General features: G+C 36.6%; 44 protein-coding genes and 3 rRNA genes (1 of these 47 only partly in view). 6 read left to right on the top strand and 41 right to left on the bottom strand.

From position 1 onward, the window contains the following. Window positions 1-118 precede the first annotated feature (118 nt). The 35 genes from HND50_13030 to rplM form a co-directional block, all read right to left on the bottom strand. Window positions 119-1,417, bottom strand: coding sequence for a hypothetical protein (locus HND50_13030; protein NOG46159.1), 1,299 nt, complete (start codon window positions 1,415-1,417; stop codon window positions 119-121). A 33-nt stretch (window positions 1,418-1,450) separates the two neighbouring features. Continuing rightward, window positions 1,451-3,007, bottom strand: a complete 1,557-nt coding sequence (locus HND50_13035; GenBank protein NOG46160.1) for an aminoglycoside phosphotransferase family protein — start codon at window positions 3,005-3,007, stop codon at window positions 1,451-1,453. A 171-nt stretch (window positions 3,008-3,178) separates the two neighbouring features. Next, window positions 3,179-4,873 (bottom strand): glycosyltransferase, encoded by a 1,695-nt coding sequence (locus HND50_13040; GenBank protein ID NOG46161.1) that lies wholly within the window; start codon window positions 4,871-4,873, stop codon window positions 3,179-3,181. A gap of 7 nt (window positions 4,874-4,880) precedes the next feature. Further along, window positions 4,881-5,837, bottom strand: coding sequence for a glycosyltransferase (locus HND50_13045; GenBank protein ID NOG46162.1), 957 nt, complete (start codon window positions 5,835-5,837; stop codon window positions 4,881-4,883). A gap of 90 nt (window positions 5,838-5,927) precedes the next feature. Then, window positions 5,928-6,797: a hypothetical protein gene (locus tag HND50_13050; GenBank protein ID NOG46163.1), complete on the bottom strand. Its 870-nt coding sequence runs from the start codon at window positions 6,795-6,797 to the stop codon at window positions 5,928-5,930. Continuing rightward, window positions 6,787-7,743 carry an NAD-dependent epimerase/dehydratase family protein gene (locus tag HND50_13055; protein NOG46164.1) on the bottom strand — a complete coding sequence of 319 codons (957 nt, stop codon included), beginning with the start codon at window positions 7,741-7,743 and terminating at the stop codon, window positions 6,787-6,789. Before HND50_13055 ends, HND50_13050 begins: the two co-directional genes overlap by 11 nt. Then, a complete protein-coding gene (locus HND50_13060; GenBank protein ID NOG46165.1) occupies window positions 7,743-8,705 on the bottom strand; it encodes a hypothetical protein in 963 nt (320 codons plus the stop codon). The genes HND50_13055 and HND50_13060 overlap by 1 nt, the downstream gene beginning before the upstream one ends. 134 nt (window positions 8,706-8,839) lie before the next feature. Further along, window positions 8,840-11,353: a hypothetical protein gene (locus HND50_13065; GenBank protein NOG46166.1), complete on the bottom strand. Its 2,514-nt coding sequence runs from the start codon at window positions 11,351-11,353 to the stop codon at window positions 8,840-8,842. 184 nt (window positions 11,354-11,537) lie between these two features. Continuing rightward, complete coding sequence (locus HND50_13070; protein ID NOG46167.1) at window positions 11,538-12,710, bottom strand: glycosyltransferase family 4 protein; 1,173 nt, start codon at window positions 12,708-12,710, stop codon at window positions 11,538-11,540. A gap of 89 nt (window positions 12,711-12,799) precedes the next feature. Beyond that, complete coding sequence (locus HND50_13075; protein ID NOG46168.1) at window positions 12,800-13,870, bottom strand: glycosyltransferase; 1,071 nt, start codon at window positions 13,868-13,870, stop codon at window positions 12,800-12,802. After that, the gene (locus HND50_13080; GenBank protein ID NOG46169.1) at window positions 13,870-16,236 is read right to left on the bottom strand and encodes an alginate lyase family protein; all 2,367 of its coding nucleotides are present in this window, start codon (window positions 16,234-16,236) and stop codon (window positions 13,870-13,872) included. The genes HND50_13075 and HND50_13080 overlap by 1 nt, the downstream gene beginning before the upstream one ends. Before the next feature lie 37 nt (window positions 16,237-16,273). After that, a complete protein-coding gene (locus HND50_13085) occupies window positions 16,274-17,305 on the bottom strand; it encodes a hypothetical protein (protein ID NOG46170.1) in 1,032 nt (343 codons plus the stop codon). Between the two features lie 34 nt (window positions 17,306-17,339). Continuing rightward, a complete protein-coding gene (locus HND50_13090) occupies window positions 17,340-18,359 on the bottom strand; it encodes a polysaccharide deacetylase family protein (protein NOG46171.1) in 1,020 nt (339 codons plus the stop codon). Beyond that, a complete protein-coding gene (locus HND50_13095) occupies window positions 18,359-19,894 on the bottom strand; it encodes a lipopolysaccharide biosynthesis protein (protein NOG46172.1) in 1,536 nt (511 codons plus the stop codon). Before HND50_13095 ends, HND50_13090 begins: the two co-directional genes overlap by 1 nt. Further along, complete coding sequence (locus HND50_13100; protein NOG46173.1) at window positions 19,884-21,020, bottom strand: glycosyltransferase; 1,137 nt, start codon at window positions 21,018-21,020, stop codon at window positions 19,884-19,886. The genes HND50_13095 and HND50_13100 overlap by 11 nt, the downstream gene beginning before the upstream one ends. Then, window positions 21,010-22,374 carry a glycosyltransferase gene (locus HND50_13105; GenBank protein NOG46174.1) on the bottom strand — a complete coding sequence of 455 codons (1,365 nt, stop codon included), beginning with the start codon at window positions 22,372-22,374 and terminating at the stop codon, window positions 21,010-21,012. The genes HND50_13100 and HND50_13105 overlap by 11 nt, the downstream gene beginning before the upstream one ends. 103 nt (window positions 22,375-22,477) lie before the next feature. Then, window positions 22,478-23,767 carry a hypothetical protein gene (locus tag HND50_13110; GenBank protein NOG46175.1) on the bottom strand — a complete coding sequence of 430 codons (1,290 nt, stop codon included), beginning with the start codon at window positions 23,765-23,767 and terminating at the stop codon, window positions 22,478-22,480. A 1-nt stretch (window position 23,768) separates the two neighbouring features. Further along, the gene (locus HND50_13115) at window positions 23,769-24,977 is read right to left on the bottom strand and encodes a DUF2088 domain-containing protein (protein NOG46176.1); all 1,209 of its coding nucleotides are present in this window, start codon (window positions 24,975-24,977) and stop codon (window positions 23,769-23,771) included. 1 nt (window position 24,978) lies between these two features. Further along, entirely contained in the window at window positions 24,979-25,212 is a 234-nt protein-coding gene (locus tag HND50_13120; protein ID NOG46177.1) for an acyl carrier protein, read from the bottom strand. Window positions 25,213-25,245: 33 nt separating this feature from the next. Then, on the bottom strand, window positions 25,246-26,313 hold the full coding sequence (locus tag HND50_13125; protein NOG46178.1) for a hypothetical protein: 1,068 nt from the start codon (window positions 26,311-26,313) through the stop codon (window positions 25,246-25,248). 48 nt (window positions 26,314-26,361) lie between these two features. Beyond that, entirely contained in the window at window positions 26,362-27,507 is a 1,146-nt protein-coding gene (locus HND50_13130; GenBank protein ID NOG46179.1) for a glycosyltransferase family 2 protein, read from the bottom strand. Between the two features lie 66 nt (window positions 27,508-27,573). After that, window positions 27,574-28,386 carry a metallophosphoesterase family protein gene (locus HND50_13135; GenBank protein ID NOG46180.1) on the bottom strand — a complete coding sequence of 271 codons (813 nt, stop codon included), beginning with the start codon at window positions 28,384-28,386 and terminating at the stop codon, window positions 27,574-27,576. Continuing rightward, window positions 28,383-29,567, bottom strand: a complete 1,185-nt coding sequence (locus HND50_13140) for a hypothetical protein (protein ID NOG46181.1) — start codon at window positions 29,565-29,567, stop codon at window positions 28,383-28,385. Before HND50_13140 ends, HND50_13135 begins: the two co-directional genes overlap by 4 nt. A 28-nt stretch (window positions 29,568-29,595) precedes the next feature. Continuing rightward, window positions 29,596-30,624 (bottom strand): FemAB family PEP-CTERM system-associated protein, encoded by a 1,029-nt coding sequence (locus tag HND50_13145; protein ID NOG46182.1) that lies wholly within the window; start codon window positions 30,622-30,624, stop codon window positions 29,596-29,598. 8 nt (window positions 30,625-30,632) lie between these two features. Beyond that, the gene (locus HND50_13150) at window positions 30,633-32,168 is read right to left on the bottom strand and encodes an AMP-binding protein (protein NOG46183.1); all 1,536 of its coding nucleotides are present in this window, start codon (window positions 32,166-32,168) and stop codon (window positions 30,633-30,635) included. Between the two features lie 76 nt (window positions 32,169-32,244). Continuing rightward, entirely contained in the window at window positions 32,245-34,596 is a 2,352-nt protein-coding gene (locus HND50_13155) for a polysaccharide biosynthesis tyrosine autokinase (protein NOG46184.1), read from the bottom strand. Between the two features lie 12 nt (window positions 34,597-34,608). Further along, window positions 34,609-35,310, bottom strand: a complete 702-nt coding sequence (locus tag HND50_13160; protein ID NOG46185.1) for a polysaccharide biosynthesis/export family protein — start codon at window positions 35,308-35,310, stop codon at window positions 34,609-34,611. Between the two features lie 28 nt (window positions 35,311-35,338). Next, on the bottom strand, window positions 35,339-36,142 hold the full coding sequence (locus HND50_13165) for an STAS domain-containing protein (GenBank protein ID NOG46186.1): 804 nt from the start codon (window positions 36,140-36,142) through the stop codon (window positions 35,339-35,341). Between the two features lie 230 nt (window positions 36,143-36,372). Further along, on the bottom strand, window positions 36,373-37,356 hold the full coding sequence (locus HND50_13170; protein NOG46187.1) for a sugar transferase: 984 nt from the start codon (window positions 37,354-37,356) through the stop codon (window positions 36,373-36,375). 282 nt (window positions 37,357-37,638) lie between these two features. Further along, window positions 37,639-38,199 (bottom strand): ribosome recycling factor, encoded by a 561-nt coding sequence (gene frr, locus HND50_13175; protein ID NOG46188.1) that lies wholly within the window; start codon window positions 38,197-38,199, stop codon window positions 37,639-37,641. Window positions 38,200-38,202: 3 nt separating this feature from the next. Further along, complete coding sequence (locus tag HND50_13180) at window positions 38,203-38,931, bottom strand: UMP kinase (GenBank protein ID NOG46189.1); 729 nt, start codon at window positions 38,929-38,931, stop codon at window positions 38,203-38,205. Next, on the bottom strand, window positions 38,931-39,527 hold the full coding sequence (gene tsf / locus HND50_13185) for a translation elongation factor Ts (protein NOG46190.1): 597 nt from the start codon (window positions 39,525-39,527) through the stop codon (window positions 38,931-38,933). The genes HND50_13180 and tsf overlap by 1 nt, the downstream gene beginning before the upstream one ends. 2 nt (window positions 39,528-39,529) lie before the next feature. Next, window positions 39,530-40,324, bottom strand: coding sequence for a 30S ribosomal protein S2 (rpsB, locus tag HND50_13190; GenBank protein ID NOG46191.1), 795 nt, complete (start codon window positions 40,322-40,324; stop codon window positions 39,530-39,532). Window positions 40,325-40,458: 134 nt separating this feature from the next. Next, window positions 40,459-40,845, bottom strand: a complete 387-nt coding sequence (rpsI, locus tag HND50_13195; protein ID NOG46192.1) for a 30S ribosomal protein S9 — start codon at window positions 40,843-40,845, stop codon at window positions 40,459-40,461. A 13-nt stretch (window positions 40,846-40,858) separates the two neighbouring features. Continuing rightward, entirely contained in the window at window positions 40,859-41,296 is a 438-nt protein-coding gene (gene rplM / locus HND50_13200) for a 50S ribosomal protein L13 (GenBank protein ID NOG46193.1), read from the bottom strand. A gap of 194 nt (window positions 41,297-41,490) precedes the next feature. Here rplM and HND50_13205 point away from each other — a divergent pair, with 194 nt between their 5' ends. From HND50_13205 to HND50_13220, 4 genes are all read left to right on the top strand, one after another. After that, window positions 41,491-42,624, top strand: coding sequence for a GNAT family N-acetyltransferase (locus HND50_13205; GenBank protein ID NOG46194.1), 1,134 nt, complete (start codon window positions 41,491-41,493; stop codon window positions 42,622-42,624). Next, window positions 42,624-43,289: a hypothetical protein gene (locus HND50_13210; GenBank protein NOG46195.1), complete on the top strand. Its 666-nt coding sequence runs from the start codon at window positions 42,624-42,626 to the stop codon at window positions 43,287-43,289. The genes HND50_13205 and HND50_13210 overlap by 1 nt, the downstream gene beginning before the upstream one ends. A 65-nt stretch (window positions 43,290-43,354) precedes the next feature. Further along, window positions 43,355-44,113 (top strand): geranylgeranylglyceryl/heptaprenylglyceryl phosphate synthase, encoded by a 759-nt coding sequence (locus HND50_13215; GenBank protein NOG46196.1) that lies wholly within the window; start codon window positions 43,355-43,357, stop codon window positions 44,111-44,113. Between the two features lie 117 nt (window positions 44,114-44,230). Continuing rightward, entirely contained in the window at window positions 44,231-45,187 is a 957-nt protein-coding gene (locus tag HND50_13220) for an SDR family oxidoreductase (protein NOG46197.1), read from the top strand. Between the two features lie 94 nt (window positions 45,188-45,281). Here HND50_13220 and rrf read toward each other — a convergent pair. The 4 genes from rrf to lon all read right to left on the bottom strand — a co-directional run bounded on the left by rrf (window position 45,282) and on the right by lon (window position 52,714). Then, window positions 45,282-45,399, bottom strand: a 5S ribosomal RNA gene (gene rrf, locus HND50_13225). A gap of 52 nt (window positions 45,400-45,451) precedes the next feature. Then, window positions 45,452-48,459 (bottom strand): 23S ribosomal RNA (locus HND50_13230). A 156-nt stretch (window positions 48,460-48,615) separates the two neighbouring features. After that, window positions 48,616-50,154 (bottom strand): 16S ribosomal RNA (locus tag HND50_13235). Together the 16S, 23S and 5S rRNA genes form the textbook arrangement of a ribosomal RNA operon. Window positions 50,155-50,425: 271 nt before the next feature. Then, window positions 50,426-52,714: an endopeptidase La gene (lon, locus tag HND50_13240; protein NOG46198.1), complete on the bottom strand. Its 2,289-nt coding sequence runs from the start codon at window positions 52,712-52,714 to the stop codon at window positions 50,426-50,428. A gap of 413 nt (window positions 52,715-53,127) precedes the next feature. Here lon and glgP point away from each other — a divergent pair, with 413 nt between their 5' ends. After that, the gene (gene glgP / locus HND50_13245; GenBank protein ID NOG46199.1) at window positions 53,128-55,677 is read left to right on the top strand and encodes an alpha-glucan family phosphorylase; all 2,550 of its coding nucleotides are present in this window, start codon (window positions 53,128-53,130) and stop codon (window positions 55,675-55,677) included. Between the two features lie 131 nt (window positions 55,678-55,808). Here the strand turns inward: glgP and HND50_13250 are convergent, their stop codons facing one another. Then, on the bottom strand, window positions 55,809-56,375 hold the full coding sequence (locus HND50_13250) for a hypothetical protein (protein ID NOG46200.1): 567 nt from the start codon (window positions 56,373-56,375) through the stop codon (window positions 55,809-55,811). After that, on the bottom strand, window positions 56,347-56,634 hold the full coding sequence (locus HND50_13255; GenBank protein NOG46201.1) for a hypothetical protein: 288 nt from the start codon (window positions 56,632-56,634) through the stop codon (window positions 56,347-56,349). The genes HND50_13250 and HND50_13255 overlap by 29 nt, the downstream gene beginning before the upstream one ends. A gap of 325 nt (window positions 56,635-56,959) precedes the next feature. On the opposite strand from HND50_13255, the gene HND50_13260 reads away from it, so the two are divergent. Next, window positions 56,960-57,671, top strand: the 5' portion of a protein-coding gene (locus tag HND50_13260) for a urocanate hydratase (protein ID NOG46202.1). It continues 1,286 nt past the right edge of the window; the window shows 712 of its 1,998 coding nt (coding positions 1-712); the start codon lies at window positions 56,960-56,962; its stop codon lies off the right edge, out of view.

The raw sequence follows: 57,671 nt of genomic DNA on the forward strand, positions 1-57,671 counted from the left end.
ACTTGAGCATAGTTTTCCTGAGGAATAAAAAGAAGTAAAAAGGCTGTAAAAAATAATATATTTAAAAATGAATGCTTGATAATCTACTTCCTTATAGGTATTAACTTCCCAAAAACTATTAATTACGGTTTAATAAAAGAGCCATTAGTTTACTTAATGTCTCTTCGGCCAGTATTCCCGGTGAACGGTCTGTAAGAATTTGCTGATGCTCATAATTTTTTAATGTATCCCGGTAATAATCTTGAAACATTTTAATACTTTGGGCATCCAGTTGAGGTTTTCGTTCAACAATTACTTTGGGTTCATTATATAAAAAAACTACATTATCCGGCTTGGGGAAAAATTTGCAAATAAAAAAACGGGCAAATCGAAAACCCTTTACCGGTCGTTTTTTATATATATGACGTAAATCATAAACATATCGGTCACTTAAAACAATTTGTCCTTTTTTAATTGAAGGACGTACAAGCTTAAAATAACGATACCACAATTCCAGAAAAATACTGGAATAATACGTTAAACCTTTTAACTGCTGTTTAAATTTCTTAAAAATTGATTTTTTTTCATTTTCTGCAGGTAGCGATATTTGCTTGTTTAAAACCCACTTATGCCAGGGGGAAAGTGAATGTCCCCACGGGCCCATATAAACTATTCTATGCTTAACACCTTTTACATCTTTTAAGTTATTATCCAACGTTTCGATAAGTGAACTTTTACCTGCTCCATCAACCCCCATAAAGGCAAAATGCACGCCTTTATTTCTATTAAATTTTCTGATTATATTTTTCAGGTACCAGACTCTAAAACGGTTTGAAAAAGAAGTTAAAAATATGCTTCGAACCTCATTACAGAATTTTATTGTTTGATCACTGGGTTCAGAAAACTTATCCGGGGCTTTTATAAATTGATCAACTATATTTTTTATCTTAGGGCTTTTGATCTTTGTTTCAATATATTCCCAATTTAATCCGCTGTTTATAAGTTTTTTAATAATAGGCAGATGTTTAACCTGGATGTGTGATTTACCTAAAAGATTATGATAAAAATAATGTAAAAAACTGTCTTCTCTGGATAATGTATAGAACATATCATTTTTTATTCGCCTATCAAAGATTCCTTCAAGAGAAAGATACTCGATACCATTTTGAATCATAGCGAAATGAACGTCAATAAGAAGCAGTTTGTTTTCTGTATAAATAGCATAAACCTTTTTTTTAAGAACATCCCTCGATTTCCAAAGGATAAATCCTGCCTCTTTAACAATACTGTCAAACAATGCAGAATCATTTGGATGAACTAAAACATCCAATTCGGATTCACTAAATGGATTGCTTTCATCTGTTCTTAATAAACAATACCGCAAATTGCTTTGGTTTAAATGATCCACAACCAATGCAAAAACATTAGAACTTGTCAAATGATTTCTCAAGTCTGTTTTTAATTTGTAATGTCAGTTATTTGGTTGGTCAATAAAATAGTCAATACGATTTAATACAGGAAAAATGTTTGCTTCCAACCAGGCTTTATCCGTAAAAGAACGGTATAATAAAAGCTTCCAAATACGGTCAATCCAGTAATAAACAACTAATGTCATTGGATCGGGCATATCCATATCTGATTCAGTACAATAATCCTGATATGATTTTAACAACTCACCAGGGACTTGTGTGAAATTTAACATAAATTTCGCCAACCCTAATTTTTGATAATACTTCAGTCTTATGCTGTTTGTAAACACTGAAGCGACGTCTACCAGGACCAATCCTTTTTGTTCACTCATATCCCAATCAATAATTCCCTGTAGTTCGCCATCTTTATTATAAATACAATTTTCAATTTTAAAATCCCCATGGCAAACACTTGTTTTCAACCGTTTGCCCTGTAGCGTATTAAACAAATACTTTTCTATTTTTTGAATAGCAGGTTTTGTTTCAGAATAATCTGTTAACCTTTCGTTTATCAGATTGAACATCGGTTTGACATAAGTAGTAAATGACTCTTTTTCAATTAGGATATTTTCTCCAAAAGCAGAATGGATTTCTGAAATCTTTTTAAATGCTTCATCATAAAGTTTATCGACACCCTGGTTATTTTTCCCGTACAATATCCTTACGTTTTTTTCACCAACAATTTTTTCCTGAATAAAATATTGGAAAGGAACTGTTTTTTCCAAGATTATCGGCTTAGGAACAATTTTAATATTATTATCTGAAAGGTATTTTAGAATGGAATGCTGTTGCTTTAAACGACCGAGTGAACTAACACCTAATGGAAATCTTACAAAATAGCCATTTCCATCAATTGTAATATCCAATATTAAAACCTGACTACCTGAGATAATTAGACGTTTTATAACTGTGTCGTAATCAGGACTACAAATATTTTTCTCTTTACAAATAGCTAAAATCAATTCCTCAATCGGATTTATGAGTTTTTCATCATATTCTTTTTGTGCAATGGCAACCGTTTGATTTTTCTGAAGGTAAAAACCACCATTCTTTTTTAACCAGTTTTTTAAAGGACTTTTTGTTAAAGTGTTAATATTAGATTGAAAATTAGGCCGAATAAAATGAACAGGTTTATGTAGGCCCGGAACTATATAAAACAACCATTTTAGTTTTAAGGTGTCAGGGACATCTGAACTTGTTTTTAAATTCGAAATATTTTTACCATTATTCTTTGATAAGAAAAAATTCCGGTAAAACTTATACCATATTGAATTTCTGGAGTCAGACCATTCTAAATGAACCAAAGTTGAACTATCTAATATGTTGTCAGAAATGTAGTTTAGAATATTCTTTGAGAATGATTTGCGTAAATCGATTACAACAAGATCAAACTTAGAAACGTCAATGTCCGGATTTTTTAAATCAAAATATTGTGCTGCAATATTCTGGTTAACTTTATTACCCGCCTTAAATTTTTCCGGAAGTGCAAATGAAACTTTCAAATCGAAGAGATCAAAATCTATATCTGTTCTGGAAGGGCGGTCAGTTATTATTAGCATTCTTTGTTTTAAATAAAAGGGACATAAATAAAAAATAAAATTAAATGCCCATTCTCTGTTTAAATAGTTCAATCAGCACCCTGTTAAATAAAAAATTCTGTAAAAAAAGAAATGTTTGAATTATTAATTCTTTGACGTAAAAGAATTTCTCTTCTTGGCGTGTCTAAAAACTTACATGTGTTTAGTAGATTTAGAAATATCCCACACAAAGGGGTTTTTGTCACGGAGGTAAAAATCAATCATGCCCATAAAACGTGAATAACCTTCAACACTAATCAGCAAGCCCATAAAAATAATATGTTTTGGATTCCATTTTTGGCTTTTTAAAACATAACCAAAAATATTTCCTGAGCTTTGTGTAAAAACATGATGCCCCATCGAAGCTGCCAAATGTCTGTGGCCTGATGCAATCCTGCGGCGCTGCTTAATAAAATCTCTTACAGTCTCAGGACCTTTGTTATGCAAAATTGCATTCTCGGCATAAGCCAGTTTAAAGCCTTCTTTGTTCAGGATTCCTTCAATGGCCGCTTCATCTACAGAAGTATACTTTGGTATTCTGGGAACCAGGTTGCGGAAGGCAATCATTTCTCCGCATTTTGGATGATCCAATGCCATGGCGTGGTGCAGTTCCCATAAACGATGCACAGAATATCCTACAAAAGTTTTACGATCATTTACCGGCACTGGGTGAACACCACACATACCAACTTCTTTATCCGAAAATGTTTTTATCATTTCTTCAACTGTGTATGGTTCTGTCACAGTATCAGAACTTTCAACGATGGTAATATCGCCTTTTGCCCGCGCTAAAAAATCATTTATTGCGGCTGCTTTACCCATTCGGGTTGCCTGAACAATTAGCTTTATTCGTTTATCTTTCTTTTCATATTCGCGAACAATCTCATTTGTACGATCGGTTGATCCGGACGAGACAACAAATATTTCTTCAATATGTCCACTTTTTAATTCCTGGTTTAATAAACCATCGAGGCATTTCCCAACCAGTTTTTCTTCATTATAGGCCATTACGCCGACACTGACGGAATAATTTTCCTTAATCTCAAATTGCCCGCCATTTTTCAATTTTGCAGGATTAATAAGCTCATCATATTCTTCAACAAAGCGCTCATACTCTTTCTTTAAATATACCAGGTGACGAAAAATTTCTAAAACGGGGGCACTATATCGCAAAACATAAAGAAATGTTTTTAGTTTATTTTGCATCCCTACTTTAGAAACCCGGTCAAGAGTATCACGGTAAACAAAAGGGATTTCTTTAACTCTTTTTCTGGCCTTATAGGCTAAATGCAATAATTGGATCTGAATTATATATCCTTCGCGGTGCAAATCATTCAGATCAATTTCTTCAAGAACTGATCTGCGATAGCAGCGAAAGCCTGAAGTAAAATCCCAGATAGGTTTAATTAAAACATAAGAGACATACATGCTGGCCAGTTTACTTACGAGCAATTTCCTAAACCGCCAACCTTCAACTCTTACTCCGTCAATATAACGGCTGCCAATTACCAGATCATAATCATGTGATTTTTCCAGGAAATCACTTATATACTGAGTGCCATGTGATCCATTTCCATCCATTGTTATGATTGGATCATAGTCACCTTTCATGGCTTCCTGAAAGCCTATTTTTAAACCATTACCAAAACCATTTCTTTCCGGTTGGTCAATAAGTTTTAAATTAGGATGTTTTGATTGAAGCCTTTGAATATTCTCGCGTGTACCATCTGTAGACATGGCATCCACGATAATGACATCAAAATCTTGTTTAAGTTTAAACAGATTATTTAATACTTTTTCAATTCGTGGAGATTCGTTTAATGCAGGTATTATTATGACTGGTTTCATTTTCTCTTTATTTAGATTGGGGACTGTATTTAAAAACTCCATTTATGAAGCCGATGGACCAGGGTAAAAGACCATATGCAAAAATGAAAATAGCCGACGGATGTTTTAAAATAATTGATCTGTTCAGCTTCCAAAAAATAGACAATGTTCTAAACCACTTAACAACGGGTATAAACGGTATAAAAATAAGTGTCTTTAATTTGCTGCGGGCAATTTTTGAACCTTCAAGCGGTAAAATGTTTAGCATGGTTGAGGTGATTCTACCAACGTTTTTCTGATGTCGCACAAAATCTTTAACCGTTGTCCGGTGATTATGGGCAACCTGTGCTTCCGGATTAAATAAAATTGTGGCTCCGGATTCTACAAGGCGATGATTAAAATCCAGGTCTTCCTGTGGATAATAGTTTGGATTGAAACCACCCAAATCTTCCAGGTATCTGCGTTTATAAGAAATATTGCAGGTAGGGATATGCCCTACTTCGCGCCGGCCTTGTTCAGGAATAAACTCACGGAACTCAGCCATATAACCTGCCCAGGCCACATTGTTCTTAGGATCGTTGCCGTTAATAACCCCTCCGCCAACAGCTGCATGATCAGTCGAGTCGTGCATAGAAACCATTTTCTCAATCCAGTCGGGTTGTGCAACACAATCCGAGTCAATAAACAAAATGTATTTCCCGGTACTTTCTTTTAAACCCAAATTTCTTGCTGTACCCGGATCGGTTTTTGTTTTTAGATGAATATATTTTATTTCCGGAAATTTTGAGCGGACTATCTCCGGTGTTTTATCCTCGGAGCTATCAACAAGAATTATTTCATACGGATCATTATAAGACTGATTCTTAAGCGCAGTTAAAACAGGTTCAATTGTTGTTTCAGAATTATAGGAAGGCAGGATTACTGAGATCATAGTTTTATTATTTTGTTGTTGGCTGTATTTGTTGTCATTCCCTAATTCATTCATCGGGAATCTGAATACAGGTACAAGATTCCTGCTTAAAACGTGCAGGAATGACAGATTTTTAATTAGAATACTTGAACATATTTTTGGGAATTAAGCTTGTTCAAAAATAAACCAGCGGTGATGTCCCCAAACTTGTTTTATTGGAAAGGGTGCTTTTTCCAAAAAGTCATATTTAAGAATATCTTCCTCAAGCCCCGGGTTTGTTCCACTGAAAAAATCAACAATACATTTCTTTTCAAAAGTCGTTTCACCATTCTGTTGATCTTCCTTTACAAGAAATCCAAGCCCTGCTTTGCGCAACATGTCTTCTTTTTTCATGGCTATATCCGGCCACGGCGGAATATCGAGATAACCGGCTTTCTTCTTTTTCCAGCCGTTCTGTTCAAAAAGAGGAACAAAGTTTTTTGGCAAAATATTTTTAATATAAAAATCCGGAATTACCTCATTATTAAACTTTGTACGAAGATGAAAACCAAGTCCATTAGCATTTGGTACACAGATGAAAATTACTTTTTTTGTTGATTTGCACAACGACGAAACATACTCCGGCATATTTTTTACAAACCAGAGACTGGCAAAATTCCAACTCATATCAAATTCATTCTCAGCAAACGGCACATCTCCGGCATCATCAATTTTTTGCAGTTTTGCCGAGAGCGGAACACTGTCCCATACTTTTTGTGATTTTTCAATGCGTTCATCATTTGTATCAAGAACAGTTGGAGTTATCCCCTGTGCTGACCACCAGATACTGTTAATCAAAGAGACACCAGTCATGCCAAAACTTGGTGTTTCCAGAATAGACTGCACATCGTATTCTTCTTTAAGTTTTATAAAATATCTGTGCAGGATAAAGCGTTCATAGGTTGTCCCAATTCCTTCATCCATATGATCGTAATATTCCGGCCAGGTATCTAAAATACTTAGTACGGTTGAAGTTTTGCGTTCGTTAGTTTCCATCAATTACACTTTCAATAGAAGTTAATGTGTCCGCAGGCTGATAGTCCAGTTCATCAACGGTTTTGCTAATATCATAAAACCAATTCCTGCTAATCAATTTAATGCTTGTATTTATTTTTTGCATACCCAAAACCGTCAACAAGAATGTACTCATCCTGTAAACAAACCCGGGGACTCTGTAAATTCCCGGATAGTCTTGTTTTGAGACAATATTAGAAATCTTGTTCACCAATTTCCTTAGGATTACAGGTTCTTTATCAGCAACATGAAAAATTTTACCTGCCCATTTATCATGTTCAATCATACTCGAAATTAAAGTGGCAAAAGCGCTTACATTAAGTAAGTGCAGTTTTACTGTTCCTGAAGGTAGAATTAGTTTTTTGTTTTCAACCATTGAAATCATTTTAGGAATAAATCCATCGTCACGCGCTCCGTAAGTAATTGTAGGTCTAACCACACAAGTGATTAGACTGGCTCCATTTTCAGCTAAAACCCTTTTTTCAGATTCGAATTTTGTCTGATGATAAAGTCCATCTGCGCGTGGTTTATCATCCGGCTTTGCAGGTACTTTTTTAGGGATACTGCCTAAAACACCAACTGTACTGCAGTAGATAAACTTAGGGATCTTGTTATCTTTTGCATAATCCAAAAGTGTCTGGGTTCCGCCAACATTAATTTTGGTGTAATCAGTCAGTGTGCCCATTCCTGCACCACGAATAGAAGCAAAATGAAGAATAACATCAATTTTTTCTTTTATTGAATTCAACAGTTCAGCATCATGAAACTCGCCACTTAAAATATTTAAGTTTGTCTGCTTTTTTAATTCAGAAATTTTTTGTTCGGATTCTCTTCGAATGGGTGCAAAAAGTGTATGCCCGTTTTTGAGCAATTCTTCTGCGATATGTGACCCGATAAACCCGCTTATGCCTGTAATTAAAATATTCATTATGTATTATAAATTGATGGGGTTTCTTTTAATGTTACAAAATTAATTGAATAGTTTTTATTCAACCAGGTAAAATAGTCATCGAGCTGTTTTAAATAACGGTTAACATCTTCTTCAGTTTTGCAATATTTTGATCCATTTGGCATTAATTCATTGGAATGGAACATCATATTTAAAAAGGAAATACCTTTCTTAATAAAAGTGCTGCTCACTTGTTTCATTTGGTGCAGATTCGCATAAGATGGCCTTAACCAAAACATATCAATATCCAATACTTTGCTGAGTACCCTGCGTATGCCGATATTGGGCAACCCATTATAGTTCGCTTCTAAAATAGCTGGAACTTTACGATTGAATCCTACAGATAATGGTACTTCCAATAATTTTGATTGGCCTGATTTCATGATGTCGTTATAATCCAATCTATAGGGCTCGATTGAATTGAGATATCCAAAAGAAGCTTCATAAGATTGTTTAGCCTCTCTAAATGGCACTACACTTGTGTCCACTGTGTAGTCCAAATCTTCCAAAACTTTGATGGTTGTTGAATCAAATCCATATCGCCCGGCTCTGTATGTGCACGGCTTTTCATGCATTGCATCAGCAATTGCATTTGTCAGAACTTCCATTTTTTTAAATTGTAGCTCAATAGGCAGATTATGTGTAAGAGAATTTACAACAGATGCTTCCTCCTCATAAGGTGGATTTACCCAGGGGTGAAGATGAGTGCCTATCTCAGCATTATGATTATCTTTATAGTTTTTTAAAATATTTACAGCATCTTTATTTATCACCACGGGATAATCAATTAAATATGTTGCTTTAACGCCATGCTTATCAAACACCTTTTGAAGCGGGTCGAGCCATTTTATGTTTTCTACGGTATAATGAGTATGATCTTTATATTCACTTCCCCATTCCCGTTCTTCTTCAGTATCGATTGTAACTAAGAAATTGGTCATTTTTTTGATTTATTAGATGATTGTTGGTAAGTAGAAAATTTCAGTCAGAAAATTGATTCCATCCTTATTAGAGATGGAATCAATTAGATAATTTGTGTTTTTGAAATAGTAGATAAAAAAGTAGAATGTAGTTTTTAAGGTTTGATATTAAAACCAGTTGTTTTCCCGGGAGGCGTCTCGTCTTGCTCACCCGATTTAGTAATCATAAAAGTTGCATTTCCGGATAAGGTGTTTTCGAAATAGAGCACACCTGTTTTTGTATTTGTGTCAACCCCTTTATAATCCCAAAATTGCATATCAGGCTCAGTTATTTTAGAAATAGTATTACCGCCATATGTAATATCATAAGTTGTGTAGGGTTCTAAACCGGTAATAATATGACGTGTACTGCCATTACCATCAATAGAGTATGTAACAACATTTGTATTAACGCCCTCAGATTGATTAAACATAACAACATAGTTTGGTCTGGAGCTATTTTCTCTTGTTACAAAAACGCCATGCATAGCACTACCAACAGTAATCAACTCATTTGCTGCCATCGATGTTACTTTGTTTGCATCTGCAGTTTGCATTATGTTTAAGAATTTTTGATTTGTTTGCGAATCAGTGGGCTTAACAGAAATTTGCCAGCGATGTGATTTTATGGCAAGATGATGCTGTCTCTTTATTACATCACTATCAAAACTTGAAACCCTTGTTGCTTCAACGCGAGCCTGATCAGGTAAGAGTGTTTTTGCAAAAAGTACACCATGGGCTACTCCACCTCCTGTGTAATCCTGATTTCCGCCATCATTATCTCTTGGGCCACCCAGGCTGTTTAATTCTTTTATAATCACATTACTGCCAATATAAGCATCGCCTACTCTGCTTCCGCCATCCATACTTTCTGTTGATGTGTAGCTAACTCCTGATGGCTCCCAGGGAACATGGTAAACCCATTCCGGATCAGATGATGATGTGGTTCTGTCGTAAACAACCAAAAAGTCTGAATCATTTTCTGGATCAGATCCTGGCAACCAGACGTATTCCCTGGTATGTGATACACCGGATTCAAACCCTCTGTTGTTATTAACCCGTCCATGGTAAAAATAATCTTCTTTTCGGGAAATCTGCTCAAATCCGCCCCAATCGTAATCGCCTGCGCCATTTGCCGCATCCTGAACCTCATGAGGTTCATCCATTGATTTATGGCTTTGGGTTTGACCTCCAAATTCCTCATTGCCCCCTTCGAAATAAACTTCATTGTATTGTCTGGCACCTGTATAATCATTTAAATTCCCGTACCCTCTGTGTGCAACATTTCGCGTGTTAACTAATGTGCCAAATTTAGCTAGGGTAAAACCCGGGAAATCATCTGAACCCTTATGACCATCAAATCTAAAATGGCTGTGCGCAGCAGAAAAAACTCCATCTGCCGGGTTGCCAAATCCTGTGCGGGCAAAAAAGGTCCCAAGGTTTTTTGTCCATCTTGATTTTGGTAGGTTTAAATCAGCAGGAGATTTACTTGGATTAGATTGGTAGGCCCCTAAAAATGCCCATAAATAAAAATGAGGATATGTTGGAAAACCAACATCATATGTTTCAATAATATGCCTAAGCAATCCAGCTTCATCAGCATAGCCCGATTCAGCTAACATCCGCGGTAAAAAGTGCATTTGCTCTAACATGGAGCGGTGTTCAAATGAAGGATCAGTTGTCTCTGCACCGCCATGCCTAACATAGGAATAGTGCTGGTTAAAATATTTATGAGGATCCATCGCTGTAACCATAAAAGCCGGATAATTTAACAAGGCATTTCCATTTGCTTCGCCTTGCAAATCCGTAACATAGTTTTCCCCAGTCGCAGTTCTCCAGGCATCAACGTTTAGCATGTGAGTCCTTGGATGCCAGCTGGAATATCCAACCCACTCTGAAAAGCCACCAGAATTTCCGGCAACGAAATTTTTTGCATCAAGATAACCCCAGTTCAGCATGTCATCATAAAAAGTATCAACGGCTTTATCTGCATCAGCATCGACATATCCATCACCCCAAAGTGCCAATCCAATATACCAGGGCTGGGCCGTTTCATAATATTTACTGCTGAACATCTGTTCAGGATCAAGCTGTGGATTGGCGACACTTATATCAAATACTTTATGAGCTACTTTAGCGGTCCTCATTTTTCCGGCAATTGTTGAGCGTTCAGACTCTGTCATAAAATTGAAACTCCAGTCATAAGCTAAAGCTGCTGCATAGGCAACTTCATCTCCTGAACTAAGTCTTGAATTGAGCCTGTTTATTGCACGCTGGGCATATTGCTCAAAAGAAATTGGGTATGAAATGCCAGGAACAGTACCAACTGCTGCGATAAATGCCTGGTGAATTAAAAGTGCACGTAGTGGATCGTGACCTGCTTCATGGAGAATGTTATAGTCATCATTGTCTGGTGCATTTGCTGCCCAATTAACATATTCCTGATATTCTGATTTAAAATAAGTCGAAAGAATTTGTCTCATTTGTGGAATAGAAGCTTCTGTAAGATGCATCCGTGGATGAGATCTATTTTTTAAGGGACTGCCATCTTTAGGGTCAATTGCTAACAACGGGTTAAAGATGAAAATAGCAAGGATTGTTTGAATCAGGAGTTTTTTAAGATATGTCATTTTTAAAATCCATTTTAGTTGGCATAGTGTTTCTTATCATACAATAAAGGTGCCAAACCATTTTTTACGTTTTCTTTTTTTAAGAATGGCAATATGTTGCAAGTTTAATGGGGTCAGCTAAAATCAATAAGCTTCTGTTCTTTTTAAAAGTATTACTTTTTGGGTAATTCATGCACAAAAAATATTAGCTCATGTAATCAGAAACCAAGTCTTCGGCAATTTCTGCCGTTAAACGGGCATTGTTCGACCATGTAAATTTTTCTAAAACATCTTGCCGGGCCTGTTTACCAACTTTAATACGAGACTCATTATTTTCAATCAATTGAAGTAAGTTCTTTTTTAGGGAATCTGCATCATCCGGTGTAAACAATACACCATTTTTCCCATTTTCTATCATATCTTTAATATTGGGCATATCCGGAGCAAGGATGGCTTTTTCCATGGCCATGTATTCCAATATTTTCATTGGTGATGAGTAAGGAGTTGCGTGCGGGCTGATTGCAATATCAAACATAGCAATGTACTTTTGAATTTCGTTATGTTGCACCCTGCCCAAAAACCGGATTGTTTCTTCATTTCCTTTTTCTTTGTTGTAAGCAACAAGCTCATCATAACTTGGGCCATCACCAAGAAAAACCATTGCAGCATTCATTTTCTTCAAATCAATATCTTCCAAAATATTGATCAGTTTATCAATATTATGCCAAGAGCGTAAAATGCCAACAAAGCCCAGTATTGTTTTTCCTTCCAGACTTAATTCTTTCTTGAGCGCAGATGCATCCAAATGCGGATCAAACCTCGTTGCATCTGTTCCATTTGGCAAAACTGTCACTTTACCTGTATCAACGCCATAATCTGCAACTATTTGCTTTAACGGCGAAGATACAACAATTATTCTCGGGGCCGCTGCAAATATTTTCTGCTCACCCATTTTTGAAAGACCGGGAAAGTACACTTTTTCCCATTGCCTTTTTTGGATGGAGTATGGTGAATTTATTTCCAGAATTAAAGGTAAACCTGCTTTTTTTGCTGCCCATAATGCAGAAAAACTAAAATGCGCATAGCGGTCATAGATTATATCAGGTTTAAAATCTTTAATTGCAGACATCAACATACTTTTGCCCTTTAGATTGTATGCAATCTCAGCAAGCTCGTAAACCGGTTTGGGGATAATATTTTTAATTTTATCCCATTTTGATTCTTTTGCTTCCTGTGAAGTACGAAATTGTGTTTGTTCGCCGACGAGCGATGCAACCCGGACTTCATGGCCTTGGTCTTTAAGGCAATTTACAATCGATTGGATGTGAATTCCTTCGGCGCCATCGCCTAAGGTTCTGTGATGATAAAGTATGCGCATTGTTTTTTTCAATTAAAAGTTATTAAAGGGATATTAAATTATTGAGAAGCTGTTTTAAATCTCTATTTTTTTGTCTTTAATCTTTAGACTTATGCCTTCTTAATTAGCTCTATTTCCGTAGAAATAGTGTCCGGAATTGGAGGGGCTTTTAGGTTTTTCTTTATGTCATCAATGTTGTCCACGGTATGAAGCATAACCTTTACCATATCATCAATATTTTGGTTCTCATATTTTATAACACCTTCCGGGCGAGAACCATTTTCGCAGGCGACGACCGGTGTATTTAATGAAAGCGATTCAAGTACAGAACTTGAAACACCATCTTTGAACGGTGTGCGGAGATAAAACGTTGATTTTGATAGCAATGTTAGAAACTGGTCATGATCCATATCCCCGGCAAAATGAACCGCATCAAGAAATCCCAGCTCTTCCATTTGCTCTTTAATTTTTTCCGATCCAAGTGTTTGGCCCATCATTATCAAACGACTGTCCGGTTTTTCTTTATGAAATTTAGCAAAAGCTGTAACCATGTCTTCCAGAAAAAACTCAGGCCGGTACGCAGCATAACAAACAATTGCAGGAAAATGATTTGAAAAAATCTCATCAAGTTCCGGAGTTAAAGGTTGCTCTTCAAACTGCATATATTGAGTACTAAACGCCTGGATTGGAACAATTTTTTTTCCATTTACTCCATACGTCATAATATTATTTTTTACAGCTTCGTTATTACACACAATATATTTTGAAACGCTAAAAATATATTTGTAAACCAATGTTAATTTAGGAGCCTTGTATTTAGGAAAATAAAGCTGAACAGGACCGGCATGAAAAGTTATAACCGGGCGTCGAAATGTTAACAAGCTGATTGTTAAAGACAAAAAGGTTAAAACAAATCCCTTTGGCGAGTCTCCGTTAAGATGATGGTGAATTAGAAACCCTTTTAGACGGAAGCGAAATACTTTTTTTATGTAGTCTAAACTTCCTAAAACCGGTACGAAATCAGCATCTGTTATAAAACGGCCTTTACCAATATTTAAGACTTCACATACATCACCGTTTTTTTCCATTTCCTGTTTTAGAAAATAAACACGCATGCCCCAACCGGCTCTTGGTGGTGGATAAGAAGTTATATGTAAAATTTTTGTAGGTTCCTTGGCCACTATTGCTCTCCTTGTTCCATTTCAAAAATATATTGTGATGATTTATTTTCCATTCCATTTTTAGTAATGGTTTTCAAATTTAAAACAGTCAACTTCTTTTTATCTCCCTTGGTGGTTATAACCACATCACCCCAAAGTTCATATCCCTGGGTTACTAACTTTTTCTTCTCATCCTTATAAAGATGAATTTTATAGCTTGAAGTAGAATTGGAGACAATTATGTCATTTTCGTCTGTTGATATTTCCAATTTGTCTTTCGCGGTATCAAGATTGGGTACGTAAACGGATATAAGTTTTAATGGAAGCTGAGTTTTAACCTCTGCGGAAACAACAGATGCCGGCTCCACAGCACGATATGTTGGTGATATCCAGCCATCTTCTGCATTTTTACCACCTTTTGTGGACAAGAGTTTTATTTCCGCATCATTAAATGAGAACATATTTATTGATAAAGACGACTTCTGTCCTTTCGCCTCAATTATATTCTTTTCATCATTTATGTTAACATCGATATCATTATTAAAATGAAAATGTGGTTTTACAGAATGCACTTTTCCAGAACTCTCGTTTGAATATATTTCATCAAAAACGACCCAAAACGTTTTATCAACAAATGCAAAATGGCGGCGGTGAATTGGCTTATCTTCCTGACGGACATAGCCATAATGTTCGGCACAAACACCCTTTAATAAATTGCCGTCAATTTGTTGTAAAACTTTATATTTTGGTGCATGGCTCCAAACAAGAATTCCTCCTTGTTTTGCTTGCGATTCGCCATTTAATTCAATCGTATTGTGAGCTGCTGTACTGCGGAAATAACAATGCCAGTCAAAATCTCCACGATAATTTGAAAAACCCGGATCAACCAGATATGAATCTCCAAAAGCCGCTAGTTCAATTGCCAGCAGGTCAGCGTGGCCATGTGCCGCTGAAGGTGTTTCATCATGAAAAACGCCGTGGGCTATTGGACCGCAATCCATGTGTGAATAGTGGCTTTCATTTCCATATCCGGAACGAAAAACATTATATCCGCTCTCTTCAAGAAAAACGGTGCTTCGTTCTGGAGACTGGCTTTTCAATGAATGAAAAATATTCTGCTCATCATCTGACAACATCCAAAAAGCTTCTTCCTGGAATTTTTTAGCTGTGTATTTCATATCAGAACGGTTAAACCAAATTGAACCCATTGTTTGATAAGACAGGAAGTTCCAATTTGTCGGATGGCGGAAATATATGGACCGCGCATCATCAATGTCGCCCATGTAAGGAAGCGTTCCATCCGGTTTTGTCATAATCATGGCAAACTCAAGGGCCTTCTCAACCTGGGCTTTCAGTGCATCCGGAATTAAATCATTATTAAGATTTTTTAAGGCAATTGCCTGCAGGTAAAACCCCAATGTAAAATGATGATAAAATGTGGCTTGTTCAACAGAAGCACCATCACTATGAAATTGTTTTCCAGCCTGATCCGCTAAAATATCCCAGGCCTGTTTTTCCCATTTGGCCGCTTCCTTAAAACCGGGGAATAAATAGCCAACCATAAACAAACCGGCTGTTTCTCCAATCAAATGATTATAAGGACTAAAATAAATTGATAAATTTTCAGAAAGATAGGTACCACATAAATACAATAGTTTTATGATATTTTTTACAACATTTACATCCTGCTTGCTACCTGCCATGTAAAAGTGTAACGCCCATACAAGTGCAGTAGCACGGACGCCAACTTCCAAAGCGCTTGCCCATGCAACACCCATTTTATATGGATTTTTTTCAACCCAATCTAAAATAAGAGCATCAAATTTATTCTTATATTTTTCTTCATCGGACAAATAATATGCTTTAGACAGCTCGATCAAATATTGCAGTCGATTTACTTCCCAGACGTGTTTAATATCTCCGGCATTTTCATTTGTAAAAATATTTATATTTCGATAAAAACCCTGTGGATAAGGATTTAATGAAACCGGATCAGACTGCCATGGAATGGGATCGGGCAAAGTGAATTTTACTCCTAAAAAAGCAAACTCATTCTTCAAAAGCGTATCTGCCCTTTTAATGGATTCTGTATATTCTTCCGGAAACTGCTTTTTAAACTCTTCCTTTTTATTCTCATTCAGAGGTTCAGAAATGGTTCGAATAAAATTCTTATCAAAAAAAAGAGAATTTAGATCACCCTCACTATATTTTTTAAATAATTCGCCTTTCCCATTTTCAAAGAAATTAAATTCTGGGTTTGATACCGTTTTTAATTCGTTTTCGGCATTTGCCTTTTCACGACGAATACGGATTTGCTCCCATATTCTGAAGCGAAGTTCGGCAACAGACATGCGAAATATTTTTTTAAATTTTGAAGATAGGGCCATAATTAAAATAGTCGATTTAAGTGGACGGTGAGATTAGCTACACAAGGGTTTTTAATTTTTTCATTGTTTTATACACCACCCAGCGGTTATATAAACCAGAAAGAAAAGACTGCTCCCAATATCGTGCACTCTTTCCAAGATGGTTAATAATATGGGTCATTAAATAGATTTTAAACAGTGGCTCATCCATAATCCTGGGGTTTCCATAACCACGTAAAAATTCAGATTCAAGGTAGCGGATAAATTTGGTTTGGAAAGTAGGTTTAAGTCCCAATATTGTTAATTGATGGTAAAAACGTGTCAGGTCTTTATATGGCGATCCGCTTAATCTTTTGGTAAAGTCTAGAACTGTTATTTTATTATCATTATATAAAACATTAGAAAGTGATAAATCAGAATGAAGATAACATCTCAGATTGCGCTCATCACCTACTTTTTGCCATAAATCAGAAATATAAGTATTTACCCTGTTACGCATGCTCTCATCGAAACCAATTTTTGTTTTCTCAATAATTCTGTCCATGCGCTGATTTATATATTGGTTTATAAACTCTAAACTTATTTCTTCACTGCCTTTTTCATCATCAACAGTAACGGACTGAAAATATTTCAGCCAGCCTCCCACAAGTGAAATCATTTCCATAATAACTGTTTGCGCCCTGGGCGATGGAAACATTTGTGCCGTTTTTGTTAAGTAAACACTTATATCATAACCTTTACTTTCTTTGCTTATGAGAATGTGTTCGATGGAGTCGATATAGAGCGGTTCAACAACATTGTATTTATCACTCTTTTCAAATTTCTCCCACCAAAACAAAGTTGTTTCATGGTCTCTTTCTGATAGTTGTGGCTTATTTTGATGTGAGTGGGTTGTATTGTGTTTTAAATATATGATAAAACTATCTGATTTATGAAAGGTTAACTTTATTTTGTATACAATTGACATGGGCCGTTTTAAAACATCAAGTATTTTATAGCCAGATATATCATAGCCTTTTTGAGCGGCCATGTCATCAATCGCTATTTTTATTTTTTCAGAAAAATCTAATTTTTTAGTTTTATCAATCATGTTATGAAATAGTTTTTAGCTCTTTGCCAATAGTTTATAAAAGTGAGTAACTGCCGGAAACCATTGCTTTAAAAACCGGAAGCGTCATTTTGCTCGTAATATTCATTCTGTTCAAAGCAAAGATATTTCCTCCTGGTTTATTGTACCCTTTTAGCTGCGTCGTCGCACAGGAATAACCCAGTTTTTTTAGTTGCTCAAAATGAATATCAAGAAAATTGCCTTTATCTCCATTTGGATAACTAAACAAATTGCAATCAGTATTCAGATTGGTTTCTATTTCTTTTTTCGAAGTAGAAAGCTCATCAAACGAGTTCTGCTCATCCATCATGTTTAGCAAAGTATGTGTGTGGGTATGAGATCCAATTTCCATTCCTGCCTGATGCATTTTTTTTACCTCATCCCAGGTCATAAAATCATATCGATCAGGATCTTTTTTAATTGCCCAGTTATCATATCCGGTTAACTCAGTCATCTCACCCAATACGCGGTTTTCTTCATTGATTGAATTAAACTTCAAATATGTGCGTACCAATACTGAAGCTTTCTCCCTCTTTTCAATCGAAGAGAGATCCAAATCAACAAGTTTATCAAGATGGATTTTTAACTTTGTCTTTTGGGTATTTAAAATGATGTCATTTACTTTTTCAGTCCACAGCATATATTGCTTTCCAATAAAATCTGTAGAAAGGTAAAAAACGGCGCTGGTATTATTATCTAATAATACGGGCAGTGCAAAATCATAGTTATTTTTAAACCCATCATCAAAAGTTAGTACAACATGAATATTGTCGAGCTTATTTTCATTCAGTCTTTCAACTGCTTCATTTAGTGTAATTAAATCATAATGCTTTTTTAGATATTTAATTTGCGCATCAAATGCCTCTGTGCTAACACAATTACGATAATCAAATTCATCAAAACGGGAAGAATATGGCAAAACTGAGTGGTAGGTAAGAATTAAAACACTTTTACCATTTTTTTGCCTGAAAAGACGGTTTATACCTGAATAGTCTAAAGTTGAATATATTAAATTTTTAGTGAGGTTTTTAAACATTAGGCAACGCTTACACTCTTTTTAGATTTTTTACCTCGAACAAGATTTATAACCTCGGCAACCTCTGCGAATTTAAAGATGTAATTTGATCCAAAAAATCCCAAAGCAGATGCTAAACTGATTACAATAAGCATAGCCGGAGAATCAAAAGAGAAATAGTTCAAAGCGAGATATTGTGAAGTGTAAATAACGCCTATCATAATTAAACTAATGGAAATTGCCGGTTTTAAACTTATAAAGTTATCTTTCCAGGTCCATCCGGAGTTGCGGATATATTCATGAGCATTAACAAAAAATCCAAACAGTGATGTAGCTACAACCGCCCAGGCTACCATAACAATACTTTCTTGGGCAGAGAAAAAAAGGCTCACCAAAAGAAAGATCAAAACAATAGTGTGTGCTTTGGTTCTGTTTTTAACCAAACCTTTTGCTAAAAAAACCGGGTAGAAAACCATTGTTACTGATTCAATTAAACCACTAATTGACATTATTTGAAGAGGCTGGACAGTTAAAATCCATTTATCTCCATAAACCAATGGAATAAGTGAAGGTGCAGCAAAATATAGCCATGTCATTAGGGGAAAAGTAAGTAACGCAACACTGCCCATTACTTTGCGCATTGCAGAAATTAACCGTTCTTCTTCATCCTGGATTCTAGAAAAAGTTGCAAACAAAACGCTGCTAATCATATCAGAAACTCTTTTCCTAGGAGAATTCATCAGATTGTAAGCACGTTCATAATAACCCAACATCCCCAAACCCAAAAATTTGCTGACAAAGAAATAGGCCGAGTTCTTATAAAAATATTGAACATAACTCTGTAGGTTCATCCAAATGCCAAACGAGAAAACATTATTTAAAGCGACTTTATTAAGGCCGATACGCGGTTTCCATTTTGAATAACTGTAAAATGCAATTACCTGGATTAAATCGCCGAGCAACATTCCATAAACTATACTCCAAACACCATGACCAAATAATGCAAATCCTATTGGGGAAAGAAAACGAACCACACCGCCAACAATCCCAATAAGTGATTCTTGTTTAAACTTTAACTCTCGTTTTAGAAGGGAATTTGGAACGGCATATAAACTAATCAGAATAAAAGAAAAAGAAATTACGCGCAGAACATCAACAATTGTATCTATGTGGCCAACATCTTTTGCATTTGTAACAATTGTTGCCAGCTGTGGAGCAAAAATAATAATAATACTTGTTGTTAAAAAAGCTAAAATCAGATTGATTGTAAATGTGGTTCTTATATGGTTTTCATCTATAAGTTTTTTCTGGATCAGAACTTGCGTAAAACCAAAATTACCCAGCCGTTGTGCGAATCGTGTAACAATCAGAACAATACCTATTATGCCAAAATCTTCCGGAAACAATATTCTGGCCAAAACAATGGATGCTACAAATCGCGCACCCTGGCTGCTAACCGCCCGCAGCAATGTCCAAAGTATTCCTTTTTTTGCCTGACCTGCCAGACTTTTGGATTTTACTTTATCGGCCTTGGGTGAACCTTGTTCATTTTTCATTTAGTGCGTCAGAATAAAAGGATTCATAATTTTCAACCATCTTTTCAAGGGAAAAACGGTTGAGCATCTCCTTTTTAGCCCGTTCGCCAATTTCCTTTCGTAACAATTCTTCTGTTATCAATTTTTCGAGTTTTTCTACCAATTCATCTAAGTTATCCAGATCGAACAAATAACCTGTTTTGCCTGAAGAGACAAGTTCAGGATTTCCACCAACATTTGAAGCAACAACAGGTAATTCCGTAGCCATGGCTTCTTGAATTACATTTGAACAGCCTTCGCTTAGAGATGGTAAAACAAATATATCAAAAGCACTCAAATAACCCGGAACATCATTTTTATTACCAAGGAATTTGACTAATTCTGAAACCCCCGCTTTTTCAACTTCTTCCTGAAGATAGGGCCTTAGTGATTTTTCCGGGGAATCTCCAATAATAGTTATCAAAAAGTTTAAATTTTTCTCTTTAAGCTTTTTTGCAGCTTTAATTAAAACCTGGTGGTTTTTAACTTTAACAGTCCTGCCTACCGAACCAATTAAAACTGTGTCATCAGAACATGATAATTCTCCACGATATTTTTTTCGACTCTCTTCATTTTTGAAATATTTATTAGAATCGACACCATTTAAAATTGGGTAAAATGAGTTTTGCGGTAATTGAAGCGAATTGGCTAAATCCTCTGCTAAAACTCCGGAAACGGATAAAAGCTTATCACACAATTTAAACATAAGTTTTTGCACAAATTTCCGTTTAGGATCTTTATGGAAAGTGCCATGTTCGCCATGGATTGTAACAGGAACTCTGGCTATTTTTGCAGCAACAATTCCTTCGACCAAAGTACCCCAGGCATGTGTATGAACTATATCGATTTTATATTTTCTCAAGATGTGAGCAAGGCGAAAGGGAAGTGTTGGATCATTTCCTTTTTTCTTATTAATGGAGACCAGCTTTGTCCGGTCAGTATCCAGGATTAAGCTGTCAAAAACGCGATCCAAAACAATTAAATATCCTTCAAACTTATCCGGATCAGTATGATTAAGCAGTTTAACAATACCCATTTCTTTTCCTGCAGGCGCAAGATAATTGATAATATGGGCTACACGGATTTTCCCGTTTGGATTATATTTCATTTAGACATTCTTCCAGTTTTTTGATGTAAGTCTTCATGTCAAATGAGTCTATATAATTTTCGTTAGCGGAAAATTTACCAGAGTTAATCCTTATGATCATATCCAAAACAGCTTGTTCAATTTCTGCTATATCCTGAGAAGCAGCTACATAGCCTAATTCTGCTTCTTTAATTACTTTGTCTGTGGCACTGTCATGTTCTGCTAATGCCAAAATAGGTCTTCGCGTATACATATATTCAAATAGCTTTGCCGGTATTTGCAGATCTGTTCCCGGCTGTACAATTATTAATGCATCTGCATCAAACATGGTTTGTATGCTTTCCTTAAAATCAATCAAGGGTTTAAAAACAACAAGATCAGATATATCTAATTCTTCCAACATTGCATAAAGAAAATTTAATTCAGCGCCTACATATCCAATAAATTCAAACAGCACTTCACCTGTTTTAATTTTACCTGCATCTTTTAGATTTTTAAGTGCCCGAAACAAATTTTCAGGATTTCGTTTTTTATACAAAGAGCCCAAATGAACAAATCGTTTTGGATTATTTTCAGGATGAGTTTTGTCACAATCCTTAAAATCATCCGAATCATATCCATTAAAAAAGAGGAAAAACTTTTCAGGATTATAATTTTTGTAAAACTTTGCATATTCCTGATGGAGTTTCTGAGTAACAAAAATTGCTGCGTCAGCGCCCTTTATTGTTTTTCGCTCTAAATATTTTTCCAATTTGGTTTTGATTGCAGACCCGGCATCCCAACGAGAAAGAGCCCAGGGATCACGAAAATCCAATACCAGTTTTACACCGGTACGTTTTTTTATTTTAAGTGCCATTACAAAAAGAGAATGTGGTGGAGCAGTCGTGTAAATGATATCAATATTTTGCTCTTTAACAATCTTAACACCTTCTTTAACAGCCTTTGGCATCCAACCAATATGCTTATCAGGGAATTCCAGAATTCCAAAAATTATATCCCTAAAGGAATTAATCATTTTTCCAATAAGCGAAACTTTCTGATTTGTTTTTGTAACTGTCGAAGTTGATGATTTGCTTTTATTGTTTTTAGATTGACCTGTGCTATTTTTTGAAGATGACCTTGTTAAGAAGGATTTTAAACGGGTAAAAAACATGGTCGGGTCAAGCATATCTGTACGGTAAACTTTTATTGAATCCGGAACTCGCTTTGCCATCAGGTTTTCTGTACCAAACTCAGTATAATAACTTTCATTTAGTGTAAGGACAGAAAATTGAAATTTTTCAGGATCAATAAATTTTAAAATTTTAGTAACCCGCTGTGTACCAACGGAAGCACTGGGAGGAAAATTGGATGTTAAAAAGAGAACTTTTTTCATGAAAGTAGATATTCGCTTATAAGTATGTAAATTAACAATTAATGGAATTAGATTCTTAAAAGGAGATAAAAAAGGCTTTATATTAAAAGATGGATAACGAAAACTATTCTTCCAACTCTTCTTTTTCTTCGTCAGGAGTTAGTATCTCATCTATTTGCAAATTCCGCAGAACAACAGCAAATGCGCCAAACCAATAATATACTTCGGAGTAAACACGGTTGTGTGTAAGCCCGGCTACAAAAAGTGCAATTATCCCCATCTGCACGGCCATTGCATCTACATAGTAATGATAACCCGGGCTTTGGGGCGATCGTTTTCTTACACGACCAAGCATTAAAAGCATATGAATTGTGAATCCAAAGTAAACAAAAATACCGACCGGCCCCCATTCTACAAGTATCAGGAAAAATGTACTATGAACAGTTTTTGCTCCTTTTTCCTGCATAGTTTCAACAAGCTCAGGTACATAATCCATTACAAGTTTTGTATACGCTTTTCCACCGGCTCCTAAAGGATGGTCTTTCCACATTTCAATAGCGCCATTCCAAAGATAAATACGGCTCATTGCAGATCCATCTTCTTCATAGTTTTGAATTGTGCTTTGCCGCTCAATAAACTGATCATTCGCTAAGTAGAAGACTAAGAAAATCCCACCAATTATAGCTAATAAAACATACCATCGAAGCTTGCCCTTTATCCAAATAAAACTAAGTAAGGCAACAGTAACAACCGCCATAAATGATGCACGGGAATTTGCCAGGATGATAAGGTTTATTAAAAATGGTACGGAAAGAAATGTTACAATTTTTTGCCATCTCTTACCAGTTAAGAAGTACAAACCAAAAAAAGGAAGGATAGATGCTACGTGGGCAGAAACAGCGTTTTCTTCTGTAGCATTTGGTGCAATTACACCGAGATAACGGTTTCCTCCTCTCTGCCATGCAACTCTTCCAAAGTTTGCCACAGCAAAAATCAAAGTCCAAATTACTTTTTTATGATGCCCCACTTCACGAATCAAGTACATCATTAAAAATATCTGGATGGTCATTTTTAGAAAATTTTCTGCACGTTTAAAACTGTCTTTTGGAGCAATTGCAAAAAAGACACTCACAAAATACATCCAGGCTGTCATGCCAACCAACCACCAGATTAGATTGTAATTAGGATTTTTTAGCTGCTTGAGCTTTCCCTGGTTAACAATCAAACTGCCAAGAGTAATTACCGCAACCAGCAATGACCATCTTAAATCCGGCAAAGGATCGCCCCACCACATATAAGGCGGATGATTATGCCATTCAAAAATGTATAATGCTACGCCCCAAAAGGGATGTTTAAATGTTAAATATACACCGATTGCAAATACAATTAAAAAGAGGACTGCGGTTGGAGACATATTATCCTGTTAGCTGCATGCTGCCATAAGGAAAAACAGCAACTTTGGGGTTTGCTGGGACTAATGCTTTTACGTGCTGCATTAATTTATCCCAATTACTAAAAAAATGATAATCTTCATTAAAGACTGTTACAAAATCTTCGTTTGAAATATTTTCGGCAAAAAGAACAAAATTGTGTTCCTTTAAAAAACGTAATGGGCGCGGTTTTCTATACAACATTCCACCGGGTCCAAATAAGCCATGATGGCCAAGCCCTTCGGAACAGGCACTTAGCAAAATATATACTCCACCTGGTTTAAGAATATTTTCTTTGGCCGATTTTAATGGGATAAAACCATTTTCGGCTTGTAGTAATTCTGTGTCTTTAGGATATGCTGAAGAAATTATAACATCGTAAGAGTTATCTGAAGTATTTGTTAAACAATATTCGCGTGCTTCTTCCGCTGCTTCACGGTGCGCATCCACATAATGCCCACAATAAATATTTCTGATTGTCCTATTAGCGTTAATAACTACGCCGATGAATAAATCGATCCCTGCTTTTTCTACAAATTGTTCTATAGTGGCACGAAACTTGTTATTTTCCATGCTGCCAAGTTTTCCCATAAAACCCATCAAAACAGATTTATGAGTTTTAGCCAAAGTATCCAAATCTGCCAAACCGGGAAATAACATTTTTGCACCGCCACTAAATCCGGCAAAACTGTGTGGAGTTAAACCACTAATAACAATCTTGAAATCCGATTCCATATAATGGCGATTTAATTTAATTTCAGTTTTACCCCAAATAACATCAATTGGTATAACTTCGTTTGAATCATGATTTATACATGAAATATTTTCTACGATAAAAGTACCCAGTTTTTTTTCCAGGTTCTCCTTACTTAAACCATGGTGAGAACCCAAACCTATCAATACTTTAATTTGGCTGTTTTTTAACCCATAATTATTAAAACAGTTTACTATTTGAGGCAGCAAATTTTTAAGTTCAACAGGTCGTGTTAAATCATCGACAACAATTACAGCCGTTTTTGGTTTGCGTGATTCTAATTGCGTCGGAAGATTAGAAAGCCGTTGTAAAATTGCACTTTCATCAAGCTGTTGCTCGCTATCCAGGGTGTACTCTTTTACTCTCCATTCATCGGGGATTGAAAATTCCTTAGATTTATCGCCATACCAGGCGCCCCATGGAAGTGAAATTGAAGGCATGTTATTTTTTTGATCCAATATATTCTGTTATTGCATTGATTGAGTCAAAATTTTCAGGCATCATATCATCTTCGTCAACCGTAATCCCAAATGTTTTCTCAATGAAATCAATCAGCTGCATCATTTTCACCGAATCTATAATTCCTAATTCCAACAACGAATCATCATGATCCAAATCCTGAAACTCATCTTTTAAACTATCATCATATAAAAACTTTAAAATTTGATCTTCCATCAAAAACTCCTATTTATTCATAAACTGAATATTTTATGCATCGCGGTCACCTACCGTCATAAACCATTTTTTTCCATCCATTACTGTTTCAGCTAATTCAGAATTCTGTTCTTCATTTGCGTAGGCAATGGCACCGGATGTCGCATCCGAACGATACTTAAAGCCTAGCTTTTTTAAATCGCGCACAAAAGGATTGAACTCTGCCAGTATAAATGACAGCGATACAATTGAACGGCTAAAACTTTTACGGACATAATTAATAAACATTCTAAACAACTGGGAAGAATAGCGGTCAAAATCATCAATCAGAACATCAATAATGTGAACAACATCTCCTTTATGGACAAAGAATATTGTTCCTACCAAATGGTTTTTGTAGAACAAATCAAACTGCTGATATTTTTGATTTGGATTTGAGCCGAACTTCCAGTTTAAGTATTTATTACTCCGGTCTGCAACAACGGGGAAAGCCTCAGTCATTTTACGGTAAAGTTCATCGTGATCATTATTTACTTGTATATCAGGATACATTTTTCCGGATAAACCTAAAAAGGTGCTAAACCTGTATTTAAAAGATAATAATAGATTAAATGGCTTTGCCAAAAAGAATGCCAATTTACTATTTTTTACTACAGATTGAACTTGCCGTGTTAATCTAATCGGCAAGGCATATCGATGCATATGCGCCATCTTTTTATGCCCTACTTTTAAATGAATCACTTCCATCCGTTCATTTGGATGAGCGTATAAAAATGGTGGTTCGGAATTATCGATACAATCCTTTGCAGCCCGTCTTAATTTTAGTGCTACACCAAGGGCGCGGTATTTTTTTTCAATGGAAAAATCACCGCAATTCCAACACATGTATTGTTGCCCATTTACATAGGCCGGGCGAGGAAATACACCTGTAAAACCAACAGGGATATTTTTTTTATCATCCCAGATAATCCATGCTTTTGCTTTGCCAAATGGATTGTTCAGGTAAATCCACTCAAAACGCTTATTATAATCAAAATCACCAGCAGATCTATTGTTGGTTAAAATATTAACCATGATATCACGTTCTTTTACTAAATCTGCTTCCTTAACTATATAGCCCATTACTGTTTACTTCCTTAAATGAGTCCTGAATTTCTTAATGCATTTTTACTAGTCTCGAATTGTTTGCCACGTTGTATATTTTTTTCCTAAAACATTATCTATAATCCCTAATAATGAAGCGATGTTTACCTGCATAAAATAATAGGGTATTGTAATAAAAAAAGGCACGTTTTTAAAACGATCCACAATCAACCATCCAATAAGACCAAACAAATACAATACAATTTGTGCATAAAATGTGATTTCATAAAAAAAGCCATTATTTACAAGCATAAAATTGATAATAAAAAACGCCATCAAAAAAATCCCGCCAAGCCAGCGTAACAATTTATGAGAAAAAACCTGCCAGGCATGTACACCTGTTTTAAATGGATTTAAGACTGAAACATTTTTAAATAATCCACGCCAACTGCGGTTAACAATGCGTCTCTTTCTACCAATCTCTTTATCAAAAGTATCGGCACTATGCTCATAACAAATCGCCTTTGGATTAAATACGCCACGAAAACCTTGTAAAATAATTTGGATTGGGTTTACAAAATCGTTGATATCATCAGCTTCCAAAGGTTTATAAAGTTCTTTGCGGATTGCGTAAATAGCGCCATCGCCACCTACTACAGATCCTATCTCCGACTCATAAGTCTTTAGGCGGATTTCCATCGACCAATAGGAATCTTCCTGCTTGCCTGCCTTACTCTGGCCATCTTTTATATATTGTGCATTACCAACAACATAGCCAATTTTTGGATCGTTAAAATATTTGACTAATTCTTTAATTGCATCGGGTTTGTAGATTGCGTTTGCATCAGAAAAAACTACAATCTCGCTTTTAACATTTGGCATAATTTTATTGATACCAAAAGTTTTACCCAAACGCTCATCCATTCTCATTAAATGGATATTAGGATGATTAAAATCTGTGACCAAAGTATCTGTCTGGTCATCTGAAGCATCCGAAACAACAACAATGGAAAAATGATCTTCAGGGTAATCAATCTCGAGGGAATTGGTTAATTTATCCTTTATAACAGATTCTTCATTATAGGCAGAAATAACCAGCGTTACCGATGGCAGATGTGAAGCATCCTCGTTGGACTTTTTTCTAAATAATTTTGCCAAAATAAAACTAATGGCGTAGTAACCTGCATATATATAAAAGAGAAGGACAAGTAGTGTCCAAAATATTAGTTCCAAATACTCATTCCAGAATAGATATAAGTTCAGTTGAGTTGGCAATTAAAAATAACTGACAAAAAATCATTATATTGATCTTCCTGAAAAATTATCTTTTATTTTGCCAATTTTGTAATACAGTTTTCGTGATTTTTCTTTTACTTGGTTTGGTAATCTTTTAAAACTTGTTGTTCCGAAGATCTTTCTGTTATTCTTTTTAACACTTTCCATTTGATTAGCACTTAATTGAAATATCTCGAAATCAATGCTTTTTTGTTCGTCATCATACACGATAAAACTATATGGTAAGCCGTGTCTTGGTTCCCCACATGTACCAGGATTTATCAGATACAAATTTTGATCATCTAAAAACAGTGTTTTTTCAAAGCCAATCTGATCAATATTTTCTGTTCCAATTTTTTTTGAATAAACTCCGGGACGATGTGTGTGCCCAAAAAATGCGATTTTATGCCCACGTTTCTGAAGTACATTAAAGTTAGGTTGTGCTTTATTAAATGTATTTATTGTTTCATATATTGAGTGAAAACCGGCATGGACACAAATTGAGTCTTCAATATTCATCTCAACAGGAAGGTCTTTAAGAAACGCACTGTTTTCTTTTGTTATTAAATTTTGAGTAACGTTTATTGCGTTTTGGCTTCGCTCAGTTTTACATGTATCCATCGATATTTCGCCTAAAAGCAGGCATTCATGATTTCCCTTTATCGACTTAATATTATTTTTTTTTATAAGATCAACACATTCGTTGGCAAAACTGTTATATCCAATTAAATCACCCAAACAATAAATCTTATTAATATTGTTTGAAGAGGCATACTCTAAAACTTTTTCTAAACCGTACAAATTAGCATGAAGGTCTGAAAATATGAGGTGTTTCAACTAATAAGTCTCCGTACACGCCGTATTACGCCTTTTGATGTTTCAAATAATCCATAAAGTACAGGCTTTAAATCATCTGGTGCATAGGTTTGATATATCTTTTTACCCTGAAGTGACTTTATCCACCCCAAAGAAGAAATTAAGTTTTTTTCCTTCATTTCTCTGAATACCTGAAAGTCCTGAAATGCACTTAACCATTTTATATCTGTTCTGTATTCTGTTGGACAGGAAATATTTTTATTTCCAAGATGATACTCATAAGCTAATGCCGGTAAGTTTATTCCAGACTTTGCGCCAAGATAGTGCCACATATTATAACGCGGATTTATCTCAAGTAAATAAATTTTACCCGTATCTTCGTCTAACTTATAATCGATTTTTATCGGACCGCGAAATTCAATCTTTTTAAGCATATCAATGCTTGTTCTAATAACGTTCTCATCTTTCACCAAAGCCAGATAACAGCTCAAACCATAATCATAAGGATAAGTACGCACCTTTCTACCGCAGTATGATGTTAGTGGCTCAGAATTTTCATCAAAAAAACTGTGGTAGCTTAGTATATTTGACTCCGGTCCTGGAATATACTTTTGAATAATATAATCGATTTCTTCAGCATTTATTTTGTCACGATAGTAAACAAATTCTTCTAAAGAATTTATTAGCAATACTTTTTGTTGTGAACCAATTTCTTTAATCACCTGCGAGTTAAACCAGTGAATTCGGCTTGTTGGCTTTATAATAACCGGGTAATCCAACTCAGTACCATCCATAATTTCATCACGATGGAAAGTTGGTGGAATTGGCAGATCGTATTTTTTTACAAGACCATTAAAAATATGCTTGTAGAGACCTGCGTTTATTACTTCTTGTGATGGAAGATTCACTTTGAATTTTTCATTAAACAGGTCATAATTTTCTGAAATTAATTGAAGTTGTGCATCATTTGTATAAAAAAGCGGTAGTCTTTCGCCATATTCATCTGCAATTTTTAACAAGCCTTCAAGCGTCTTTTCAGGATGTTTTGCCGGATTTGGTAAGGTTAGGCCTTTTATACACGACTTTGAATAAAAAAGTCTTTTATCATTTTTAGTAGTAATCCCAATGTAAGGAATTCCTGCAAGCGAAAAGCACCTGCCCATCATCAAATTACCAAGAACTACAGCTGGGGTTTTTGTCATATTTTATTAATTTTTTAACTGTTAATTTTTACGGTAAATTTTTTACCAGATGTGGACCGATTATTTTTGTCATAAATAGAGGCATTTTTTGCCAGAGCGAAATGGCCAATTTATATTTAGGATTATTGGGATTTATTTCCGGCAAATCTTCGCCCTCCGGCAGGAGATAATACCAGTATAATTGTTGCTCTATCGCACCCCATTGTTTTTTAAATTTGTAAGTGCCACTGTCTTTAGAGCAGCGTCCAAAATCAAATTGTTTATAGCCTTTGGAAATCGAAAATCTAAGAATATCCCAGTATAATAACATATTTGGGCTTAAACGATTATATTCCCTTAATGTTGATGCCCATGGAATTTCCATTCGTTCTTTCGAACCAATTATAAAAGCAGAGGCAACGGCTTTGTGCTCTTTTGTATAAACAATCACCAGGTTACTATTATTTGGAGATTCTTCTAATATTGTTTTGAAAAAGTTTTTGCTATAAACAGGAGTACCCAAATCTCTCATGTTTCTGCAAAATATTGAATAATATTCATCCAGTAACTCAATCCCGCCTACTTTAGAATACATCTCTTCTTTTAATGGTCTGCGGATCTGGCTGCGTAATTTTGATTTAAAACTTTTAAATAACTCCTCTTCATCATCAGGGAGATCTAGAAAAAAAGTAACTTTTTGTGTTTTAACTTTAAGGCCAGTGTGTTGATCAGTTAAATTGCGTAACTCAACGAAATTTGCATCCGTTTCTTTTCTTATTTTTTCAGCTTCAGTTTTTAGCAATTTCTCTGCTTCTTTATCGGAGTAAAGCATTCCTCCATAATTTACATATGGGACAGAAATGATAAAGGTGCCAAAGAGTTTTGATTTAAAAAGGATGAGCGGTAATACGCCTTTTATCTGATTATCATCAAGTACATAAATATAAAATGTTTTTTTGCCAAAATGGTTTTCAATTATTTTTTTCCATTCTGATTTTTGATATACAGAACCGCATTCATGCTGTTCCACATACTCATCCCATTGATCTGTCTGGCCATCTAAGTAATGTACTTGCATATTGAAGTCTACAATCCTCTCAGTTCTTTTATTTTATTTTTCATTACTTTGCCTGAACTGTTTTTGGGCAGACTATCCATTCGTGTAAATATTGCCGGGACTTTGAAAGAAGGAAGTTTTGATTTTGTGTGTTTCAATAGCTTTTCTTGCCATTCCTGATCTTCATTTTTTAATACAACGCAGGCATCCATTATTTCACCTAAAAGCTCATCCGGCAACCCAATAACTGCAACCTCAATAACATTTTCATTTTCGATAATTGCTTCTTCAATTTCTTTGGCACTTATGCGGTTTGCCCCAACTTTTATCATATCTTTTGAGCGACCAACAATAAAAATAAAACCATCTTCATCAACTTGCCCGATATCACCGGTAAAATATAATCCATTTTTAAGGACCATATCCGTTTCATTTTGATCTTTCCAATAACCCTGCATTATATTTGCACCACGTGCTACAATTTCACCCTTTGAACCTTGTGGAAGAGGATTTCCATCTGCATCGGCTACAAATAAATCCACGTTTGGAATTGCTTTGCCAATTGACCCAAATTTATAAGGCAAAAATTCCGGATCTAAATATGAAAGTCGTGCAGATGCTTCAGTTGCCCCATACATTACAAACAGTTTGGCCGGATTAAATATTTTTGCAACATCCTTTTGGACTGAAGGCGCCATTGCCCCGCCGGCTTGGGTTATATAACGAAGCGATTCAAAATTTTTAGATTTTAAATTAGACTTATTTAATAAAATTGAAAAGGTAGATGGGACACCTGCAAAGCCTGTGGTTTTCTGTTTTTCCATTGTATCTAAAACTGCATTTGGGAAAGCAAAACGATTATCAATAACAATACTTCCGCCAACAGAAATATGTGTATTCAACAGCGAAAGCCCATAAATATAGTAAAATGGCAAAACGACCATTATTCTGTCTTGAGCATTAAGCTGTAAATATGAAATTATTGATGCTGTATTTGTTGCGATATTTAAATGGCTTAATGTGACCCCCTTAGGAACTCCAGTACTGCCGGACGTGTAAACTATTGCTGCAAGATCGATATTAATAATTCTAATATTTGGACGTTGGGCAGGATAGTTTTTATAAATACTTTCTATTTCAACAACATTACTACTCTCTTCAAATCCATTTGGTATTGTTAAAAAAACTACACTCTCTAATTTGTCCAGTGTTTCTTTAATTGGGTTTAGATATTTTTTAAATGGTTTATCAGAAATCAAAACCCGCGACCCAGAATTTTCAAGAAGGTATTCAATAGAAGATGGTGTTGTCTCTGTGTTTAAACCAACAGTAACAGCCCCTGTTTTTAAGATTCCATAATAAGACACAATATAATTGAACGAGTTTTCTAAAAGAATTGCAACCCTATCTCCTTTTTTGATACCGGTTTGTATCAAAAAATTAGCAACTTTGTTTGCGCTTTCTTCTAAATCCCGATAAGAATACCATTTGTCTTTAAACCATACCGATTGCTTTTCAGCATCTTTGTCGAAACTTGATTCTAATAATGTATGTACTAATGTCATTTTAAATTTGCGTAAAAAAAAGGGATTTCTACCGAAATAAAAATCCCTCTGTTAAAGGTGTGTTTTAAGAAAAATATTAATAATTGTAATATGAATATTTGTAATTCTCTTTTTTAATTTCCAATTCTGCGCAGTTTAAAATTAATCCAAATAGTTGATTTTGAAAATCTTCATACTCTGCGATTTTTTCTTTTGCCTCATCAATATTTGTTTTTCCTGCACGTACCACAAACAGGCCGTTATCTACATATTGCGAAATAACAACAGAGTCTGCTGTAACCATAATCGGAGGTGTATCAATTATTACAAATCCAAATCTTTCAGTTAAAAACTTTATTACATCTTTACCACGTTGAGACCCTAAAATTTCAGAAGGGTTTGGAACCGGCATCCCGCTACTCATTAAATATAAATTTGGAATATGTGTTTGCTGGATAACTTTGCGAATATTTTCATCATTGATATCTGCATTGCTATAAAGAAAATCTGATATACCCGGCTTCTTATTACAGGCAAATGAATTGTGAAGCACGCCTCTTCTTAAATCAGCATCCACAAGAAGAGTTGGGATTTTTTGCTGGGCAAATGTAATTGCCAGGTTACCCGCATTTAAAGACTTACCTTCACCAGGGTTTAAAGACGTAACAAATATTGATCTGCTTTTCTTTTGTTCATTGCTAAAAAGCAATTGGGTTCTCAAGCTTCTGTAGGCTTCTCCCATCGGTGTGGGTGAATAATCTGCAGTTACAAGTTTAGGATCAATTCTTTTTGAGTTATCAAAAATATCCGGATCAACACTCTTTTCTGATCCAACAACTGGAACTTTTGCAACTACTCTGATTGGTAATACTTTTTCCAGTTCATCAGAAGTCCTGACAGTTTTATCCATAAAATCGACAAGAAGTACAAACCCAAAGCTTGCAACTATTCCAGCAATCAGGGCAATCATTATAAATTTCATATAATAACCAAGCTTGCCGCCGGAAGATGGCAATACAGCTCTATCAAGAATTATGATGTCGCCAACTTCAACAGCATCAGAAATTTGTGCCTGATTGTGTCTCACCAACAATGAAGAATAAATATTATCAGAAACCGTTCTCTTTCGTTGTAAATTTAAGTATTCTAATTCTTTAGCTGGTAACCTGCGTAACTTTGTATTTTCTATATTAATTTTATTTGCTTGCCTTTGAATAGAGCTGGAAAAACTATTTAACTGGTTCTGTGCTGTTAAAATAATATCATTTTGTAATTTATCTAATTGGCGTTTATTCTCAAGTACTGTTGGATGGCTGGGAGCATATTGAGCCGCAATGGTTAAGCGCTCCGTATTGTACTTCGAAAAATCTGCAGATAAAGCCGGAGCTGTTGCTGATCCTTGTGTACCCAAATATGAAAGAATTTTATTAAGTACATTATATTTGTCATCACCACTCGCATCATTATATTGAACTATGAGTGCGTCAAGTTCATTCTTTTTAGCTTCAATAGAGCGTTTTTCGCTCTCTATCATTGTTACTCCGGTAAGAGCACCTGCTGCATCTGCACCCAAACCAACAGTTGGATTTTTTTGACGAAACCTTTTCAGTTCTTCACTTGCAAAATCTAAATCTTCTTTGGCTTCCCTTAATTGGCCTGTCAAGATATCTAATACTTCACGAGTATGAAATTTTTTGAAATTTATATTTTGAGTTACAAATTCATCAATCAAATTGTTTAGAGTTTCTTTAACCAGATGCCTGTCCGGCCCTGACATTTTTATATCTAAAAGTGTACGATCCCTATTTTTAAAACTAGGTTGCAACGAGTTCCTTAAAGAAACCACAGCTCTGTCTTTTCGAACCAGGTCAAATTCCAATTTTTGATTTGATTCAAAAAAAGAAGGTTTAACTGATACTTTGAAACCACCATAAGCCAATGTATGGTTATTTAGTGATTCGGCTTCAAATATTACTTTGTTTTCAACAGATTTATCCGGGCTTGTGTAAAACAGTTTATAACCTGCTTCAGAATATTCAAGCCGGTAACGGCCTTCAATATATTCGTCATCAACAGAAACTGAATCTATAGCAGAAAATCGATTGGCACCTCTTACATAAAACTCCAAAGACAGTTTTTCAATTACATTTTTAAGGAATGTCCTACTCATCATCATTCCTAGTTTACTGTCATTTTGTGCCCGGCCACGCCCTCTGCTCTCAACACCAGCCAAAGAGCTACGATCATCAAATTGCAATAAGGCATCTGTTGTATACATTCTCTTCGGGCCAAACTTCACCGCAGCAAGAAGGGCAACAATAAAAACTACAATAAAGGAACCAAGAATTGTCCATTTTTTGCGTTTAAAAAGTCTTATATATTTTTTGAAATCAAAGCCACCAGAGGCACTGAGACTGTTATTTTTTGCTTTTTTATCTGTAGTTTGCATTCTAATTCCTTGTTAGCGTGCTAATATAATCTGATCACGCTGATATGTATTATACATTAACCAAATTGATGTAGCAAAAGTCAAAACCGGCAAAATATCACCGAATGTATCCCAAATTGTTCTGGCATCTGGCGAAGGTGTCCAAATTTGATCTCCTGATTTGAAACCCATAGCTCTTAAAGACGTGCCTGATTCAAATAATTTGGTAATATCTTCAGTTTCATCATCTTCATTTCTTTGCCAGTGCATCTCATACACACCATCTTCTTTTAATGGGCCACCAGCCTCCAAAACTATATCCCATAGTGAACTGTTAATGTCCACATAATATAATCCGGGTTTTGTAAAGCCACCTAATAAGCTTACCCGAACAACTGGTTTTACATAAACGTTTGGCCATTTCATCCAAATTTTATAAGTCTTTCTAATAAAATCGATTAGTTGTTTCTCACTCATTCTTGCCACGTTTACTTTTCCTGCCAGGGGAAACTCAGCATATCCGCGGTCGTCAATCTGAAAAACGCGGTTTAAAAAAGAATTTGAATCCGGAAACACATCAACCAATATGCCATCGCTGGCTTTAAAAGGTGTGCTACTATTTGTAGACTGAGGCTGAATTATATATCCAGACAAAGCCTTTGACTTTGCAAATAAGCTGGAATTTACAAGAAAGAGAAATAAAATTAATGGATAAACAAACCGGAACCTTTTCATATTCATTCCTTAATAAACATTTAGTTGATTAACATGAACGGTAATAACGATACCGTTTTTCTCTTGAATTTAAATCTAATTCTTTAAGAAGTTTGAGTAATTTAAATATACCTATTTTAGTATGTCCAAAATGCTCATGTTTCAATATTTTTTTAATCTGCCACGAACTGACCAAAGGATTTTCAGATACTACACGTTTCACTTTTTCAGCCAAAGGAAGTTCCGCTAATTTAACATCCGTTTTGATAGGGCTTGGGTTAAACTCATCTGTATATTTTCCGGTACCGCTTTGTGGTGAAGTACTGGGGATCATTTCAATTACTTCTGCGGTCTCTTTTTGTTGAGATTTTTCATCAATATCTTCCTGAGCTGAATCTTTTATATCAATTTCTGATGACTCGGGATCAATATGAGAATCCATGTTGGCTATTGGCAATGCTCCCTCATTTTCATCAACTATATCGAGCACATCGCTATCCGACTCAAAAGATGCAGCAGCCTCCTCAACTGTTGGGAAATCATCCAGAATGTGGTAAAACTCCAACATTTGATAAACATCATTTATCTCAGGATTCATTGCTGCCAAGCGGATATCACCGCCATTCTCACGGAAGCGCTTAACTTCACCAACAAAAATCCCCCATCCGGCACTACTCATATAATGGAGAGAACTAAAATCTACAATTACTTTGAAGACCCGGCTATCAATTATATCATCAAACATTTTTTGTAATTGAAAACTGTTAGACTGGTCTACATGTCCGCCTAACTCAACAATCATTATTTCGCCGTTTTTATCAGCGAATTTTGAATCAATTTGAATTTTTTCCATAATCTTTTTTTAATTATTGATACGGCTTCGCCACGTCAAGTACAAATTACAAAAGAATCTATACTTGAATGGGGCACTTGTTTAACAATTCTTTGAACGCACATAAAAATCGCCATAAGTTCACTTAAAATTAATTTTAATTAATTTTATTTGAATAATAGACCAAAATTTAAATAAGGAAAATTTGTAATTTGGGAAAGATTCCCAGATGGTTAATAGTTAGAAAAATACTACTGCCCTTCACCTAATAATACAACGAAAACTGTTTTCCATAAAACCCAAATATTCATTTTCCAGGAGTCAGCTTGCTCAATGTATTTTATATCGGCGCTGATCTTTGCCTTTACATCTTCCAAAGTTTCATCATATCCTACTGTTACCTGTGCCAACCCGGTTACACCTGGTTTCACTTTTAAACGATTGATGTACATTGGTATTTGTTTTTTAAATGAATCAACAAAAAAAGGTCTTTCTGGACGGGGACCAATAAAACTCATGTCACCACGAATTATATTCATGAGCTGTGGTAATTCATCAATTCTCGTTTTACGCATGAAACGACCAAGTTTTGTAATCCTTGGATCATTTTTTTGAGCCCATACAGGTCCTGAAATTTTTTCAGCATTTTGAACCATTGAACGAAATTTAAAAACGGGGAATATCTTCCCATCTTTTCCACATCGTTGCTGTGAGTAAAATATTGTACCTGGCGATTCTATCTTTATAGCAAGAGCAACAATAATAAATAAAGGGAATAATAAAATTATCATAAACAAAGAACCCAAAAAGTCAATCACCCTGCGAACTCCAAATTCACCTGGTTTTAGGGCTTGTTTAATTACATCTCGGACTACATGTTTATATGCAGCATCATAGGCGTCTGCAACAACACGATACTCAGTTTCTGTTTTTTTACATTCAGAAAGTATTTCTGTAAGAAACTGTTGCTCACTTGGAGAAAGTACAATAAGTACTTCATCAATTGAATTAGATTCAATTGTTTTGGACAAAGTAGAAATATCACCAACAACAGGAACGTTTTTGTAAAAACTATCTTCCTGCATTCCAGCCGGGCGAATAAATCCCTTTATATTATAACCAAGTGCCGGGGCATTTAGGATCCGGTCATAAAGGTTAGCGGCTTCATTGTTCCAGCCAATGATAAGAGTGTTAATTGTTGATTGATGATCCTTGACGTCTACTTTAGCAAGCAAGGTTACTCCTTTATTCCTGCTTTAAAAACATTGAAAACTCAATTAGTTGCAAAAACTGTGCTAATAATAATAATAAACACTAAAAACAAAATGTGTTGCGGGTCAAAAATACAAAAAATATAGTATTTTTTTTATATTTCTAAATAACCGTTTTCGAGATTATTTTTAATATCTTAAATTATTATTTTTTCAAAGTATAAGAATGAACAAATATTTTGTTTTAAACAAAAAAAAAGGCTGAATATTTAACTTTATTCAGCCCTGTAGAAATCAAATGATTACTTAAATTTCTAACAGTTCTTTTTCCTTTTCAGCCAATACTTCTTCTATCTTTTTTACATGGCCTTCAGTAATATCTTTTATTTCATCAAGCTCAACACTTAACTCATCTTCTGAGAGCTCGTGGTTTTTTTCCATTTTCTTTAAATGGTCATTTGCATCCCTGCGGATATTTCTTACAGCAATTTTCCCATTTTCACCAAACTGCTTTACCAGTTTAACCATATCTTTTCTTCGTTCTTCACTAAGCTGTGGAATAGGAATACGAATAAAATCACCATCATTTGAAGGATTTAATCCTAAATCAGCTTTCATTATGGCTTTTTCAAATGCAGCCAAAAATGATTTTTCCCAAGGTTGAACAACTATTAGTCTAGGCTCGGGAACGGAAACTGTAGCTGCTTGATTAATTGGAACACTTTGTCCATAGTAATCCACCATTACCGAATCCAATATTGCTGGCGTTGCTCTTCCGGTTCGCACTTTTGCTAAATCATGATGCAGTGCATTAATTGCTTTGTCCATTCTAACTTTGGCATCGCGAATAATATCTTTTGCGCTCATAACTCACCCCTGTACTTTTGTTCCAATATTTTCACCACAAACGACACGCATTAAATTATTTTTCTTATTAAAATTAAAAACAATAATTGGTAATGCATTATCCATAGAAAGAGTAATGGCAGTACTATCCATTACTTTTAATTTTCGGTTAACAACTTCAATATAATCAAGATTGTCAAACTTTACAGCATTTTTATTTTGTTCAGGATCACTATCATAAACGCCATCAACTCGTGTTCCTTTAAGAATAACATCTGCTTCAATTTCTACTGCTTTTAAAACTGCAGCTGTGTCTGTTGTAAAATAAGGATTTCCGGTACCGCCTCCAAAAATAACCACATGCCCATTTGATAAATGCGTAAGTGCAACAGACTTAACAAATGGTTCCGCAAAATCAATCATCTGAGAAGCTGTCATCACATGCGCACTTAATCCTGCTTTAATAAATGCATCCTTAAGCGCAAGAGAATTGATAATTGTAGCAAGCATTCCCATTTGGTCTGCAGTAACACGATCCATTGATTTAGCATTTTTGGAAAGACCTCTAAAAATATTCCCCCCACCGATAACAACGCCAACCTGTAAACCAAGATCAACAACCTGTTTTACCTCTAAAACAAATTGTTTTAAAGTTTCAGGATCAATCCCGGACTGATTAGAGCCAGCCAATGATTCACCGCTAAGCTTTAGCAATATCCTTTTGTATTTTAAATCTTGAGGGGTAGAAGACATTATTCGCCAATTTGAAATCGTGAGAAGCGTTTTAATGTCACATTCTCACCAACTTTTGAAATTGTTTCGTTAAGCAAATCCTGAATTGTTTTCTCTGGTTCCTTCACATAGGCCTGATTTAACAAAACATTTTCTGTATAATATTTTTCAATTCTACCAGCTGATATCTTTTCTATAATATGATCGGGCTTACCTTCAGCTTTAGCTTGTTCTTTAAATATTTCCATTTCTTTTTCAACAAGGGCCTGATCAACTTCTTCGCGTGTAACAGCAAGAGGATTTGATGCCGCAACGTGCATTGCAACATTTTTTACAAATTCTTTAAAGTTGTCAGTATTTGCAACAAAGTCCGTTTCACAGTTTACTTCAACAATTACACCCAATTTACTTCCCGGATGAATATACGCTTCAATTAAACCTTCTTTGGCTTCGCGACCGGCTCTTTTTGCAGCCTTTGCGATTCCTTTTTTTCTTAAAATATCTGATGCTTTTTCTGAATCACCATCAGCTTCTTTTAGAGCATTCTTACAGTCCATCATGCCGACGCCTGTTTTTTCTCTCAGCTCTTTAACCATTGCAGCAGTAATCTCTGCCATCGTTAAGACTCCTTATTCGGTTTTTTTACTTTTTTCTTTTCCTGTTCAACCGGCTTTTCTTCCGCTGCTTTTTTCTCTTTCTCAGCAGCTTCCTTTATAGCTTTTTCTTGTTGAACTTTTTGTTTTGCTTCAATAATCGTATCTGCAACTTTGCTGATAATTAAACTGATACTTTTCGCTGCATCATCATTTGCAGGAATCGGAAAGTCTACTAAAGTAGGATCGGAATTTGTATCAACCATTGCAAAAACAGGAATACGCATATTAATTGCTTCTTTAAGGGCAATATGCTCTTTTTTAGTATCTACAATAAAGATAGCTCCCGGAAGACGTTTCATATCTTCAATACCACAAAGTACGCGGTTAAGTTTTTCTTTATCGCGGTCAATAGTCAAGCGTTCTTTTTTAGAAATCTTTTCATATGTGCCATCTTTGCTCATTTTATCAAGATTTTTATAGTGCTTGATTGATTTTTTGATGGTTGTAAAATTTGTAAGCATACCACCAAGCCAACGATGTGTTACATAAAACTGCTCACATCTTTGAGCTTCAGAATCAATAATCTCTTTTGCCTGAACTTTTGTACCAACAAAGAGAACTTCATATCCCTCTGATACAATTTGGCGCAACGCATTCAAAGCGTTTTCAAGATTGGATTGTGTTTTCTTTAAATCGATTATGTGAATCCCATTTTTCTGCATGAAGATGTAAGGCTTCATTTTAGGATCCCAACGGCGGGTTAGGTGACCAAAGTGGGCACCAGAAGCAAGTAACTGCTCCAAAGAAACAGCGGGCATATTTTCCTCCTTATTCGGGTTATACCTCCACCTGTTAATTGTACACTTAAAAATCCGCCTGAGCAGACACCCAATAAGCGCTTAACAGATGTGCGTTTTATTTTTTTCCGGACTAATTTCCGGGTGTTCAAATTCTAACGTTTTGAGAACTGGAATCTTTTGCGTGCTTTAGCTAAACCATATTTCTTACGTTCAGTTTCTCTGGAATCCCTTGTAAGGAATCCGGCTTGTTTCAAACTGGAACGATAGTCTTCACTATACTGGATTAATGTGCGGGCAATCCCTAATCTTACAGCTCCTGCCTGTCCAGATAATCCACCACCCCTAACACGAACTGTGAAATCAAAGTTACTTGTGTTTTCTGTAACTTCAAGTGGCTGCATGATATCCATGAGTAGTGTTTCACGCTTAAAATAATCAAGCGATTCACTTCCATTCACAACCATTTTCCCACTTCCCGGGGCCATTCTTACACGGGCGATTGATTCTTTCCTACGACCAACAGCAATATATACTTCCATCTATTTGCCTATCCTAATTTAAAGTTAATTCTTTAGGTTGTTGCGCACTATGCGGATGATTATCATCTGCATATACTTTTAGCTTCTTAATCATTTGCCTTCCAAGACTATTTTTTGGCAACATACCTTTTACAGCATGTTCAATTACCCTGTCAGGATGTCTTTGTAACATCAACTTAACTGGTGTAATTTTTTCCCCACCCGGAAAACCTGAATGGCGGAAATAAGTCTTTTGGAGCAACTTTTTACCTGTCAGCTTTACTTTTTCAGCGTTTACAACAATTACAAAATCACCTACATCATAATGCGGTGAGTACGATGGCTTATGCTTGCCTTTAAGAATAAAAGCAACTTTGCTTGCCAAACGGCCTAAAACTAAATCGTTTGCATCAATAACAAACCATTTTTTTGAACTTTCTACTTCTTTTTCAGAAGCAATATATGTTTTCAAATCGCCTCCTGAGCGTCATCATTTAAAAGAGCAGTTAATATAACTGTATTATTACAGTTAGTCAAGCTGTAGAATGGAATTTTTGTTCCTTGTTATGTTTTAAATATTTATTTATTTAAATTCAGCCCGTTTTTAGACGATCTGTAGCAAAGTGATTCTTAAACATTTTACATAACAATTTAATTCAGGAATTTATGAACGTTTCAATATATACATCAAAAGAAGATCTATTAACGATTAAAGATGATTGGACCAAATTAAACCAAAGCATTAATACACATAGCCCCTTTCTTTCATGGGAATGGATTAATGAGTGGTGGTCAACTTATGAAACAAGACTTCCAAACTCATCCAGTCTTCAAATCATTTGCATCAGAGATGATAAAGATCAGTTATTTTGTATAATGCCTTTCTTTTCTACAAAAATCAGTTCCATAAATGGAAAACTAAATATATTAAAACTGGCTGGAACTGAATTCGAGTCAAGCGATTACCTGGATATACTTATTGCTGACAAATACAGCATAGAATTCATTTTTGATTTGTTTGATTTGCCGGAAATTAAACTACTATTTAATAATTTCGATAAAATTGTTTTAAATAATCTTCTTCAAGACTCAGCTTTATGGAAAATACAAAATGAGTTTATTCAAAAACGTAATTATCCCACATTTTCAAAAAGAACTTCGATTTGTCCATATATGGACCTACCAGAGAGCGAAGAAGAACTTTTAAAAAATCTTTCAAAAAATATGAAATCAGGATTGAGGCGCACACGTAATAAAATTAACAAAGACCCTGACCTTGATATCCATAGAATCACGGAAGCTAATGAAATCGATACAACTATCCAGGCTTTATTTGATCTGCATGATCAACGATTTACAGACCAGGAAAAAGACACAAAATTTGTCTTTGAAAAACGGGGCCGTTTTCATCAAAATATTGCCAAAACTTTTTTGGGTTTAGGACAATTGGCATTTTATACTGCAAAATTTAAAGATGAAATAATTGGTTGCTTATATTGTTATGTTTTTAATAACCGTGTTATGTATATGCAAGCAGGGTTTAATCCTGATTATGCAAAATATGCCTTAGGAAACCAATTAATTTTAAAAGCAATTACCGATGGAATTGAGATTAAAAATATTGAATTTGATTTCATGCGTGGAAATGAGTCGTATAAAACAAAGTGGACAGCATCAAAAAGGTATTTATATCAACTGGAGTTTGGCCTCTCTTTTAAGGGAAAAATGGATGTTCATTTTAACCGCCTTTTATTTAACTCAAAACGTATTATTAAAAAATTAATCAGAAAAGAGGAGTGATGAGTTTTACGGCAGTTCTCCCGGTCTACTTACCAAAAGCCTCTTATTTTATCCCATTCCTTACTTGCAAAACTGTTTTATTTGCCGACCACGTTCAATTCCGGAAAAGGTCATCTATTATAAGGAACAGGATATCACAGAATGGCCCCGTTTTAAGTATTCCTGTTAAACACAATGGCTATGCTAAAGCTATTTATACAAAAGAAATTGCGCAAATTGAAAATTGGAATTTAAAACATCTAAAGTGTATCTACCATACTTTCAATACTGCTCCTTATTTTGACGATTACTTTCCTGAAATAGAAAGTATTTTAAAAATGCCTGTTTCATCCCTTTCAGATTTTTTATTAAAACTAACCGGTCATTTTCTTGATAGATTGAAAATTAATGTCACAATAAAAAAAACATCTGAACTAAATTTTAAAAACAATCTCGAAGATGAGTTAATAAAGTTTGCCAAAAAAAATGAACACCTTTCAACCTATTATTATTTTCAAAAAGACGTGGATAATGGATCATTAAATATTCAGAGCCTGAATGATGAAAGCTTATCTACATGTGTTTTTCCGCAACTCATTACCAATGATATATCCACTCTTTCAGTTTTGGAATTGTTATTTCAATATGGACCTGAAGCTGCGTTTTTAATTCGTGATTTAGAGTAGTTTATTTTTGCACAATCATTCAAACTTTTCTAAGTTCACACCACAAAAATTTGGTAGAAATAAGAATGATTATAAAACACTTTAAATTAGCAAGAAATTCAGCAAAAGCTGCCTTTGTAATTCTAATCGATCCAGATAAAATCGAAAACGAGAATATTCCAGGTTTTATTGAAAGATGTATTTCTGCGGGTGTCGATATTTTTTTTATTGGCGGAAGTTTACTTAATGGCAATGAGTTTGATAATAAAATCAAATTAATTAAGTCTCATGCAGAAAATATACCGGTTATTATTTTCCCAGGAAATGTAAATCAACTTTCTCAATACGCAGATGCATTACTCTATTTATCTTTAATAAGCGGTCGTAATCCAGATTATTTGATCGGAAACCAGGTATTGGCGGCCCCAGTTATTAGAAAATCCAAAATAGAATCTATTTCAACAGCTTATATGTTAATTGAGTCTGGAAAAACCACTTCTGTAGAATTTATGAGCGGTACAAAACCAATCCCAAATGATAAAGTTGATATCGCAATCGCTCATGCACTTGCTGCAGAATACTTAGGTTTTAAAGTTGTGTATTTAGAAGCTGGTAGCGGTGCAAAAAACAGTGTTCCAGAAGATATGATAAAAGGTGTTTCTCATTCTATAAGCCTGCCAATAATTGTTGGAGGAGGTATAAAGTCGCCTGATGAAGCTAATCAGAAAGTGCTAGCGGGTGCTAATATCATAGTTATAGGTAACCATTTTGAGAAAAATAATAATAGCAGCATTTTACAAGAGTTTTCCTCTGCAATTCATACAACTGCATTGAGTAAATTTTAGTTTTCAGTTTTTAGATATTTTTTTCTTATTATCTCAACACTTTCCCTGAAGTTAATCATTATTGGACCGATAAAAAGGCAAGTAAATTTAAAATTAGAATGAGTTTTAGGAGGATTAATGAGTGATCGTTATTTAGTCACAGGTGGTGCAGGATTTATTGGATCAAACCTAGTAGAGCGATTGGTACAAAACGGTGAAAATGTACGAATTATAGATAACTTTTCTACTGGAAAAGAAGAAAACATTGCAGAATATGGTGAACAAATAGAAGTAGTAAATGGTGATATTCGCTACCTCAACACGGTAATGGAAGCCATGAAAAACGTAGATTATGTTTTACATCAGGCTGCCCTCCCGTCTGTACCGCGATCAGTTGAAACTCCGCTTGAAAGTAATGATGTTAATACAAACGGTACATTAAATTTACTTTATGCCGCTAAAGAATCAGGTGTTAAGCGCTTTGTGATGGCAGCTTCTTCATCGGCGTATGGTGAATCTCCAACACTACCAAAAGTTGAAACCATGCCAACATCGCCATTATCACCTTATGCTGTAAATAAACTTGCCGGTGAAAATTATTGTAAAGCCTTTTATAATGTTTATGGTTTGGAAACCATTGCCCTTCGCTATTTTAATATATATGGACGTCGCCAGGACCCAAACTCATTTTACTCTGCAGTAATCCCAAAATTTGTAAAAGCATTATTAATGAATAAAGCACCAACCATTTTCGGTGATGGAGAAACCAGCAGGGATTTCACATATATTGACAATGTAATCGAAGCCAACCTTTTAGCATGCAAAGCACCACAAAAAGCTGCGGGCAAAGTAATGAACATTGCATGTGGCGAAAGGATTACGCTTAATGAACTGGCATTGGAACTAAATACTCTTTTAGGGAAAGATTTAGGCGTTGTTCATGCAGATGAACGACCCGGAGATATTAAACATTCTCTTGCGGATATTTCATTAGCAAAAGAAATGATTAATTATGAAGGCAAACATAAAATCGGCGATAGTTTAAAGAAAACTGTAGATTGGTTTGTGTCCAATAAACATATCCTCGGTTTATAGTTTATCAGCTTACCTTTACAAACTCAAAAGTTCATATCGTTATAAAACAAAAAAAGGCTACCCAATAATTTGGATAGCCTTTTTTTTAAATAAAAACTGGTGGTGACTTACTCTCCCACACCAACCATAGGTGCAGTACCATCAGCGCGGGCGGGCTTAACTACTCTGTTCGGAATGGGAAGAGGTGTGTCCCCGCCGCTATAACCACCAGCATTTTTAATATTAGAAGTATGTACAGGGTTATCATCTATCTTAAAACTATATAAATAAAAAAGGTTAAGCCTCACGGCTTATTAGTACTGCTCGGCTTCATACATTACTGCACTTCGACCTACAGCCTATCAACCTCCTAATCTCGAAGGCGCCTTTAGGTCCGATAAATCGGACAGGGATATCTCATCTTGGGTTGGGCTTCGCACTTAGATGCTTTCAGTGCTTATCCACACCAAACATAGCTACCCAGCAATGCCCCTGGCGAGACAACTGGTACACTAGAGGTTTGTCCACTCCGGTCCTCTCGTACTAAGAGCAGATCCCCTCAAATATCCTACGCCCGCAACAGATAGGGACCGAACTGTCTCACGACGTTCTAAACCCAGCTCACGTACCGCTTTAATTGGCGAACAGCCAAACCCTTGGGACCTTCTCCAGCCCCAGGATGCGATGAGCCGACATCGAGGTGCCAAACCACCCCGTCGATATGAACTCTTGGGGGTGATAAGCCTGTTATCCCCGGAGTACCTTTTATCCTTTGAGCGACGGCATTTCCATTCACTACCGCCGGATCACTAAGCCCTGCTTTCGCATCTGCTCGACGTGTATGTCTCGCAGTTAAGCTCCCTTATGCCTTTATACTCTACGCACGATTACCAACCGTGCTGAGGGAACCTTTGGAAGCCTCCGTTACACTTTAGGAGGCGACCGCCCCAGTCAAACTACCCACCAGACACTGTCCCTCCCGCCGATTCAGACGGGCAGGTTAGTAGTCCAACTAAGCAAGGGTGGTATTTCAAGGACGACTCCACACCAACTAGCGCTGGCATTTCGTAGTCTCCCACCTATCCTACACATGCTTAGCTAAAATACAATATCAAGCTGTAGTAAAGGTTCACGGGGTCTTTCCGTCCCGTTGCGGGAAGCCGGCGTCTTCACCGGCATCACAACTTCGCCGAGCTCCTGGTTGAGACAGTACCCAAATCGTTACACCATTCGTGCAGGTCGGAACTTACCCGACAAGGAATTTCGCTACCTTAGGACCGTTATAGTTACGGCCGCCGTTTACCGGGGCTTCAGTTCAATGCTTCTTTTCCGAAGAAAATTACATATCCCCTTAACCTTCCGGCACCGGGCAGGTGTCAGTCCCTATACATCGTCTTACGACTTAGCAGAGACATGTGTTTTTAGTAAACAGTCGCTTGGGTCTGGTCACTGCGGCCCGAGCCAGCTTCAGAGAGTAAATCTCTTAACCGGCCTGGGCACTCCTTCTCCCGAAGTTACGGAGTCATTTTGCCGAGTTCCTTAACCAGGACTCACTCGAGCGCCTTAGGATTCTCTCCCCATCTACCTGTGTCGGTTTACGGTACGGTCAGCTTTAAATCTCACTTAGAGGGTTTTCTCGGCAGTATGGTTAGGGTCAGTTTATGTCCTAGGGACTCCTATTCGCACCTCAGAATAAAGGTGTGCGGATTTGCCTACACACCATTCCTACATGCTTAAACCACCATCCGTCAGGTGGCTGACCTTTCACTCCTGCGTCACCCCATCGCTCAAACAAATTAAAGCTGGTACGGGAATATTAAACCCGTTTCCCATCACCTACGCCTTTCGGCCTCGGCTTAGGGGCCGACTAACCCTGAGCAGATTAACTTTACTCAGGAAACCTTAGATTTTCGGCGAACAGGTTTCTCACCTGTTTTATCGCTACTAATGCCAGCATCCTCTTTTCCATCTCCTCCAGCACACTTCACAATGCACCTTCAACGGTTAATGGAATGCTCCCCTACCACTTGAACCAAAAGTTCAAATCCGCAGCTTCGGTGTACAGTTTAGTCCCGAGAATTATCGGCGCCAAAGCGCTTGACCAGTGAGCTATTACGCACTCTTTAAATGGTGGCTGCTTCTAAGCCAACATCCTGGTTGTCTAAGCACTTCAACATCCTTTATCACTTAACTGTAACTTGGGGACCTTAGCCGACGGTCTGGGTTGTTTCCCTCTCGCGTATGAAGCTTATCCCACACACGCTGACTCCCGATAAACATGTCTACGGCATTCGGAGTTTAACAGGGGGCGGTACCCTGGTGAGGGCCCTAACCCTATTAGTGCTCTACCTCCGTGACACTTTCAATCGAGGCTAGCCCTAAAGCTATTTCGGGGAGAACGAGCTATCTCCAGGTTTGATTGGCCTTTCACCCCTACCCACATCTCATCCAAAGATTTTTCAACATCTCCTGGTTCGGACCTCCACGACATCTTACTGCCGCTTCATCCTGGACATGGGTAGATCACCTGGCTTCACGTCTGCCGCACGTAACTAATTCGCCCTGTTCAGACTCGCTTTCGCTACGGTTACATCTCTGAAAGACTTAGCCTTGCTACGTACGAGCAACTCGCTGGCTCATTATGCAAAAGGCACGCTGTCATCCCGGACATGCCGAGACTCCAACTGATTGTAGGCACACGGTTTCAGGTACTTTTAACTCCCCTCCCGGGGTGCTTTTCACCTTTCCCTCACGGTACTAATTCACTATCGGTCACAAGAGAGTATTTAGCCTTACCCGATGGTCCGGGCTGATTCCCACAAGATTTCTCGTGTCCCGTGGTACTCGGGTTTCCATACCATGAAGTCTACAAAATTTCGCCTACGGGACTATCACCCTCTACGGTGTGACTTTCCAGACACTTTGACTATCTTGTAGATTTTTGACTTCACCCAGATGCTGTAACATCTTAGAGTATGAACCCCACTACACCAGGTGTACAACGCTTACAGGCTCTTAAATACACCAAGGTTTAGGCTCTTTCCGCTTCGCTCGCCGCTACTAAGGAAATCACTTCGTTTTCTCTTCCTGAAGGTACTTAGATGTTTCACTTCCCTTCGTTCGCCTCCTATTAATAGGATAACCCCGCATTACCAGGGTTGGGTTGCCCCATTCGGACACCTACGGGTCTAAGGTTGTGTGCACCTCGCCGTAGATTTTCGCAGCTTATCACGTCCTTCATCGCCTTCTTGTGCCTAGGCATCCACCGTGTGCCCTTAGCAACTTAACCTACATCTATTTACATAATTAAGATAGATGATAACTCTATACATTCTTTCTTCTATTACTTCTTCTTACTTTTCCATCATGTCAAAGAACAGCTTAAAACTTTATTCACCAAAAAGAGGAGTTGAATTGAATCAATTGAGATTGCCTTTAGCCCCAAAGGGCTCCTTAGAAAGGAGGTGATCCAGCCGCACCTTCCGGTACGGCTACCTTGTTACGACTTCGCCCCAGTCATCAGCCTTACCTTCGACGGCCCTTAATGGACCGGCTTCGGGTACTGCCGACTCCCATGGCGTGACGGGCGGTGTGTACAAGGCCCGGGAACGTATTCACCGCGGCATGCTGATCCGCGATTACTAGCGATTCCGACTTCATACAGTCGAGTTGCAGACTGTAATCCGAACTGAGATCGGTTTTTAGGGATTGGCTCCACCTCGCGGTATCGCGACCCGTTGTACCGACCATTGTAGCACGTGTGTAGCCCGGGATGTAAGGGCCATGATGACTTGACGTCATCCCCACCTTCCTCCAGTTTATCACCGGCAGTCCCCATAGAGTCCCCACCATAACGTGCTGGCAACTATGGGCAAGGGTTGCGCTCGTTGCGGGACTTAACCCAACATCTCACGACACGAGCTGACGACAGCCATGCAGCACCTGTCATAGTGTCCCGAAAGACATATACATCTCTGCACATTTCACTGTGATGTCAAACCCCGGTAAGGTTCTTCGCGTTGCATCGAATTAAACCACATGCTCCACCGCTTGTGCGGGCCCCCGTCAATTCCTTTGAGTTTCAACCTTGCGATCGTACTCCCCAGGCGGGATACTTAATGCGTTAGCTGCGACACTGACCCTAAAAAGGACCAACATCTAGTATCCATCGTTTACAGCGCGGACTACCAGGGTATCTAATCCTGTTTGCTCCCCGCGCTTTCGCGCATTAGCGTCAGTTGTGAGCCAGGTAGCCGCCTTCGCTACTGGTGTTCTTCCCAATATCTACGCATTTCACCGCTACACTGGGAATTCCGCTACCCCATCTCACACTCAAGCCGGGCAGTTTCAAATGCAGTTCCACGGTTAAGCCGTGGGCTTTCACATCTGACTGACCAGGCCGCCTACACGCCCTTTACGCCCAGTAATTCCGGACAACGCTTGCACCCCCCGTATTACCGCGGCTGCTGGCACGGAGTTAGCCGGTGCTTACTTTATAGGTACCGTCACATACATACCCTTACGAATACATACCGTTCGTCCCTATCTACAGGGGTTTACACACCATAGTGCTTCATCCCCCACGCGGCGTTGCTGCGTCAGAGTTTCCTCCATTGCGCAATATTCCTCACTGCTGCCTCCCGTAGGAGTCTGGGCCGTATCTCAGTCCCAGTGTGGCTGATCACCCTCTCAGATCAGCTATCCATCGCTGCCTTGGTAAGCCGTTACCCTACCAACTAACTAATGGAACGCAGGCCCATCCATGCGCGGTACAAAAGCACCTTTGATTCTTCTGCCAGGTGACAAAAGAATATCATATGGTATTAGCAACGATTTCTCGATGTTATCCCAATCGCAAGGGCAGGTTGCCTACGCGTTACTCACCCGTTCGCCAGTGTAATCATCTCCCCGAAGGGAAACTTTCTCCTTGACTTGCATGTGTTAAGCACGCCGCCAGCGTTCGTCCTGAGCCAGGATCAAACTCTTCGTTGTCATTTCATTTATTTCTTTTACTACTTTATGACAACCTCAATAAAGGCTCGTTTCAACTCCTCATTTCAATGAACAAAGGGCTCGTAATCTACTAACACTAAATTAACTTTGCAAATGTATATTTGGTGTTTTTTACATTTTTTACGAGAGCTTTTAATTTACCTACTTCATTTCCCAAAGGCAAATATTTATTCACTACTTTTGCAAAAAAAATAACCCGGACTACTTTTATATCCGGGCTATTTATTTTTTTTTGATTTAACGTATTTATTTGAAGGCTATTTTAAATAATTCTTCAACTTCATTTACAAAATGAAATGTAATATCTTTTCGATTATGTTGGGGTATTTCTTCCAGATCTTTTTTGTTCTTTAAAGGTATAATTATTTCTTTAATACCTGCCCTTTTAGCAGCAAGTACTTTTTCTTTTATTCCACCTACCGGAAGAACCAAGCCGCGCAAGGTAATCTCTCCAGTCATGGCAAGATTATCTTTTATTGGCCTGTCGCTGAATAAGGAGTATAATGCGGAGAACATTGTTATACCAGCACTCGGTCCGTCTTTTGGGATAGCGCCAGCCGGAACATGAATATGAGTATCGAACTTTTCATAAAACTTGGAATTAATATTAAATTTATCTTTGTTTGAACGGAGGAAACTCAAGGCGGCAGAAGCTGACTCTTTCATTACATCACCCAATTTGCCAGTTAATGAAAGATTGCCTTTGCCTTCCATTTTTGTAGCTTCAATAAATAAAATATCACCACCAACGGGCGTCCATGCCAAGCCAGTAGCAACACCAGGTCTCGATACTCTTTCAGCTATATCATAGTAAAATCTTTCCGCCCCAAGATAGTTTGGAATTATTCTTGGAGTTATCTTTTTGGAAACGACTGTTTCTTCAACAATCTCCTTTGCAATACCACGAATAATGCTGGCAATTTCCCTTTCAAGATTACGAACACCTGCTTCTCTTGTATATTTGTTTATCACAGTCTTTGTAGCAGTATTTGTAAATTGGATTTGTTTGTCCGTTAAACCATGATTTTCCAATTGTTTTGGGATTAAATATTTTTCAGCGATCTTGGCTTTTTCTTCCTCCGTATAGCTGATTAACTCAATAATTTCCATCCTGTCTTTTAATGCAGGAGGAATTGGATCTATTAAGTTAGCTGTTGCAATAAACATCACTTTTGATAGATCAAATGGGATTTCCAGATAATGATCCGCAAAAGAAAAATTTTGCTCCGGATCTAAAACCTCCAATAAAGCGGAGGAGGGATCACCACGAAAATCCATACCAAGCTTGTCAAGTTCATCAAGCATGAATACAGGATTATTGGATCCAACTTTTTTTATTTCCTGAATAATTCTCCCAGGCAATGCACCAACGTATGTCCGCCTGTGCCCTCTTATCTCAGCTTCATCTCGGACTCCTCCTAAAGACAGACGAGAGAATTTTCTATTTAATGCCCGTGCAATTGATCTGCCAAGACTTGTTTTACCAACCCCGGGAGGACCAACAAAACACAAAATAGGACCTTTCATATCTGACTTTAATTGGCGGACAGCTAAATATTCGAGGATTCTCTTTTTTACTTTGTCCAGCCCATAATGATCTTCATTTAAAATAGCTTCAGCTTTAGAAACATTTAGCCGGTCCTTGGTAGTTTTTTTCCAGGGCATATCTAAAATCCAATCGAGATATGTCCTTGTAACTGTATACTCACTAGCCATAGGAGACATTTTTGAGAGACGATTCAGCTCTTTTTCTGCAACATCTTTTGCATACTTTGGCATTTTAATCTTGGTAAGCTTTTCACGTAATTCTTCAATCTCTGTGCCTTCATCTTCGTACTCACCCAGTTCTTTTTTTATTGCCTTTAGCTGCTCTCTTAAGTAATAGTGTCTTTGCGTCTTATTTAATTCACCCTGAACCTTGTCCTGGATTTTGTTACCTAATTCAAGTATTTGTAATTCTTTATTTAAAAGATAATTAACTCTTGTCAGCCTCTCTTTTACATCCAACATCTCCAGGATTTGTTCTTTTTCCGTAACGGTAAAATTAACCTGAGAGGCAATAACGTCTGCAAGCTTTGAGGAATCCTCAGTATTAAGAACCATTACCCTGTGTTCATTTGTCAAATAAGGTGTATGGTCAACAATCTTTTGAAAGATGTTTTTAATATTATTTGCGAGGGCGTCAATTTCAAAATCCTGATCTTGAGGTACTACATTATCTTCTTGCTGATGAACAATCCCTTCAAAATAGGGCTCTGCCTTTGAGAATTCTGATACTTTAAAACGGTATAATCCCTGAACAATAAGCTGCTCACTACCATCCGGCATTTTAAATTTTTTCAAAATCATCGCGGCAGTACCAAACTTATAAAGATCCTCAAATGATGGCTCTTCTATTCTGCCATCCTGTTGTGACACAAGTCCAATAACTTTTGTTTCTTCATCTAATTCACTAAGCAGATTTAGCGACTTTTCACGGCCAACGGCTAATGGTATAACCTGGTGTGGAAAAACAACGGTATTTCTTAGTGGCATAATCGGTAAAACTTCTGAAACCGGGGTAGATATTATTTCACTCACTTTTTATCTCCGAATTTTTTGAGACCTATTTCCATCAATTTTTATGCCAAGGTTAATAAATGACGATAATTGTACAAAAAACACTAATATTGAATGTAATGACCTTTTTAATGGAAATTATGGCAGATTGTACTGTCAGACGATATCGTCAACAATTGTGTTGAAATAAAATATTATATGCAATATTATTTTTTTCCTAAATATAAGCTTGTAATTTCCCGACTGAAATGATTGGGAATTTTGAATGAAATGAAATTTTACAGCCAATTAATTTCTATTTGCGCATCACTTTTGGTTTCATTATTTTCAAAACCCGATTTAGTAACTCTAAAAAGAGTGTATAAAAATGATAATTAGAAAGGATTTTTATGTCTGATGTTTTAAACCTGCCTAAACCGTTAAAACCGTTAGAAGAACTATCTTATAATTTATGGTTTAGCTGGAATCCCGATGCAAGGGACCTTTTCAGGGAAATTGACTTAGATTTATGGCGCTCTGAAGACCGAAACCCAGTTGCATTTTTAAAAAAGATACCTTCTGAAAAAATTGAAAGATTTGCAGAAAACAAAGATTTTGTAAACAAAGTTAAAAAAGTCCATTCCAGGTTTGTAAACTACATGGACAATAAAGCGACTTTATTTAATAAGAATTACCCTAATCTTGATAACCAGTTAATTGCCTACTTTTCTGCAGAATATGGTATTCACGAATCTCTCCCGAATTATGCCGGTGGCTTGGGCGTTCTTTCCGGGGATCACTGCAAAACGGCTTCTGATCTTGGATTGCCATTTGTTGCTGTTGGCTTGATGTATAAGCATGCTTATTTCAATCAGCTGGTTAATGAACAAGGTGAACAGGTTGAAGAATATCGTGAACTTTCTCTGGACGAACTCCCCATTTCATTGGTCACAAATGATAATAATGAACCCGTCCTTGTTACCGTACCGATATTGGATCGCGAAGTTTATATAAAAATATGGAAAGTGGCTGTTGGCCGCATTAGCCTGTTTTTGCTTGATACAAATGTCGATCAGAATTCTGAGGATGATAAAAAGATCATCCATTCACTTTATGGCGGCACACGCGATACCCGGATTCAACAGGAAATTATTCTTGGGATTGGCGGACTCAGGGCATTGAGGGCGATGGATTTAGACCCGGCCACATATCACATGAATGAAGGTCATTCTGCATTTCTGGGACTGGAAAGATTATATGAATTAATCAATGAAGGAATGGATTTTAAACCTGCCCTTGAATATGTTCGCAGCACATCTTTATTTACAACCCATACTCCAATCCCCGCAGGAAATGAAGCATTTGAATTTGATATGATGGAGAAATACTTCAAGGATTTCTGGCCAAAACTGGAAATGTCCGATAATTATTTCTTTGATCTTGGGCGTAACCTGAATGAGCATCAACATGAAAATTTTTCTTTAACAATACTTGCGTTAAACATGGCATATATGGCCAACGGCGTTAGCAAACTTCACAGTGTTGTTTCGCAGGGAATGTGGCAAAAAGTTTATCCGGGCGTTCCTGTTTCCGAGGTTCCAATCGGACATGTTACAAATGGTATTCACACTGAATCCTGGTTGCACCGCGAAATGATTGAGTTGTTTGATAAATATGTTGGTGAAGACTGGCGTGATCATATCCATGAAGAATCGTACTGGAACAAGGTAAATGATATCCCGGATGATGTTTACTGGCAAGCAATGGTTAAAATGAAAAAAGCTATGTCCGGTCATCTTAGACGTAAACACGAAGATCAATTAAGCCGCTATCAAGGTCACGATCATGGCTATCCTGCTGCAGATGAAATTCTTGATGAAGAAGCTTTGACTATAGGCTTTGCCCGGCGTTTTGCTCCTTATAAAAGAGCAACTCTTTTGTTCCGGGATAAAGAGCGAATCAAAAAAATACTAAACAACACTGAAAAGCCTGTGCAAATTTTATTTTCCGGAAAAGCGCACCCTCAAAATGATGCAGGAAAAGAATTGATCCGTGAAGTAAATGCCATCACAAAGGAAAATGGCTTAAGAGGAAAAGTTAGTTTTGTTGAAAACTACAGCATCAATATCAGCCGCCCTTTAACCTCCGGCGTGGATGTTTGGCTGAATAACCCAAGGCGACCTTTGGAAGCAAGCGGCACTAGCGGCCAAAAAGTACCGATCAATGGTGGGATTAACTTCTCAGTTCTCGATGGTTGGTGGCCTGAAGGCTATAACGGAAAAAATGGCTGGGTTATCGGGAAAGAAGTTGAGTATTCTGACCATTTGCAGCAAGACAAAGATGATGCTGAAATGATGTATGATGTGCTTGAGAATGAGATTGTGCCCTTGTTTTATAAAAGAGACAAAGATGGCATTCCAAAAGATTGGATCAAAATGTCCAAAGAATCTCTGCGCTCCACTTTTACAAAATTTAGCACGCACACCATGGTCTGGAATTATACAACAAAATTCTATGTACCGGGCATTCAACGCGATGTTAAATACAATGAAAATGAATATGCTGCCCTAAACCGTTTTACACGTTGGATGAACCGTGTTAAAAGACATTGGCGCAATGTTCAACTCCATTTAAATGGTGGAAGCCTTCATGAAGATACACGCGTTTTCAGCGCAGGCGAAACAAAAGAAATCAGCATAAAAGTTAATGTTGGTGCGCTCAAAACAAGCGAACTTCGTGTTGAACTGATTCTGGAAAGGCAGGATGCTATAAAAGGTCACCAGCATATGGAAATTTACCCCATGGGACTTATTGGCCAGACAGATGAAAATAAATATGAATATCGAGCGCGGGTTAAAGCAAAACGTGATGGCTCTTACAGGTTTAACTGCCGTGTAATGCCAACTCACCCGGATTTGTTTTCGCAACATGAAACACGCTTGATTAAGTGGTTGGATTAAGAAATAATAGTTTGATTTTATTAAACCTTCCAGGATTTCAAAACCTGGAAGGTTTTTTATTTTATGAACTGTGTCTGAAAAGATGGGGCTTTTTTATTACATTAATGTTAAACTGAGCTGATATTAATTGCCTAACTGGCTAAATATTTTTTTAAAAAGCTTTTTTTCTTTTCACCTTTTTTAGGAAATCCGAGTTCTATAAGACTAGAGTCACCTTCTTCAACTAAGATATTTTTTGGAATACAGTTTAGGTTTTTATAAAAAAATTTTGCAAAAATTAATGGAGGACTAATTACCACTAAAAAAATATAGGAAAAATATCTCTCTGCGAAGGACTTTAATTCTGGAAAAAAAATTGATGTAACAAACATAAAAGATGCAAACAGTGGAAATCCAAGAGCCATTAACCACACCATGATATTCAAATTCCTCTTTTTCATTGTAGTTGATTTGATATCACCCACGCCTAAGACTGTCCCATAAACGTGTAAAGAATCACTTGAATTTCCTGTATGTATTATTTTAATTAAACAACCTTCTTTAAAATCGAAATAATCAAAATTGATGGAAATTCTTTTTTGATTACTTGAAATTCTGACCTTCCAATTATTTGACTCATTTGATGTTTGCTGAACTTCTGCGAATAGAATTTTAAAACCTGACTCAGCTTCAATTATCAGCGGGGTTTTTTTTTGCAATATCATCTCTTTTTACAGTTTCCTTACCTTCATTCCATATTATAAATTTTGATTGAGTAAGATTTTTAACTGTTTTGTCTTTATATGAAAAACTCAATCCATCAATTATACCAAGCTCTTGATTGAAAATATTAAGACTATCAAGTACGTAGTTTGGTGATTTTTCTCTTTGGCTTTTTTTATAGTATAAGTGAGTTGCAAGGACACCAAAAGCCAAAAACAAAAAAGGTAAAATTATATCAGAAAACCAATCTATCATACATCCTCTTCCAAAAAAGATTTTAAAACGCTTTTATAAATTATGGGCAAGTCTTTGTTTTAACATAGGTTTATCCGATTGCAGGCTGTTGTGATTTTTGCAACACACATAACATAAATAAAAACAACTGCTTTTTCAAAACAGAATTTCGATGGACCACAGCTGAAAATATTTATGCTATTTGTAGAGAGGATGATTTTAGTAAGAACTTCTAACAAACATAGTCTTGGAGATTATCAAACATATAAATAAATTAGCAAGATTATAATCCAGATAACATTGTTTGCTATGTATCTGATAAAAACATTTTTAACAGGAAAACAGTATGACTTTTAAAGATCAAATACGCCAGGGAATCCCAAAAGAATTACCTGAGAAAATTGCATATCCAGCCGACGCAAATGCGGCTCCAAAAAGAAAAGATATTTTAAGCATAGAAGAAAAACAGCTGGCTGTTCGCAACGCCCTACGCTACTTTCCGGAAAAGTGGCACAAAATATTGGCTGAAGAATTTGCCGCTGAGCTACAAAAGTTTGGCCGGATTTATATGCACCGTTTTAAACCGGATTATAAAATATATGCAAGGCCAATTGAAGAGTATCCGGCAAAAACACGACAAGCAGCTGCAATAATGTTGATGATACAAAACAACCTGGATCCGGCGGTTGCCCAGCACCCTGAAGAACTAATCACCTATGGCGGCAACGGCGCTGTTTTTCAAAACTGGGCCCAATACCTGGTTACAATGCAATATTTGTCCGAAATGACGAATGAACAAACCCTGCATATTTATTCCGGGCATCCACTGGGATTATTTCCCTCCTCTAAAAATTCACCACGTGTGATTGTTTCAAACGGTATGATGATCCCCAATTATTCTAAACCTGATGACTGGGAAAAGTTTAATGCTTTGGGCGTCACACAATATGGGCAAATGACGGCCGGGTCTTACATGTATATTGGGCCTCAGGGGATTGTACACGGCACAACAATTACCGTGATGAATGCATTCAGAAAAATTTTGGAAAAGGATGATA

It is taken from the genome of Calditrichota bacterium (genome assembly GCA_013112635.1).
In the GTDB taxonomy this organism is placed as follows: Bacteria; Calditrichota; Calditrichia; order Calditrichales; family J004; genus JABFGF01.

Bases quoted from the DNA above. Each gene is read 5' to 3' on its own strand.
- HND50_13215 (NOG46196.1), top strand. From the start codon at position 43,355: ATGATTATAAAACACTTTAAATTAGCAAGAAATTCAGCAAAAGCTGCC.
- HND50_13140 (NOG46181.1), bottom strand. From the start codon at position 29,567: ATGACAAAAACCCCAGCTGTAGTTCTTGGTAATTTGATGATGGGCAGG.
- HND50_13040 (NOG46161.1), bottom strand. From the start codon at position 4,873: ATGAAACCAGTCATAATAATACCTGCATTAAACGAATCTCCACGAATT.
- HND50_13055 (NOG46164.1), bottom strand. From the start codon at position 7,743: ATGAATATTTTAATTACAGGCATAAGCGGGTTTATCGGGTCACATATC.
- HND50_13060 (NOG46165.1), bottom strand. From the start codon at position 8,705: ATGACCAATTTCTTAGTTACAATCGATACTGAAGAAGAACGGGAATGG.
- HND50_13220 (NOG46197.1), top strand. From the start codon at position 44,231: ATGAGTGATCGTTATTTAGTCACAGGTGGTGCAGGATTTATTGGATCA.
- HND50_13095 (NOG46172.1), bottom strand. From the start codon at position 19,894: ATGAAAAATGAACAAGGTTCACCCAAGGCCGATAAAGTAAAATCCAAA.
- lon (NOG46198.1), bottom strand. From the start codon at position 52,714: ATGCCACTAAGAAATACCGTTGTTTTTCCACACCAGGTTATACCATTA.
- HND50_13085 (NOG46170.1), bottom strand. From the start codon at position 17,305: ATGATTGATAAAACTAAAAAATTAGATTTTTCTGAAAAAATAAAAATA.
- tsf (NOG46190.1), bottom strand. From the start codon at position 39,527: ATGGCAGAGATTACTGCTGCAATGGTTAAAGAGCTGAGAGAAAAAACA.
- HND50_13050 (NOG46163.1), bottom strand. From the start codon at position 6,797: ATGGAAACTAACGAACGCAAAACTTCAACCGTACTAAGTATTTTAGAT.
- HND50_13065 (NOG46166.1), bottom strand. From the start codon at position 11,353: ATGACATATCTTAAAAAACTCCTGATTCAAACAATCCTTGCTATTTTC.
- HND50_13160 (NOG46185.1), bottom strand. From the start codon at position 35,310: ATGAAAAGGTTCCGGTTTGTTTATCCATTAATTTTATTTCTCTTTCTT.
- HND50_13035 (NOG46160.1), bottom strand. From the start codon at position 3,007: ATGCTAATAATAACTGACCGCCCTTCCAGAACAGATATAGATTTTGAT.
- HND50_13090 (NOG46171.1), bottom strand. From the start codon at position 18,359: ATGTTTAAAAACCTCACTAAAAATTTAATATATTCAACTTTAGACTAT.
- glgP (NOG46199.1), top strand. From the start codon at position 53,128: ATGTCTGATGTTTTAAACCTGCCTAAACCGTTAAAACCGTTAGAAGAA.
- HND50_13205 (NOG46194.1), top strand. From the start codon at position 41,491: ATGAACGTTTCAATATATACATCAAAAGAAGATCTATTAACGATTAAA.
- HND50_13105 (NOG46174.1), bottom strand. From the start codon at position 22,374: ATGAAAAAAGTTCTCTTTTTAACATCCAATTTTCCTCCCAGTGCTTCC.
- HND50_13125 (NOG46178.1), bottom strand. From the start codon at position 26,313: ATGGGCTATATAGTTAAGGAAGCAGATTTAGTAAAAGAACGTGATATC.
- HND50_13120 (NOG46177.1), bottom strand. From the start codon at position 25,212: ATGGAAGATCAAATTTTAAAGTTTTTATATGATGATAGTTTAAAAGAT.
- HND50_13115 (NOG46176.1), bottom strand. From the start codon at position 24,977: ATGCCTTCAATTTCACTTCCATGGGGCGCCTGGTATGGCGATAAATCT.
- HND50_13110 (NOG46175.1), bottom strand. From the start codon at position 23,767: ATGTCTCCAACCGCAGTCCTCTTTTTAATTGTATTTGCAATCGGTGTA.
- rpsB (NOG46191.1), bottom strand. From the start codon at position 40,324: ATGCCCGCTGTTTCTTTGGAGCAGTTACTTGCTTCTGGTGCCCACTTT.
- HND50_13080 (NOG46169.1), bottom strand. From the start codon at position 16,236: ATGGCCCTATCTTCAAAATTTAAAAAAATATTTCGCATGTCTGTTGCC.
- rpsI (NOG46192.1), bottom strand. From the start codon at position 40,845: ATGGAAGTATATATTGCTGTTGGTCGTAGGAAAGAATCAATCGCCCGT.
- HND50_13145 (NOG46182.1), bottom strand. From the start codon at position 30,624: ATGCAAGTACATTACTTAGATGGCCAGACAGATCAATGGGATGAGTAT.
- HND50_13165 (NOG46186.1), bottom strand. From the start codon at position 36,142: ATGGAAAAAATTCAAATTGATTCAAAATTCGCTGATAAAAACGGCGAA.
- HND50_13255 (NOG46201.1), bottom strand. From the start codon at position 56,634: ATGATAGATTGGTTTTCTGATATAATTTTACCTTTTTTGTTTTTGGCT.
- HND50_13100 (NOG46173.1), bottom strand. From the start codon at position 21,020: ATGAAATATAATCCAAACGGGAAAATCCGTGTAGCCCATATTATCAAT.
- HND50_13180 (NOG46189.1), bottom strand. From the start codon at position 38,931: ATGTCTTCTACCCCTCAAGATTTAAAATACAAAAGGATATTGCTAAAG.
- HND50_13150 (NOG46183.1), bottom strand. From the start codon at position 32,168: ATGACATTAGTACATACATTATTAGAATCAAGTTTCGACAAAGATGCT.
- frr (NOG46188.1), bottom strand. From the start codon at position 38,199: ATGAGCGCAAAAGATATTATTCGCGATGCCAAAGTTAGAATGGACAAA.
- HND50_13070 (NOG46167.1), bottom strand. From the start codon at position 12,710: ATGCGCATACTTTATCATCACAGAACCTTAGGCGATGGCGCCGAAGGA.
- HND50_13155 (NOG46184.1), bottom strand. From the start codon at position 34,596: ATGCAAACTACAGATAAAAAAGCAAAAAATAACAGTCTCAGTGCCTCT.
- HND50_13045 (NOG46162.1), bottom strand. From the start codon at position 5,837: ATGAATGAATTAGGGAATGACAACAAATACAGCCAACAACAAAATAAT.
- HND50_13210 (NOG46195.1), top strand. From the start codon at position 42,624: ATGAGTTTTACGGCAGTTCTCCCGGTCTACTTACCAAAAGCCTCTTAT.